Origin of the sequence: Klebsiella sp. w6 (assembly GCF_033100215.1) — a bacterium.
GTDB lineage: Bacteria > Pseudomonadota > Gammaproteobacteria > Enterobacterales > Enterobacteriaceae > Klebsiella > Klebsiella variicola.
In genome coordinates this window covers 5,018,214-5,074,385 of sequence record NZ_CP136907.1, presented here as the reverse complement: position 1 = coordinate 5,074,385, position 56,172 = coordinate 5,018,214, and the positions used below count along the sequence as shown (strand labels likewise).

Here is a 56,172-nt window from a genome sequence, read left to right as displayed (position 1 = left end):
CTTCACACGCCGCCAGTGCTATGCGCTGCCGGAGCGTCTTGATCTCCTCAAAGGTACCGTTATTGGCCACCGTGATGGCTATGGATTCCTGCGCGTTGAAGGGCGCAAGGACGATCTGTATCTGTCGTCAGAGCAGATGAAAACCTGTATTCACGGTGACCAGGTGCTGGCCCAGCCGCTGGGTGCGGACCGTAAGGGCCGCCGCGAGGCGCGCATCGTTCGTGTGCTGGTACCGAAAACCAGCCAGATTGTTGGCCGCTACTTCACCGACGCTGGTGTCGGCTTCGTCGTCCCGGACGACAGTCGCCTGAGCTTCGATATCCTGATCCCGCCTGAAGATATTATGGGCGCGCGGATGGGCTACGTGGTGGTGGTCGAACTGACCCAGCGCCCAACCCGCCGCACCAAAGCGGTCGGGAAAATCGTCGAAGTGCTGGGCGACAACATGGGCACCGGCATGGCCGTCGATATGGCGCTGCGTACCCATGAAATTCCTTACGTCTGGCCGCCGGCGGTGGAAAAACAAGTTTCCGGCCTCAAAGAGCAGGTGCCGGAAGAGGCGAAAGCCGGACGCGTCGATCTGCGCTCTCTGCCGCTGGTCACTATTGATGGCGAAGATGCCCGCGACTTCGATGACGCGGTGTACTGCGAGAAGAAACGCGGCGGCGGCTGGCGTCTGTGGGTGGCTATCGCCGACGTGAGCTACTATGTGCGCCCTGGTACGCCGCTGGACGGCGAAGCGCGTAGCCGCGGGACGTCGGTCTACTTCCCGTCGCAGGTGGTACCGATGCTGCCGGAAGTGCTGTCGAACGGCCTGTGCTCGCTGAACCCGCAGGTCGATCGCCTGTGTATGGTGTGCGAGATGACGATTTCGTCAAAAGGCCGCCTGACCGGCTTTAAGTTCTATGAAGCGGTGATGAGTTCACATGCTCGCCTGACCTACACCAAAGTGTGGCATATGCTGCAGGGCGATCAGGAGCTGCGCGAACACTACGCGCCGCTGGTGAAGCATATTGAAGAGCTGCATAACCTCTACAAAGTGCTGGAGAGCGCCCGCGAAGAGCGCGGCGGTATCTCATTTGAAAGTGAAGAAGCTAAATTCATCTTCAATGCCGAACGCCGTATTGAGCGTATCGAACAGACTCAGCGTAACGATGCGCATAAGCTGATTGAAGAGTGTATGATCCTGGCGAACATCTCCGCCGCGCGTTTCGTTGAGAAAGCGCAGGAGCCGGCACTGTTCCGTATCCACGATAAGCCAAGCACCGAAGCGATTACCTCGTTCCGTACCGTGCTGGCTGAGCTGGGACTGGAGCTGCCGGGCGGCAACAAGCCGGAGCCGCGCGATTACGCCGAACTGTTGACCTCCATTGCCGATCGTCCGGATGCCGAAATGCTGCAAACGATGCTCCTGCGCTCCATGAAGCAGGCGGTCTACGATCCGGAAAACCGTGGCCACTTTGGCCTGGCACTGCAGTCATACGCCCACTTCACCTCGCCGATTCGCCGCTACCCGGATCTGTCGCTCCACCGCGCCATCAAGTATCTGCTGGCAAAAGAGCAGGGACATAAAGGGAATAGCACCGAGACCGGCGGCTGGCACTACAGCATGGAAGAGATGCTCCAGCTGGGCCAGCACTGTTCGATGACCGAGCGCCGCGCCGACGAAGCGACGCGTGAAGTGTCCGACTGGCTGAAGTGCGACTTCATGCAGGATCAGGTGGGCAACACCTTCTCCGGTGTCATCGCCAGCGTGACCGGCTTTGGCTTCTTTGTCCGCCTGAACGATCTGTTTATCGATGGTCTGGTGCATGTCTCCTCCCTGGATAACGACTATTACCGTTTTGACCAGGTTGGCCAGCGGCTGATCGGCGAGTCCGGCGGCCAGACTTATCGTCTGGGCGACCGCGTGGAAGTCCGCGTGGAAGCCGTCAACATGGATGAGCGTAAGATTGATTTCAGCCTGATTTCCAGCGAGCGTGCGCCGCGTAATGTTGGCAAAACCGCCCGTGAGAAAGCGAAAAAGAGCACCTCTGGCAAACCGGGTGGCCGTCGCCGCCAGGTGGGTAAACAGGTGAACTTCGAGCCGGATAGCGCGTTCCGCAAAGAAAAAGACCAGGCTAAAGCGAAGCCCAAAGGCGAGAAGAAAGCGAAAAAACCGTCGGCGAAAACACAGAAAATCGCCGCCGCGACCAAAGCCAAGCGCGCGGCAAAGAAGAAAATCGCCGAGTGATTGACGTCCCTTCACCCCAGCAGTCTGCTGGCGCAGAACGGGGTGAAGGGGACGGATAACAGAACCTAAAACGAGTACATCAATGAGTGAAATGATTTACGGCATCCATGCGGTGCAGGCACTGCTGGAACGCGCACCTGAGCGTTTTCAGGAAGTTTATATTCTGAAAGGCCGTGAGGATAAGCGCCTGCTGCCGCTGATCCATGCCCTGGAAGCGCAGGGCGTGGTGATTCAGGTGGCCAACCGCCAGTTCCTCGATGAGAAGAGCGAAGGCGCGGTGCATCAGGGGATCATTGCCCGCGTGAAGCCAGGACGTCAGTATCAGGAGAACGATCTGCCGGATCTGCTGGCGCAGCACGATCAGCCGTTCCTGCTGATCCTCGACGGCGTAACCGATCCGCACAACCTCGGCGCCTGCCTGCGTAGCGCTGATGCCGCTGGTGTGCATGCGGTGATCGTGCCAAAAGATCGTTCCGCTCAGCTGAATGCGACGGCGAAGAAAGTGGCCTGCGGCGCGGCGGAGAACGTCCCGCTGATCCGCGTGACCAACCTGGCGCGTACCATGCGTCTGCTGCAGGAAGCGAACGTCTGGATCGTCGGGACCGCTGGCGAAGCCGACCATACGCTGTTCCAGAGCAAAATGACCGGCCCGATGGCGCTGGTGATGGGCGCTGAAGGTGAAGGTATGCGTCGTCTGACCCGCGAGCACTGCGATGAGCTGATCAGCATCCCGATGGCGGGTAGCGTCTCCTCGCTGAACGTCTCGGTGGCCACCGGCATCTGCCTGTTTGAAGCGGTGCGCCAGCGCAGCTAAGCTGAACCGTCGACGAATCCAAAAAAGCCATCCTCCGGGATGGCTTTTTTGTGACCGCTTTCGCGGGCGAGAATCCCCCTGGAAAACCATACTTATGGCTATCGCCATTGATGGAGGGAGACACGATGCACTGGCAAACGCACACCGTTTTTAATCAACCGACTCCGCTGAATAACAGCAATCTTTTCCTGTCCGATACCGCCTTGCGTGAAGCGGTGGTCCGCGAAGGCGCCGGCTGGGATGGCGATCTGCTCGCCAGCATTGGCCAGCAGCTGGGGACCGCCGAATCGCTGGAGCTGGGACGCCTGGCCAACAGTAACCCACCGGAGCTGCTGCGCTATGACGCCACTGGCGCCCGGCTGGACGACGTACGCTTCCATCCCGCCTGGCACCTGCTGATGCAGGGGCTGTGCGCGAACCGGGTGCATAACCTCGCCTGGCAGGAGGATGCCCGCGAAAGCGCGTTTGTGGCGCGTGCCGCCCGCTTTCTGCTTCATGCCCAGGTGGAGGCCGGGACGTTGTGCCCGATTACCATGACCTTCGCCGCGACGCCCCTGCTGCAGCACGCCCTGCCCGCGCCCTTTCGCGACTGGCTGTCGCCGCTGCTGAGCGACCGTTACGATCCCCACCTCGCGCCTGGCGGCCAGAAGCGCGGCCTGCTGATCGGCATGGGGATGACCGAGAAGCAAGGGGGCTCCGATGTGCTGAGCAATACCACCCGCGCGGAGAAAACGGCGGAAGGGTTTTACCGGCTGGTGGGACACAAGTGGTTCTTCTCAGTGCCGCAGAGCGATGCCCACCTGGTGCTGGCCCAGGCCCCCGCGGGACTGTCGTGCTTCTTTGTGCCGCGTCTGCTGCCCGACGGGCAGCGCAACGGCGTGCGTCTTGAACGCTTAAAAGAGAAGCTCGGCAACCGCTCCAACGCCAGCAGTGAAGTGGAGTTTTATGATGCCTGCGGCTGGCTGGTGGGCGAAGAGGGCGACGGCGTGCGGCAGATCCTCAGGATGGGCGGCCTGACCCGCTTTGACTGCGCGCTGGGCAGCCATGCCCTGATGCGTCGCGCCTTCTCGGTGGCGCTGTATCACGCGCTACAGCGTCAGGCGTTTGGCAAAAACCTGGTCGATCAGCCGATGATGCGCCAGCTGCTGGGGCAAATGGCGCTGCGTCTGGAGGGGCAAACCGCGTTTCTGTTTCGCCTGGCTCGCGCCTGGGACCGTCGGGAGGATGCCCGGGAAAGCGCCTGGGCGCGCCTGTTTACGCCGGCGGCCAAATTTGCCATCTGCAAGGCCGGCATCCCGTTTGTCGCCGAGGCGATGGAAGTGCTCGGCGGCATCGGCTATTGCGAGGAGAGCGAACTCCCGCGCCTCTACCGTGAGATGCCGGTCAACAGCATCTGGGAAGGTTCCGGCAACATTATGTGTCTCGATGTCATGCGGGTGCTCAGCAAGCAGCCGGCGGCGATGGAGCTGCTGGCGGCAGAGTGCGCGGAGGTGAAAGGACAGAATCGCCATCTCGACCGCGCGTGGCGTCAACTGCAGCAGCTGCTGAGACGGCCCGCCGAAGAGCAGGGGAGAGAGATTGCCCGGCTGGTCTATCGTCTTGGCGCGGGGGCGCAGATGCTGCGCCACGCTTCGCCGCCGCTGGCTGAAGCCTGGTGTCGGATGATGCTCGACACCCGCGGCGGCATGCGTCTTGATGCGCCGACCCTCGACGACCTGCTGCTGCGGGCCATGGGGCGCGGGCGCCAGGCGCCTCAGGCGTAGAGAATGGCCTGAACGCGCCAGCTGTCCGGCTGTTGTTCTTCGTACATCTGAATAATGCGATACCAGGAGGCGCCTTGCTCGTCCGCTTTGCGGGCAATGGCGTGCTCCACATCCTGTTGGCTGCCGGAAAGATTAGTGACGGAGATCAGACCGATTTCATTCAGGCCAGTGACGCAATCCGCGCTGGCGAATTCGGCTGACTGCGCGGACGTATTGGCCGTCGCAGCGGTAAACAGCAGGCTGGGTAGGGTAAAAGATCGTTTCATCGTCAGCTCCATTTCACGTAGTCCCAAGGGCAGTCCGTTGCTAACGTCCTGCCAGGTGGCTGGCCGAACGTTATTATGCACAGGAGAACGTGAATGGACGCAAAGCTGTGTAAAGCAGATTTAAAGACGCCGCCTCGTCATCGACGATAGAGGATCGCCTGCGAATACCACTGGCCGGGTACCATGGTGTCATCGATCATGATGATGACGTAGTAATCGGCTTTGGCCGCTTCTGCTTTGGCCTTCAGCGCCGCTTCGACATCCATCGGCGAACCGTACATCAGCACACTCACCGTGGCCATTTTCTGCAGGCCAGCCGTCTGGTTACGCTGGATCTCCTGCGGATGGTCGGTGGCGGGCGGCGGGGCTTCCGGCGTTCCCTGCAAGGCACTACACCCGCTGAGGACGATAGCCAGTAACCACGGTGAAAACCTGCGCATAACCATATCTCGTTTCCTGATAGTGATAGTGTAGTGGTAGCCTTAACAGGATTGCCGGGGAATGTTCCCGAACTGTTATCTCTGACGCGATTTTCGAATGAAAATGTTGTGAAAGCGTAACCGGGTTCTCAACATTATGAATCGTAGCAAACTGGGTTGCCCGGTGAATGAATTTTCCCATGACGCCTTACCACGATAGAGAAGGGAGACGATAAATGATTGCACTAGAAATGCGCAACCTCGGCGGCGGTGAAATTTTGCATGCCTGCCCGCAGGAGAGTCTGGATAAACCCTTGCCCTGTATCGTCTTTTATCATGGCTTTACCTCCTCGAAGCTGGTCTACAGCTACTTTGCGGTGGCGTTGGCCGAGGCGGGCTTCCGGGTGATCATGCCGGATGCGCCGGAGCATGGGGCGCGTTATCAGGGCGACGAGGCCGGGCGGATGCAGCGCTTCTGGCCGATCCTGCAGCAGAATTTCAGGGAGTTTCCCGCGTTGCGCGAGGCGATTATCGCCGAGGGATGGCTGGAGGGAGAGCGGCTGGCGGTGGCTGGCGCCTCGATGGGAGGGATGACGGCGCTGGGCATCATGACGCACCATCCCGAACTGAACAGCGTCGCTTGTCTGATGGGGTCGGGCTATTTTCGTTCGCTGTCGCAAACCCTGTTTCCCTCGCCTGGCTTTGATGCTGACAGTCTCCGCGAATGGGATGTCAGCCATCAGCTGGCGTCCCTTGCCCGGCGGCCGCTGTTGCTCTGGCATGGGGACGCTGACGATGTGGTGCCGCCGGAAGAGACCTTCCGTCTTGAGCAGGCGCTGCGGCAAGGCGATCTTACCGCCAGGCTGACCTGCGTCTGGCAAAAGGGCGTCCGCCATCGCATTACGCCAGAGGCGCTGGCCGCGACGGTCGCCTTTTTCCGCCAGCATCTTTAAACGCGGATCACGCTGACGCCCTGATCCTCAAGCTGTTTGAGGATTGCGGCATCAGCCTGTTTCCCGGTGATCACCACGTCAATTTGCCCGGCCTGGCTGAATAACATCCCGGCGCGCTCGCCGACCTTGCTGCTGTCGACCAGCACCGCCAGTTTGCCGACCACGTTGAGCATTTTCTGCTCGGCCATGGCGGTCAACATATCGGTTTTGTAGAGCCCTTCGGCGGTGAGTCCTTTGCCGCTGGTGAACATCCAGTGCCCGGCATACAGGCTGTTTTCGCTACCGTGGGGGCTGAGCGTGATGGCGTGGCTGCGGTTATACTGCCCGCCCATGATAATCACGCTGTCGTGCTCCTGATCGATCAGATAATTAGCCAGCGGCAGATAGTTGGTGATGATCTGCACCGGTTTACCGCACAATTCCCGCCCCAGCAGAAAGGCGGTGGAGCCGCAGTTAATGACGATACTTTCCCCCGGCGCGATCAGCTGCGAAGCGGCGCGTGCGATACGCACTTTTTCATCCAGATTTTGCGCCTGGTGGATGTTCATTGGCGTCCAGCGGGGGCGCTGCTCACTAATGGCTTCCGCGCCATTGCGAACCTTTTTCAGTTTGCCGCTTTCATCCAGCTTGTTGATATCACGTCGGGCGGTTGCGGGTGAGATCCCGAGCCGCGACATCACCTGCTCTACGGTAACAAACCCCGTTTGGGCGAGCAGATCCAGCAGAATTTGGTGCCTTTGCGCTTCCGTCATGAGCGAATCCGATTAAAAGTGAACGGCAAAGATGATATTTGAAATCATGTGAAAATACTAACCCTGAGACGGGGTATTTCCGGCAGGCAGTGCCTGCCGGAGGCGGCTTACAGGAAGGATTTGAACGGCAGGTCCGGCTCAATGGTGAAGCAGTCATCGAAGCCGCGCGGGTAGTGATATTCGAAATTGTCTTTATCCAGCGGCCAGGTAAATTTGCCGCCGACCTGCCAGATAAACGGCTTGAAGCCGTACTTCAGACGATCCTTTTTCATCTCCCACAGGACGCGGATCTCCTGCGGATCGGCCTGAAAGTTTGACCAGATATCATGGTGGAACGGGATCACCACTTTGGCGTTGAGCGACTCCGCCATACGCAGGATATCGGCGCTGGTCATTTTGTCGGTGATGCCGCGCGGGTTCTCGCCATACGAGCCGAGGGCGACGTCAATTTGATGCTCGTTGCCGTGTTTCGCGTAGTAGTTGGAGTAGTGGGAATCGCCGCTGTGGTAGAGATTGCCGCCCGGTGTTTTAAACAGATAGTTGACTGCGCGCTGGTCCATGCCGTCCGGCAGCACGCCGGCGGCTTTTTGATCCGCCGGGAGGGTGATCAGCGCCGTGCGATCGAACGCGTCGAGCGCGTGGATCTCAATGTCTTTGATCTTCACCACATCACCGGGCTTCATGACTATACAGCGCGCTTTCGGTACGCCCCAGCCGATCCACAGGTCGACGCAGGTTTTCGGCCCAATAAAGGGCACATCGGCCGGGCAGTTCTGCATCACGGCGGCGGCGACGTTGACGTCAATATGATCGTTATGATCATGGGTCGCCAGTACGGCGTCAATCTGGCGAATGGCGAACGGATCGAGCACGAACGGGGTGGTGCGCAGGTTTGGCTGCAGTTTCTTCACCCCCGCCATCCGCTGCATTTGATGGCCGGTTTTCATCAGCGGATTGCCGTGGCTCTGTTTACCGGTGCCGCACCAGAAATCGACGCAGACGTTAGCCCCACCCTCGGATTTTAACCAGATGCCGGTACAGCCCAGCCACCACATGGCGAAGGTGCCTGGCGCAACCTGCTCTTGTTCAATCTCTTCATTCAGCCAGCTACCCCATTCCGGAAAGGTGTTCAGGATCCATGATTCTCGGGTGATGGTTTGGACTTTACTCATCGCGGTCTTCCTCATGCATTTTCAAAAGTAATCAGTATTTGATTGGTTTTGATTTATGTTGTCACTGTGTTTTCAAGATTGCAATCTTGTTTTCCTGCATTTTTGCGAGGCGTCGCGCATAATTTCCGGGCTCTATCCGCTCAAATTGACGTTAGGTGTTGTTTTATCTATATGATTTAAATGTTTATTTATGTGTCTACGTACATAATTGGTAATGACCAGAGTGAAAGTGAGGATTATTGCGGCGTACGTCACATTTAATCAAATTCAATCTTGTTGTGATTATTTTTGATTATTAGAGTGAGGGCGACGACAACTGCTGAGCGACATGCGCGTTCAAAGCCTTCCTCTTCTGGAGTGTGTTATGGAGATCCTCTACAACATCTTTACCGTCTTCTTTAATCAGGTCATGACCAATGCCCCGCTGCTGCTGGGTATCGTGACCTGCCTTGGCTATATCCTGTTGCGTAAAAGCGTCAGCGTGATTATCAAAGGTACGATCAAAACCATCATTGGTTTCATGCTGTTACAAGCCGGTTCCGGCATCCTCACCAGCACCTTTAAGCCGGTGGTGGCGAAAATGTCAGAGGTCTATGGCATCAATGGCGCGATTTCCGATACTTACGCCTCGATGATGGCGACCATCGACCGGATGGGCGAGGCCTACAGCTGGGTAGGGTATGCGGTGCTCCTGGCACTGGCGCTGAACATCTGTTACGTCCTGCTGCGCCGCATTACCGGTATCCGCACCATCATGCTGACTGGCCATATCATGTTTCAGCAGGCGGGGCTGATTGCGGTCTCGTTCTTCATCTTTGGTTACGGGATGTGGACGACCATTATCTGCACCGCGGTACTGGTCTCTCTGTACTGGGGGATCACCTCCAACATGATGTTCAAGCCTACCCAACTGGTCACCGACGGCTGCGGTTTTTCCATCGGTCACCAGCAGCAGTTTGCCTCGTGGATTGCCTACAAAGTGGCGCCGTATCTGGGGAAAAAAGAGGAGAGCGTCGAAGACCTCAAGCTGCCCGGCTGGCTGAATATCTTCCACGACAACATCGTCTCTACCGCGATTGTGATGACCATTTTCTTTGGCGCGATCCTGCTTTCCTTCGGTATTGATGTGGTGCAGGCGATGGCGGGCAAAACCCACTGGACGGTCTATATCCTGCAGACCGGTTTCTCCTTCGCGGTGGCTATTTTCATCATTACCCAGGGCGTGCGGATGTTCGTCGCCGAACTGTCCGAAGCCTTCAACGGCATCTCGCAACGCCTGATCCCCGGCGCGGTGCTGGCGATTGACTGCGCCGCGATCTACAGCTTTGCGCCGAATGCGGTGGTGTGGGGCTTTATGTGGGGCACCATCGGCCAGCTGATTGCCGTGGGCATTCTGGTCGGCATCGGCTCTTCAATTCTGATTATTCCAGGCTTTATCCCGATGTTCTTCTCCAACGCGACGATTGGCGTTTTTGCCAACCATTTCGGCGGCTGGCGTGCGGCGCTCAAGATCTGCCTTGTGATGGGCATGGTTGAAATTTTCGGCTGCGTATGGGCGGTGAAGCTCACCGGTATGAGCGCCTGGATGGGGATGGCGGACTGGTCGATTCTGGCGCCGCCGATGATGCAGGGCTTCGCCTCCATCGGGCTGGCGTTTATGGCCGTCATCATCCTGATTGCACTGGCTTATATGTTCTTCGCCGGCCGCGCGCTGCGTGCCGAGGAAGACGCGGAAAAACAACTGGCAGAGGCCTCTGCCCAATAAGGAGTTCTGATTATGACCGTACGTATTCTGGCTGTGTGTGGCAACGGGCAAGGCAGTTCCATGATCATGAAAATGAAGGTGGATCAGTTCCTGACGCAATCCAACATCGACCACACGGTAAACAGCTGCGCGGTAGGTGAATACAAAAGCGAACTGAACGGCGCGGATATCATCATCGCTTCAACCCATATCGCGGGGGAGATTACCGTCTCCGGCAATAAACACGTGGTGGGCGTACGCAATATGCTGTCGCCGGCGGATTTCGGCCCAAAACTGCTGGAGGTGATCAAAGCTCACTTCCCGCAGGACGTGAAATAAGGAGCGGCCATGAAACTGCATGACTCACTGGCGCAGAACCACTCCATTCGCCTGCAGGCGGAAGCGGAAACCTGGCAGGAGGCGGTGAAAATCGGCGTCGATCTGCTGGTGGCCGCCGACGTCGTGGAACCGCGTTACTACCAGGCGATCCTCGACGGCGTCGCGCAACATGGCCCCTATTTTGTTATCGCGCCGGGGCTGGCGATGCCGCACGGGCGGCCGGAAGAGGGCGTTAAGAAAACCGGCTTTGCGCTGGTGACGCTAAAAAAACCGCTGATTTTCAATCATGAAGATAACGACCCGGTCGACATTCTGATCACCATGGCGGCGGTTGACGCCACCACCCACCAGGAGGTGGGCATCATGCAGATCGTTAACCTGTTTGACGATGAAGCCAATTTCGACCGTTTACGCGCCTGCCGTAGCGAGCAGGAAGTGCTGGATTTAATCAAAAACGCCACCGCGGCGGCTGTTTAAAAGGAACACCATCATGTCATTACCTATGTTACAGGTCGCTCTGGACAACCAAACGCTGGCCAGTGCCTATGAAACGACCCGCCTGATCGCCGAAGAGGTGGATATCATTGAAGTCGGTACTATTCTTTGCGTCGGCGAAGGGGTGCGTGCGGTGCGCGATCTGAAGGCGCTGTATCCGCATAAAATCGTGCTGGCGGACGCCAAAATTGCCGACGCCGGCAAGATCCTGTCGCGGATGTGCTTTGAAGCCAACGCCGACTGGGTCACGGTGATCTGCTGTGCCGATATCAATACCGCCAAAGGGGCGCTGGACGTCGCCAAAGAATTTAACGGCGATGTGCAAATTGAGCTGACCGGCTTCTGGACCTGGGAACAGGCGCAGGCATGGCGCGAGGCGGGTATTCAGCAGGTGGTCTATCACCGCAGCCGCGACGCACAGGCGGCAGGCGTGGCGTGGAGCGAGGCGGATATCAGCGCGATTAAACGTTTGTCCGATATGGGCTTCAAAGTGACTGTCACCGGCGGTCTGGCGCTGGAAGACCTGCCGCTGTTCGCGGGTATCCCTATTCACGTCTTTATTGCCGGGCGCAGCATCCGCGATGCCGCCTCGCCGGTGGAAGCGGCGCGCCAGTTTAAACGCTCTATCGCCCAGCTGTGGGGTTAAGGAGCGGTTATGTTGGCGAAATCCATTCCGCTCGGCATCTATGAAAAAGCGCTCCCCGCCGGGGAGTGCTGGCTGGAGCGGCTGCAGCTGGCGAAGGCGCTGGGCTTTGATTTTGTGGAAATGTCTCTCGATGAAACGGACGTGCGCCTTGCGCGACTGGACTGGAGCCCCGAGCAGCGTCTGGCGCTGGTCAAGGCGGTGGCTGACACCGGCGTCCGGGTACCATCGATGTGCCTTAGCGCCCATCGCCGTTTTCCGCTGGGTAGTGAAGACGACGCGGTGCGTCATCAGGGGCTGGAAATTATGCGTAAAGCCATCCAGCTGGCGCAGGATGTGGGGATCCGGGTGATCCAGCTGGCAGGCTACGACGTCTATTACCAGCAGGCGAACGATGAGACGCGCCGCCGCTTTCGCGATGGCCTGAAACAGAGCGTCGAAATGGCCAGCCGTGCCCAGGTCACGCTGGCGATGGAGATCATGGATTACCCGCTGATGAACTCGATCAGTAAGGCCTTAGGCTACGCCCATTACCTGAATAATCCGTGGTTCCAGCTTTACCCTGATATCGGCAATCTGTCAGCGTGGGATAACGATGTCCAGATGGAACTGAAGGCGGGGAGCGGGCATATCGTGGCGGTACACGTCAAAGACACGAAACCTGGCGTCTTTAAAAACGTGCCGTTCGGCGAAGGGGTGGTCGATTTTGAACGCTGCTTCGAAACGCTCAAGCAGACCTGCTACTGTGGCCCGTACCTGATTGAGATGTGGAGCGAAACCAGCGCTGACCCGCTGGCGGAGGTGGCGAAGGCACGTGACTGGGTGAAGGCGCGGATGGCCCGCGCGGGCCTGATGGAGGCGGCGTAATGCAACAACTGAAACAGCAGGTGTTCGAGGCCAATATGGATCTGCCGCGCTACGGTCTGGTGACCTTCACCTGGGGCAATGTCAGCGCCATTGACCGGCAGCGCGGGCTGGTGGCGATCAAGCCCAGCGGCGTCGCCTATGAGACCATGAAGGCGGACGATATGGTTGTCGTGGATCTTGAGGGCAACGTGGTGGAAGGGCTGTATCGCCCCTCCTCTGATACCGCCACCCATCTGGCGCTCTATCGTCGTTATCCCGACCTTGGCGGAGTGGTGCATACCCACTCGACGCATGCCACCGCCTGGGCGCAGGCGGGGCTGGCGATCCCGGCGCTTGGCACCACCCATGCGGACTACTTCTTCGGTGATATCCCCTGTACCCGGGCGCTTAGCGCACAGGAGGTGGACGAGGCTTACGAGCTGAACACCGGGCAGGTGATTATCGAAACGCTGGGCGCGTCGAATCCGCTGCATACGCCTGGGATCGTCGTCTATCAGCACGGACCGTTTGCCTGGGGCAAAGACGCCCACGAGGCGGTACACAACGCGGTGGTGATGGAAGAAGTGGCGCGCATGGCGTGGATTGCCTGCGGGATTAATCCGCAGTTGCAGCCCATCGATAGCTGGCTGATGAATAAGCATTTTCAGCGTAAGCATGGGCCAAACGCCTACTATGGGCAAAAGTAGATAGCGCGCTCCGGGGCTTTCACCCCTCACGGTGAAGCAACTGGTCTGGCCCCGGAGCCGTTTTTTTAGCCCTGACGATAGGCCGACGGCATCACGCGCATGCCGATGAGCGTGACCATACAAATTATCGCGCCGGCGTAAAACGTCGAGGCGGCGCCGAAGGTTTCCCACAGTACCCCTGCGCCGGTACTGGCCAGCAGCAGCGCCAGGCCGCTCATCAGGTTGAACATGCCGAATGCCGTACCGCGTAGTTCCGGCGGCGCGGTATGCGCAACCATCGCTGCCAGCAGGCCCTGGGTCATTCCCATATGAATCCCCCACAGCGCGACGCCGAGCAGCAGCGTACTCCAGTGGCCGCTGAGCGCCAGCACGATATCGGCGAGGATCAGCACCAGCAGTCCCCACTGCAGCAGTTTGCTGTGGCTCATGCTGTCTGAGAGTTTACCGAACGGGTAAGCCGTGAGGCTGTAGACCAGGTTCATCGCCACCATCACCAGCGGGATGGTAAACAGCGGGATCTCCATCTGCTGGGCGCGCAGCACCAAAAAAGCTTCGCTGAAGCGGGCGAGGGTGAAGATACTGCCGATCGCCACCACCCACCAGTAAGCGGCAGAGAGCTTTTTCAGGTTTTCGCGCTTCAGCGGATTGCTGCGTTTGTGTGCGATGGCGGATTTTGGCTCCTGCAGGCCAAACCCGAGCAGGAGAGTGGAGAGCACGGCGGGAATGACCGCCACCCAGAAAATAGCGTGAAAATCGTTGGCCCAGATAAACATCAGCAGCACCGCCAGCAGCGGGCCGAGAAAGGCGCCGACGGTATCCAGCGCCTGGCGAAGCCCGTAGGCGGCGCCGCGGATCTCCGGCGGGGTGACGTCGGCAACCAGCGCATCGCGCGGCGCGCCGCGAATACCTTTCCCTACGCGGTCAATCATGCGGGCGCTAAACACCACTCCGGCGGTGGGGGCGATGGCAAACAGCGGCTTACTGAGCGCGCCCAGGCCGTATCCCAGCAGCGCCAGTCCTTTGCGCTTGCCGACATAGTCGCTGATCACGCCGGAGAAGACTTTCAGGATCAGGGCGGTGGCTTCCGCCAGTCCCTCGATAAGACCGATAATTATCACGCTGGCGCCGAGGGTGGTGGCCATAAACAACGGTAAGAGGCTGTGGATCATCTCGGAGGAGACATCCATCAGCAGGCTGACGCCGCCGAGTACCCAAACGCCTTTGGGGATACGGCCTAAGGTGGCGAAACGCGGAACCATCAATCACTCCTGATTATCAAATGGCGAGTGGCTGATTAAATCAGGTTGCGATGGCGCTGATAAGTCGGTTTGTAAAATAATTCTCAATTGCGTTTAGGTGAAAACCTCGCTTCGCCCCTCGCGAAGAGAGGCGAAGAGTCGGCCTGGCGTTAGCGGTATATCACCGCGCTGGCGCGAAGCGGGCCGTTGGTTTCGGGTTCGTGCATCAGGATAGGCTGAAAGTATTTCGCCCCCTGCGCATCGCTCATCTGGCTAAGGGCCTGCTCGGCCTCGTGCTCAGTGGCCATATTGTGATTGATATAGATAACGCCGAGGCTCTGCACGTCGTCCATGTTGCGGGCCTGACGTTCGGTGATTTGGATAGCTGCCAGCGCGTTGGCGCTGAAGAAAAGCGCAGCCATCATGGCGATGATTTTCAGTTTCATATACTACGCTCCTGACTGACAGTCCTGACGCTGACTCGGGGGCTCTCCTGTGGTCGTTTGGCTCTGATATAAGTGTAATCGCTGCGCGTTCGTCGCATGGCGACCTTTTCTGATGCAGTCGTTCAAAAAAATGCCGCTTCCTTTATTGGTTAATTTTAAATCACCCACTTAGCGCCACTTGGCGCTTAGTGCGAATTATTTGTGCAAATCCGCTTGTGTTCCTGGGGGGGCGCCATTAGAATGACGCGTCAATTTTTCAGCCGCCCTTTAACACGTTCCTTGCCTCCATGGGCCGCGGCTGACCCAGACAGGAGGCTGAATAATCCGTAAGGAGCAATTCGATGCGTCATTACGAAATCGTTTTTATGGTCCATCCTGACCAGAGCGAACAGGTTCCGGGCATGATCGAACGTTACACTGGTGCAATCACTGCAGCAGCAGGTACGATCCACCGTCTGGAAGACTGGGGCCGCCGTCAGCTGGCTTATCCGATCAACAAACTGCACAAAGCTCACTACGTTCTGCTGAACGTTGAAGCACCGCAGGAAGCGATCGATGAGCTGGAAACTAACTTCCGCTTCAACGACGCCGTTATCCGCAGCATGGTAATGCGTACTAAGCACGCTGTTACCGAAGCATCTCCGATGGTTAAAGCGAAAGACGAGCGCCGTGAGCGTCGCGAAGATTTCGCCAACGAAACCGCAGATGATTCTGAAGCTGGGGATTCTGAAGAGTAATCCTGATGACCAACCGTCTGGAGCTGTCCGGCATTATTTGCAGGACTCCACTTCGTAAGGTCAGCCCGTCAGGAATTCCTCACTGCCAGTTCGTGCTTGAGCATCGTTCAGTGCAGGAGGAAGCCGGTTTTCACCGGCAGGCATGGTGTCAAATGCCCGTTATTATTAGCGGTCACGAAAACCAGGCCATTACTCACAGTATAACGGTCGGTAGCGCAGTAACCGTTCGAGGGTTCATCTCTTGTCATAAGGCAAAGAACGGCTTGAGCAAAATGGTTCTGCATGCCGAGCAGATTGAATTGATAGATTCTGGAGACTAGCCATATGGCACGTTATTTCCGTCGTCGCAAGTTCTGCCGTTTCACCGCGGAAGGCGTTCAAGAGATCGACTATAAAGATATCGCTACGCTGAAAAACTACATCACCGAAAGCGGTAAGATTGTCCCGAGCCGTATCACCGGTACCCGTGCAAAATACCAGCGTCAGCTGGCTCGCGCTATCAAACGCGCTCGCTACCTGTCCCTGCTGCCGTACACTGATCGTCATCAGTAATCGGTCACGGTCCATTAATACGACTTTGAGAGGATAAGGTAATGCAAGTTATTCTGCTTGATAAAGTAGCAAACCTGGGTAGCCTGGGTGATCAGGTTAACGTTAAAGCGGGCTATGCTCGTAACTTCCTGGTCCCGCAGGGTAAAGCTGTTCCTGCTACCAAGAAAAACGTTGAATTCTTCGAAGCACGTCGCGCTGAACTGGAAGCCAAACTGGCTGACGTTCTGTCAGCTGCTGAAGCTCGTGCTGCGCAGATCAACGCCCTGGAATCCGTAACCATCGCGTCCAAAGCTGGCGACGAAGGTAAACTGTTCGGTTCCATCGGTACTCGCGACATCGCTGACGCTGTTACTGCAGCAGGCGTTAAAGTTGCTAAGAGCGAAGTTCGCCTGCCGAACGGCGTTCTGCGTAACGTTGGCGAGCACGAAGTGGACTTCCAGGTTCACAGCGAAGTATTCGCTAAAGTTATCATCAACGTGGTTGCTGAGTAATCGGCCTCTGACGTTCTGGTAACAACAAATCGCCGGCCTTGTGCCGGCGTTTTGCTTTTTAGCGCCTTTCATTTTGCGGCGGCGTAACGCTTGCTGTCGTCTTCTCCGCTATCGCGCACGCACAAAGCTGCCGTTCGACTGGCGGGTAAACAACACCTGCTGGCCGTTGCCGGTATCGATAGTGAGGCCGGTGACTACGCCGTTGGCGTTCTGCCGAATTTGCACCGTCTGTCCGCTCTGCAACGTGCTTAATGGTTTGCCAGCGCCTTCAACCTGCGCCATCGCGTAGACGTCGGTGGCCGGCAGCCCATGATCGCGGAACAGCTGGGCCAGGGTTTTGCCTGACTCGATGCGATAGGTCCGCCACTGCTGCTCAATGCCCGGTGCGGACTGCTGCTGCGAGGATTGATACGGTTGGGAGGCGGCGGGCTGCTGCGTCTGCGCCTGATCTGGCTGCTCATCCTGAATCGGTTCCGGGGCGACCGGGGCCATCTGATCGGCATCGCTTACGGTCGGGGTATTGGTGATCGGCGGCAGGGGAACGGCCTGATTGCCGCCAGCTTGCGGCTGGGACTGTGACTGCAGGTTCAGATTCGCTTCACGGCTGGTGGAGGCCGGGCTTTGGTTATCGTCGGCGGGGAGCAGAATACCGATAATGACTAACAGGAAGCCAGCGATGATACCCCGGCGGTGCATCGGAGGCAGCGGGTCCAGGAGGCGAAAATCATCCGGAGCGTGCCAGATTTTCGCCAGAATAGATGTCAGTTCAACGCGCCCGGGCATGGCTTTCCTCCTGCTCCGCATATTTTTATCCTGCCTATGAGTATAGATGGCTAACGTCCTGATGACCGGAACAAAGTAAAGTTAACCTGCTGCCACCTATTGTTTCTGTTTCGCTGAGATTTGTCATCATCCGCCGACAAAGTTTTACCCATTTCGCTATGGCTGTTATGCTTTCGCACGCTTTTCTCTTGATGTTTATCACCCAAAAAGGAACAACGATGGCAACCCCAACTTTTGACACTATCGAAGCGCAGGCAAGTTACGGTATCGGCTTGCAGGTTGGACAACAGCTGAGCGAATCCGGCCTGCAGGGGCTGCTGCCGGAAGCGCTGGTGGCGGGTATCGCCGATGCGCTGGAAGGTAACCAGCCGCAGGTGCCGGTGGAAGCCGTTCACCGCGCGCTGCGTGAAATCCACGAGCGCGCTGACGCCGTACGCCGCGAACGTTTCCAGGCCATGGCCGCCGACGGCCAGAAATACCTCGATGAAAACCGCGAGAAAGAGGGTGTGAATAGCACCGAATCTGGTCTGCAGTTCCGCGTACTGACCCAGGGCGAAGGCCCGATCCCGGCACGTACCGACCGCGTACGCGTGCACTACACCGGCAAACTGATCGACGGCACCGTCTTCGACAGCTCCGTCGCCCGTGGTGAGCCTGCTGAATTCCCGGTGACCGGCGTGATTGGCGGCTGGATTGAAGCGCTGACCCTGATGCCGGTCGGTTCTAAATGGGAACTGACGATCCCGCACAACCTGGCCTACGGCGAACGCGGCGCTGGCGCGTCGATTCCTCCGTTCAGTACCCTGATCTTCGAAGTTGAACTGCTGGACATTATCTAAACAGCAGAGGCTTCCTCTTCCCATGAGGTGGGGGAAGCCGCAAAAATAGCGTAAAATCCTTAAGTTAAAAATTAATTAGAATTATGTTTTGCATTCATCGCGTATGGGTGTATTTTTGTGAGCTATTTCGCGGTGGATGAGTGATATAACACTCACTTTAAACATAAAATTAACATTATATCTAAATCATAGTATTCATCCCTCCGATTCTTACCTAATATCGACTAGCCCTTGCTGGGGTTAATGACAGACGACGGGCCATCAGAGCCTGAACAACACAGACAGGTACAACAGGAAGAAATCACATGGTAGATCAGGTTAAAGTCGCTGCTATTGAGCAGGAGCCGACTGAACAATCGCTACGGCGAAATCTCACAAACCGACATATTCAGCTGATTGCGATTGGCGGGGCGATCGGCACTGGGTTATTTATGGGTTCTGGCAAAACTATCAGCCTTGCCGGGCCATCTATTATTTTTGTTTATATGATTATCGGTTTTATGCTGTTTTTCGTTATGCGAGCCATGGGCGAATTACTGCTGTCGAACCTCGAATATAAATCCTTCAGCGATTTTGCGGCCGATCTGCTGGGGCCGTGGGCGGGCTACTTTACCGGCTGGACCTATTGGTTCTGTTGGGTCGTCACCGGAATGGCGGACGTAGTGGCGATCACCGCCTACGCGCAGTTCTGGTTTCCCGGACTCTCCGACTGGGTCGCCTCGCTGGCGGTGATCCTGCTGCTGCTGGGCCTGAACCTGGCCACCGTCAAAATGTTTGGCGAAATGGAGTTCTGGTTCGCGATGATCAAAATCGTCGCCATCGTGGCGCTAATCGTCGTCGGCCTGGTGATGGTCATGATGCATTTCAAATCGCCGACCGGCGTCGAAGCCTCTTTCGCCCATCTGTGGAATGACGGCGGCTGGTTCCCGAAAGGGCTGAGCGGCTTCTTTGCCGGCTTCCAGATTGCGGTGTTCGCCTTCGTGGGGATCGAGCTGGTGGGGACCACCGCCGCCGAAACCAAAGACCCGGAGAAATCCCTGCCACGGGCGATTAACTCTATTCCGCTGCGTATCATTATGTTCTACGTCTTCGCGCTGATTGTGATTATGTCGGTGACGCCGTGGAGCTCCGTGGTGCCGAGCAAGAGCCCGTTCGTCGAGCTGTTCGTGCTGGTCGGCCTGCCGGCGGCGGCGAGCCTGATTAACTTCGTGGTGCTGACTTCCGCAGCCTCCTCGGCCAACAGCGGCGTGTTCTCTACCAGCCGTATGTTGTTCGGTCTGGCGCAGGATGGTCAGGCGCCGAAGATGTTCGCCAAGCTGTCGAAGCGTGCGGTGCCGGCGAAGGGTTTAACCTTCTCCTGCATGTGCCTGCTGGGCGGTGTGGTCATGCTGATGGTCAACCCGAGCGTGATTGCCGCGTTCACCATGATCACCACGGTGTCGGCGATCCTGTTTATGTTCGTCTGGACGATTATCCTCTGCTCTTATCTGGTCTACCGTAAAAAGCGCCCGCAGCTGCATGAAAAGTCCAAATACAAGATGCCGCTGGGCAAATTCATGTGCTGGGTGTGCATGGCCTTCTTCGTCTTCGTACTGGTGCTGTTGACCCTGGAAGATGATACCCGTGAAGCGCTGATGGTCACCCCGCTGTGGTTTGTTCTGCTGGGCGCGGGCTGGCTGTTTGCCGGCAAAAAACGTCTGGCGAAATAAAAAAGGCCACCCGGAGTGGCCAAAGTAAGACGGACAATGTCGAGGGCGCCTGCGGGCGCCTTTTTCTTTATTTTCCGGCAAGGGCGCGCGGGAACAGTACGTTATTTTCCAGACTGATGTGCTCCATCAGATCGTCAATCATCTCGTTGATACCGTTATACATCGCCTTCCAGGTGGTGCAGGCTTCCGGCGGCGGCGTCACGTTATGGGTGATGTGCTTAATGACCTCCAGCAGTTCACCCGCTTCATCGTGCTCGCTTTCCATTACGCTGATCGGCCCCCCGGCCTGGGTGCCCATCCCCTGTTTGATCATCGGGAACAGGATCTGCTCCTCTTTCATCATGTGGCTGGAGAGTTCCTGATGCAGCATGGTCAGGTATTTGGTCAGCCCTTTCGGCACGTTCGGTTTATCGGCGTGGACACGTTCAACCTTGGTGGCCTGCAGGATCAGCTCCGGCAGCTGTTCGCGGTGCCGGTCGTGATAGCGGACGATGATATGGTCGATAATCTCCGGGAGGGGCGCCGCGCGCCAGTCGCGGGAGAGGGGCTGCTCGGCCAGTTTCGCCAGCTCGGCTTCAATCACCGCGACATCCAGCGCTTTCCGCGATGCGGCGCGCGCCAGGGTCTGTTTGCCGCCGCAGCAGTAATCCATATCGTATTGACGGAACAGGGCGGAGGCGCGCGGGATGGTCAGCGCCAGCTCGCCTAAAGGTTGGTCACGGAAAGCCATAGCAGTTACCTCGTCATCAGGAATATAAGATGTATTTTAAATGCATCTTTTTGGCGAGGGAATACCCCTTAAGGAGGCCTGGCTACTTTTTTTCGTCCGTCAGCGGCTGCAGCATCGGTTTTTCCGGTCTGGCGCGTACGGCGGAGACCACGCCGAGCACCAGCAACAGGATCCCGCTCAGGGTCAGCAGCGGCGGTAAACTTTGCCGCAGCAGGAAGGTATACAGCAGCCCGGCCAGAGTTTCGAAGACGATCAGCGGCCCGAGGATCACCGTCGGCAGCCGCTGGCTGGCGATATTCCAGCACAGCGCGCCGACCCATGAGCAGAGCACCGCGATGGCCAGCATCAGCGTAATGAACACCGCCGGGCGCGGGCCGAAGGGCAGGGGAAACCCGGCCTGCTGGCCGTGCAGCCAGGCGCAGGCGGCGAGATAGCCGGCCAGCGAAACCGGAAGCGTGACCAGTGCCTGAGCGGTAGCCCACATCATCGGCGGCTGATGCGGATTTTCCCGCAACCAGCGGGCGTTGCGCAGGGCATACCAGGCCCAGCAGGCCACCGATCCCAGCGCCAGCGCGATGCCGGAGCCGTAGCGCCACGGGCTAAAATCAGGCAGCCCCTGGCGCAGTTCTGCGACGTTAACGCAGATCAGGCCCACGGCGATGCAGACCAGCGCCGGAAACAGACGCCGCCACGGCAGCTTTCCGTCGCGTTGGCTGTAGAGCAGATTGGCGAAGACCGGCAAGACCACCGGCAGCGTGCCGATAATCATGGTGGAGACCGGCGCCCCGGTGCGCTGAATAGCACTGGCCAGGCAGACGTAATAGATAAGATTCCCCATCATCGTCAGGCCCAGCGCGGTCCACCAGTCGTTCCGGCTCAGCTGGCGCAAACGCGCGCGTCCGAGCCACGCCAGCGGCAGGGCGATCAGGCCCAGCGCCAGATAGCGTCCCATTGACTGCAGCATCGCCGGGTACTCTGGCACCAGCAAAGGCCCGACAAAAATTAATCCCCACATCAGCCCCGCCAGCAGGGCGTACAGCACACCACTAATCATCATTGCATCCGTTGTCATCACAGTTGTCTGCAGTGTAGAAGGGGGCCGGGCAGGAATATTGTATGAGATTGCGCATTAGCGCCTGGCGACCTGCTTCTGATAGCGCACCGGCGTAATGCCGTAACGCAGGGTGAAGGCGCGGGTCAGGTGGGACTGGTCGGTGAGGCCGACGGCTATCGCCACTTCGGCGGCGGGCATACCGTGGGTGAGAAATGCCTTGGCGCGCCACAGACGGATGGCCATCAGCATCTGATGGGGCGTCACGTGATAGTGGGCTTTAAACTGGCGCTGAAAGTGGTACGGGCTAAGCGCCGCCACCTGCGCCAGCTCGTCGAGGGTGATGGGGCGCATATAGTTATCGTGCAGGTAGTCGCGCACCCGGTCGAAGCGATGCCCGGCCTCACCCTGCGCAGAGGCATGGTGGGCCAGAGGGCGGAAGGCGTCGATGAGGTCGAGCAGCAGTCCCTGCTGGGCCAGCGGATCGTCGCTATGCCACAGGCCATAAATCAGCTGGCCAATCTGTCGGGAACGCAGGGGATCCTCGCGGACCACCTCGCTGAACCACCAGTCGCGCACCCCGGTGATGGCTTCCAGACGGTCCGGCTCCAGATAAATCATCCGGTAGCGCCAGCCGTCGGCGGTTTCCGCTTCGCCGGTATGCAGCTCGTCGGGATTCATGGTGACAATGGAGTTCGCGGCGGCGATATGCTGGCTGCCGCGGTAGCGAAAGCGTTCAGCGCCTTGCTCAATCACGCCGATGCCGAAGGCTTCGTGGGTATGGGGTTCAAAGGCGTAGCGAGAGATATGGGCGTGGTAAAGCTCCACCCCGGGCAGCTGTTCGAGATGGCGAAAGCGCGCGCGGTCTTTTTCATCACTAAATTGGGGTGGTACGCCCTGCATGCCTGCCTCCCGACGGTTATCCCTTCAATATGAGAGAGGAACCGCCGGGACGCAACCGCAAAAGCTGAGAGGGGGGGTTACAGAATGCTTTTCACACTCTCGGCAAGGGAGGTGGTCGGACGGCCGATCAGCGTACTCAGGGTGCGGCTGTCGTCAAACAGCCCGCCTTTCGACGCGCCGACATCGGAATCCGCCAGCATATCCGCCAGACCCGCCGGCAGACCGACGCTTTTCAGCGCGGCGGCGAAATCGGCTTCGCTGAGGTTCTGGTAGACCACGTTTTTTCCGCTTTGCGTGCTCAGCTCAGCAGCCAGGTCGCTCAGCGTCCAGGCGTTATCACCCGCCAGTTCGTAAATCTTCCCTTCATGGCCTTCACCGGCGATAACGCGGGCGGCAGCGGCGGCATAATCCGCGCGGGTGGCGGAGGCAATTTTACCCTCGCCGGCGGCACCGATAAACACGCCATGCTCCAGCGCCGGCGGTGCGCTGGCCAGATAGTTTTCGGTATACCAGCCATTGCGCAGCAGGGCGTAAGCGATACCAGAGTCGGCCAGCATCTGCTCGGTTTCAATATGCTCTGCGGCCAGGCCCAGCGGCGAGGTGTCGGCGTGCAGCAGGCTGGTGTAGGCGATGAATGTCACCCCAGCGGCTTTGGCGGCGTTGATGACGTTGCGGTGCTGAACGGCGCGCTGACCGACTTCGCTGGAGGAGATTAACAGCAGTTTATCCACGCCCTGCAGCGCGGCGGTTAGTGCCGCTTCATCGCCGTACTCGGCCTGACGGACAACGACGCCCTGCTGGCTGAGCGCCTGGGCTTTGGCCGGGTTGCGGACAATCGCCACAATCTGGCTGGCAGGGACGGTTTTTAACAGGTCTTGCAGAACGTAGTGGCCAAGCTGGCCGGTGGCACCGGTAAGGGCGATCATGGGACTTCTCCTTCGTGTTTAGTGGCAGTTGTGGTAAGCTAACACCTTAACTAACTTTTAGTAAGTACGTACAAAAAGGTAAGTGTGAAAATGGCCGAACCGACGCTGAGCGAGAAACTGCGTAACGGCAACCTGTTTGCGGAACAGTGCCCGTCGCGCGATGTACTTAAACATGTCACCAGCCGCTGGGGCGTGTTGATTCTGGTGGCGCTGCGCGAGGGGACCCATCGCTTCAGCGATCTGCGCCGCAAAATGGGCGGGGTCAGCGAAAAGATGCTGGCGCAGTCGCTGCAGGCCCTGGAGCAGGATGGTTTTATCGACCGCGTCTCTTATCCGGTGGTACCGCCACACGTTGAATATAGCCTGACGCCGCTCGGCCTGCAGGTGAGCGAGAAAGTGGCGGCGCTGGCGGACTGGATCGAGAGCAATCTGCCTGCGGTGTTGGCTAACCACGGGGAGTGAAAATGTATCACTCCCTGTAGCCCCGCCACCGGGGAGATATTCCCCGGATAGCGGCTGGCGCCTTATCCGGGTTAACCGTCAGCTCCGGTTTGTAGCCCCGGTAAGCGCAGCGCCACCGGGGAGATATTCCCGGATAGCGGCTGGCGCCTTATCCTGGCTACTCGTCAGATCCGGTTGGTAGCCCCGGTAAGCGCAGCGCCACCGGGGAGATATTCCCGGATAGCGGCTGGCGCCTTATCCGGGTTACCCGTCAGCTCCGGTTGGTAGCCCCGGTAAGCGCAGCGGCACCGGGGAGATGTACCCGGATAGCGGCTGGCGCCTTATCCGGGTTACCCGTCAGCTTCGGTTTGTAGCCCCGGTAAGCGCAGCGCCGCCGGGGAGATGTACCCGGATAGCGGCTGGCGCCTTATCCGGGCTACCCGTCAGCCCCGGTTTGTAGCCCCGGTAAGCGCAGCGCCACCGGGGAACAGGCATTACTTGCTCAAATCCAGCTGATAAATGGCGAAGCCGATATCATCGGTGGCCACCTGGCGCATTGGATACTGTGCTTTCTCTTTGATAAACGCCGCGGCTTTGTCGCCTGGCGAGGTCTCAAAACGAATATCCAACGGCGTGTTGCTGTGGATCGGCGCCAGACGCCAGTTGTTATCCGCCGCCGGATGGATCGCGCCATCCTTCTTCGATTGCGCGCCTATCCACGCCGCCAGCACTGAACGGTTTTCATCCGGTGAGGCAAAGGCGATATGGCTCTCACCGGTGCCGGCGAATTTGCCGCCGTAAGCGCGATAGTTATTGGTCGCGACCAGGAAAGTGGCCTGCGGATCGACAGGTTTACCGTTAAAGGTCAGGTGCTTAATACGCTCTGCCTGCGGATGGATCATCTGACATTCGCCGTCGTAGCGGGCCGGCTGGGTGACGTCAATCTGGTAGTTCACCCCGTCAATGACGTCGAAGTTATAGGTGCGGAAGCCGTCCCAGTTGATCAGCGACTGCGGCTTGCTGCTGGCGGGATCGATCTGGTTAAACTGTCCGGCGGAGCACTCCAGCCACTCCTTGACCTCTTTCCCGCTGACCTTCATCACCACCAGGGTGTTGGGGTAGAGATAGAGGTCGGCGGCATTGCGGAAGGTGAGCTGACCTTTCTCCACTTCGACAAAGCTCGCCGGATCGTTTTTACGTCCGCCGACTTTAAACGGCGCGGCGGCGGAGAGCACCGGCAGCTTCGCCAGATCCGGGTCGCCCTGAATATAGTGTTCTACATAGGCTTTCTGCGCCATGTTGACCACCTGCACCGTCGGGTCGTCCTGCACCAGCGCCAGATAGCTGTACATGTTGTCGGCGGACTTGCCGATCGGCTTGCTGACGAATTCGCGAGTGGCGTCGTGGTCGGCTTTCAGCACCGCCACCAGCTTGCCGTCTTCGGCCGCCAGCGATTTCTTCGCCACCGCGTCATAGATTGGCCGCGCTTCCGCTCTATTCTGAGTTACCTGCCATTTGCCGCTGTCGTTGTTCAGCACCAGATCAACCACCCCGAGATGATCGCCCCACATTCCCGGCATCACCGCCGGTACGCCGTTCAGCGTCCCTTTGGCGATATCCGCGCCTTTGATGTTGGCGAAGTCTTTACCCGGGAACACCGCGTGGGCATGGCCGAACATAATGGCGTCCACGCCGGGCACCTGGCTTAAGTAGTAGACCGAGTTTTCGGCCATCGCCTGATACGGGTCGGCGGAGAGGCCGGAGTGCGCGACCACGACCACCACATCAGCCCCTTTCGCCCGCATCTCCGGGATATATTTGCGCGCGGTTTCGGTAATGTCGTTGACCGTCACTTTACCGCTGAGATTGGCTTTATCCCAGGTCATGATCTGCGGCGGCACAAAACCGATATAGCCGATGCGCAGAGTATGGGGTTGACCATCGCTGTCCACGACCCGGGTATCCTGGATCAGGTACGGCGTAAACATCGGTTTGCCAGTTTTGGCATCGATGATATTGGCGTTCACGTAGGGGAATTTCGCCCCGGCCAGCGCCTTATGCAGGAAGTCGAGGCCATAATTGAATTCATGGTTGCCCAGGTTGCCGACGGCGTAATTCAGGGTATTCATCGCCTTATACACCGGATGCACATCGCCTTCTTTCAACCCTTTCGCGGCCATGTAGTCGCCTAACGGGCTCCCCTGGATAACATCCCCGTTATCCACCAGCACGCTGTTTTTCGCTTCTGCCCGCGCCTGTTCGATCAGGGTGGCGGTACGGACCAGGCCGAATTTCTCCGTGGCGGCATCTTTGTAATAGTCAAAGTCCATCATATTGCTGTGCAGATCGGTGGTTTCCATGATCCGCAGGTCGACCGTCGCGGCGTTGACGCTGGCGGCGATCAGCGTGGCCAGGAGCGTTGCGCTAAACTTAATCATCAGAGGCGTCCTTTTTTTATGAGCGATAGCACAGTAGAAAATGTATTTATATTCTGTTGCTTACAGAAATGTGAATCTTGCCAGAAAAGCGGGCAGAGAAACCGCCATCGTTATCACAGATAGCGGAACTCGCGGTGATGCGATATAAATAAAACAACGAGTTAACGCCACTGTAACCAGACGAGGTGGAGAATGTTAGAACAAGTATGTCAGCTTGCACGGAACGCGGGCGATGCCATCATGGAAGTCTACGATGGAAACCAGCCGATCAACGTCGCCAGCAAGAAAGATGATTCTCCGGTCACGGCGGCGGATATCGCAGCGCACAACGTCATCATCAGCGGTCTGAAAGCGCTGGATCCTGACACCCCGGTTCTTTCCGAGGAGGACCCGCCGGCCTGGGAGGTACGTCAGCACTGGCAGCGCTACTGGCTGGTCGACCCGCTGGACGGCACCAAAGAGTTTATTAAGCGTAACGGCGAATTCACCGTCAATATCGCGCTGATCGAAAACGGCAAGCCGACGCTGGGCGTGGTCTATGCGCCGGTGATGAAGGTGATGTACAGCGCGGAAAAAGGCAAAGCGTGGAAAGAAGAGTGCGGGGTGCGCAAGCAGATCCAGGTCCGCGATGCCCGTCCGCCGCGGGTGGTGATCAGTCGCTCTCACGGTAACGATCCGGAGCTGCAGGAGTATCTTGAGCAACTGGGCGAGCATCAAACCACTTCTATCGGATCTTCGCTGAAGTTCTGCCTGGTGGCGGAAGGCCAGGCCCAGCTCTATCCGCGCTTCGGGCCGACCAGCACCTGGGACACTGCCGCCGGCCACGCGGTCGCGGTGGCCGCCGGGGCGCATGTTCACGACTGGCAGGGCAAAACCCTCGACTACACGCCGCGTGAATCCTTCCTCAACCCCGGCTTCCGGGTCTCTATTTATTAAGCAATTTATGCAGCAGGTCGATGACCTGCTGCACCTCCTGCTGGGTCAGCGCACCGTCTTTGGCCCACTTTACGCGCCCGTCCTTATCCAGCACCACGATCGCGGAACTCTTCTCGTCCAGTTGCCAGGCTTTACGCACCAGCCCGTTGCTGTCGACGATAAACTGCGACCATGGAAAAAGCTTTTTATTACTCTCAATGCTGTTGCGCACGAACATGCCGGTGCCCGGAATGGCATCGTCGGTGTTAACGATGGTGGTAGTCTGGTAACGATCGTGCGGGAAACCTGCCGCTTTAATCGCCTCGATCAGGTTGGCATTTTTCTCTTTGGCTGACGAGCGACCGGCAATGTGCTGGATAACTCGCACTTTTCCCACCAGCTGCGAGCTGTTCCAGTTTTTATAGCTAAACTTATCCTTATCCAGAATGAGTTCTCCCCGATCCGCGACGCCGACCGGCGCCACACGCTGGCCGTCGACGAAGTTATGCGCTGTGGCCAGCAGCGGGAGAAGCAGTAACGAGGCGGCCAGTATGCTACGTAGGGTCATGCGTAATCCTTAATCATTTTTATGCAGGTGATCCGACCACTTGGTCTCGTTTAATCATAAGTGCGATTGGCGGCGATTACCCGCAATGAGGATGCCAGTTTGCGTGTTGACGCACAAATTAGTAGAAAAATGGCGACTTATACTTACTTCATCGTATGTCCGAAACGAAAATTCTGAATTATTGTCATCAAACGGTAAATAAACTTATACACACTGGGTCCCTCTGAGATTCTGGACTATAGTTTTAGGGCATTAAAATTTGCGCTCCCGATACGTGGGCTAACTGTGGCACCACAGGAGCGTAACCCTGGCAGGAGAGAAGAATGAAAATTTTCCAACGCTACAATCCGCTGCAAGTGGCGAAGTACGTGAAGATCCTGTTTCGTGGACGGTTGTACATCAAGGACGTTGGCGCATTTGAATTTGATAAGGGCAAAATCCTTATCCCGAAGGTCAAGGACAAGCTGCATCTGTCAGTGATGTCCGAAGTCAATCGTCAGGTGTTGCGTCTGCAAACTGAGATGGCATAACCTGAAACGTAGCAGTACGTAGTAGGTAAAAGACGGCTCCCGATGGGAGCCGTTGATGTTTTTAGCCCTTCATTTCCGCATAGCGTTTGCGATATTCGCCCGGTGGGACGCCGTTATGTTTACGAAAAAGGCGGGTGAAATAGACCGGATCGCTGTAACCCACCGATAAAGCAATTTTGTTTAGTGGGAGCGAGGACGTTATATTCGGGCAATAAAAAGGGCGGATGGTTATCCGCCCTGAAAATAGAGCAAGGGTTACGCTCAGGCGTTCTGGCTTTCCGCCGCTTCGGCCTGCTTGGGCACCAGCACCGTTGGCTTGTTATCGATGCGGGTCACCAGCAGCTGGTCGATCCGGTAGTTATCGATATCCACGACCTCGAACTTATACCCGGAGAACTTCACCGCGTCGGTGCGTTTCGGGATTTTACGCAGCATAAACATCATAAAGCCGCCGATGGTCTCGTAATTCCCGGACTGCGGGAACTCGTCGATATCCAGCACACGCATCACGTCATCAATCGGCGTACCGCCATCGATCAGCCACGAGTTTTCATCGCGGGCGACAATCTGCTCTTCCAGCCCCTGGCCGACGAGGTCGCCCATCAGGGTGGTCATCACATCGTTGAGGGTGATGATCCCGACCACCAGCGCGTATTCATTCATGATCACCGCGAAATCTTCGCCGGCGGTTTTGAAGCTTTCCAGCGCTTCTGACAGGGTCAGGGTATCCGGCACGATCAGCGTGTTGCGGATCTGCACGCCGCCGGTCAGGACCAGGCTCTGGTTGGCCAGTACGCGGTTCAGCAGATCTTTTGAATCGACGTAACCGATAATGTGGTCAATATCTTCATTACAGACGAGGAATTTCGAGTGTGGATGTTCGGCCACTTTATTCTTCAGGCTCTGCTCGTCTTCGTGTAAATCAAACCAAATGACGTTTTCGCGCGAGGTCATGGAGGAAGGAACGGTACGGGACTCCAGCTCGAACACGTTCTCAATCAGCTCGTGCTCCTGCTTGCGCAGCACCCCGGCCAGCGCGCCGGCTTCAACGACGGCATAGATATCGTCGGAAGTAATATCGTCTTTACGCACCATCGGCAGTTTGAAGATGCGGAAGATCATGTTGGCCATGCCGTTAAACAACCACACCAGCGGGCGGAAGACTAACAGGCAGAAGCGCATCGGGTTGATGATGCGCAGAGCCACGGTTTCGGGCGCAATCATACCGATGCGTTTCGGAGTCAGGTCAGCAAACAGGATGAACAAGCTGGTGACCAGGGTAAAAGAGATGATGAAGCTCAGCTGCTCGGACAGCTCCGGCGACATATACCCGCTGAGCAGGCTATGAAACGCCGGGGAGAAGGCCGCGTCGCCCACGATACCGCCAAGAATGGCGACGGCATTGAGGCCGATTTGCACGACGGTAAAGAAGGTGCCCGGGTTCTCCTGCATCTTCAGCACGCGCTGTGCGTTGACGTTGCCTTCATCGGCCAGCAGTTTCAGTTTGATTTTACGTGAGGCGGCCAGTGAGATTTCCGATATCGAAAAAAAGGCACTGACGGCTATCAGACAGAGTATTACTAAAATACTGTTTAACATATCTTTTCTGACCGTTGAGGTCAGATCCTCGGAAGGGAAGTTGATCGAACTATAAGGAAGCTACTTGAACACCCGCCCACAGGCGCGGGCTGGCAATTTCAGAAGGTAGTATAGCGTAACAGTCAGCAAAATCGCCAGAGCATTGATTAATCATTGTTAATTACGCGGTTATCTCTCCGCCACGCGTCAGCGTAAACGCGTACTTATGATGACAGGTGCGTCGCAGGATAATTCCCGCAACAAGAGCGACTCATCTGCAGGTGAAAGGGAAGTCGATGATCCGCTAATAAAGGGAGCGGAGTCGATCACAGAAATTCATCTGCCATGATAATAGCGGATGAAAATTTGTGATGAGAATAGCATCGGTATTTTTACCGTCTTGACCATTCGTATTTAGTAATAGAAATATATCTGTAATTGAAAACGATACCGCAAACGATTTCACATTGGTTTAGATAATATATAGATACCGTCATATTCTTTTCCGTTTCATTTCAAGATGATTAATTTTAGGGATAAAATATGCATACAAAAACCGCTTTTATTATGTGTTGCGTTCTTGGCATTCCTGCAGCCGGCCACGCGCTGACCTTTGATGTCAGGGGAGGATATCGGGCGGGAAGCCACTCTTACGAGTCCCGCTATAAGGTCAGCCAGGGGTGGGAAACAGGCTGGTGGGCGAGTATGGAGATGGATAACAAAAACAACAAAAATAACCATCAGGGCAACCAGGGTACCGACAGAGCTGATGGTTCCCACTCCTTTGGCGACAGCACGGTCGATTATAATGAAATAGAGGCTAACTATAGCTGGCCATTCGCCGATAAATGGGCCTTGCAGCCTGGCGGCATCTATCACTGGAGCAGCAAAGGCACTCAGCTACGGCCTTATCTGCGCGTTAATTATAAAGCCACGCCCGACCTTACCTTTGGGCTGCGTTATCGCTATGACTACAACACTTATGAAACGGTCAATAGTGCCGGTGAGTCGCATCGGGATAGCGTCAATCGTCTGGATTTATATGTTGCCTATAAATTTAATGCACAATGGAGCGCCTTATATCAAGGCACGGTCTATCGCCACGTCAATGACGACTATAAGTATAAAAATGATAAGTCTTCGGCGACAGAAAATGCGCTAACGCTACGCTATAAATGGAATGACTGGTTTAGTCCCTATATCGAATATGATTATCTCGGGAAACAGGGCTACCATGACGGCCAAAATAAAATCTCAGAATCACGGTATCGTATTGGCATGACGTTTACGCTATAACCTCCCCCTGACGAGCAAGAATCAATATCTGATAACATTAGCTGGCATAATATTAAATACTGCCCCGGCCCTGTCACACCCTTTGGGCCGGGAACCTTCGCCGCTTAGCGATAAGGCCGCGTGGAAGCGCGCGGGATCAGCGTGGGTAGAGAATAGCGCTGAGGATTTTCCACATGGTTGCTTAACAGTAACTCGACAGCATGGCTGGCAAGCTGATCAAGCGGCGTTTTTACCGAGGTTAAGGGGATCGGCAGACGGCTGACCAAAGGAATGTCGTTATAACCCACCAGCGAAACGTCTCGGCCTATCTCCAGTCCGAGTCGATGTGCCGCCGCCATCACGCCGATCGCCAGGTCATCATTGACGGCGAAAATGGCGCTGGGGCGCGCAGGACTATTCAGTATTTCATAACCGGCGTTTTCACCGGCCACAATGGTAAAATCGGAATCTCGCCACCACTGGGGATTCACCTCGGCCTGCGCTTCCTGCATGGCCCGCAGGAAACCCTTTTGCCGGTTTAAGGTGCTCGATGAAAAATTCGGCCCGGCAATGATGCCGATTTCCCGGTGCCCTAAATCCAGTAAATGGCGGGTCGCCAGATAACCCCCCAGTTCGTCATCACCAATGGCCGATGGACTAATGCCGTCGGTGCGTAGCGCCAGAACATGGTTGATCTGTTTTTCCCGTAGCTGCTGGGGCAGGCGATCGCCCAGGCGGCAGGTGGAAAGGATCAGGCCGTCCACCCGGCGGTCTAACAGAGATTGCGCGGCGCGCTCTTCCGTTTCTGGATCGTTGCCACAGGTGGCCACTACCGTGAAATACCCATGGCGCGCAGCGGCCTGAGAGACGGCTTCATAGAACATCGCCGTCACGGTATCAGTCAATCTGGGCACCAGAACGCCTATCGTGCCGGTATCGCCCCGGCGCAGACTTGACGCCACGTAGTCACGTCGATAACCCAGCAGCTTCGCCGCTTCGCGTATTTTTTCAGCGGAAGGGCTGCGGGACGGGGGGAGACGTTCATCCAGCACGCGTGAAACAGTTGAAACACTCACGCCTGCAGCGCGTGCCACATCCTGCATCGTGATCGTTCTTCCATTTTGCTCTGAAGATGACTGATTTCCCATGACCGATTCCCTGTTTAAATTCAGCTGAGATTGTATTCGTAGTTATTTCGCCCACGCAACTGAATTGGCGTGAGCGGTAACAGGCAATAATGTGGGAAATAGATCACGTAATGCAGATTGATAAACATTTAAGCCGCTCTTTTTTGTGATTCGAATTGCATTTATTCGCAGAGTACCCTTGATCTTGCGGAGTAAAGGGAAGACATTTCAATTCACTTGCAATCGTTCCTGCAATCGATTTCAAGAAGGGGATTTTATCATCTTTATTGTTGAAATGTGTAAGGAGTTAACATGAAAGCACTTGATTTGCGTGGTATTGTTCCAGCCCCCGTTACCCCTTTTACCCGCGATGGACGCATCGATCATCAAGCGATCAAACGCTTAGGTTCCTGGCTTGGCAGCGTGAAAGGCGTGAAAGGTCTGGTGGTGCTGGGACATGCCGGGGAAGGTACCTTCCTGACTCAGCAGGAGCAGGCCGATGTTATCCGTAGTTTTGTGGACTCGACCGAAGGCCGCGTGCCGGTTATCGCCGGTATTACCGGCGAAGGGACGGAAGTGGCGGCGCTGGAAGCACAGCGTGCCGTGGAAGCCGGGGCCTCCGCAGGTCTGCTGTATCCCTCCCATGGCTGGCTGCGTTTTGGCTACCAAAAAGGGGCGCCGCAGGATCGTTATCGCGTGGTATACGAAGAGAGCGGCCTGCCGCTTATTCTGTTTCAGTATCCGGATGTCACGAAAGCCACCTATAACCTCGAAACGATGCTGGATATCTCCGCGCAACCGGGAGTCTTTGCGATGAAAAATGGCGTGCGGAATATGCGCCGCTGGGATACGGAAATTCCGGTGATTCGCCGCGAACGCCCTGATTTACAGATCCTCAGCTGTCATGATGAATATTTGCTGCATACCGCTTTTGATATTGATGGTTTCCTGGTGGGGTATGGCAATATTGCGCCGGAACTCCTGTTAGAGCTGCTGGAGGCCGGAAAAGCGCAGGATTATGTGAAGGCCAAAGCGGTTCACGATCGTCTGCTGCCGGTTACCAAGGCCGTTTATCACCGTGGCTCGCATATGGAAGGCACGGTCGCGCTGAAACATGCTCTGGTTGAACGTGGCATCCTGGAACACGCGACCGTTCGTTCACCGTTGTTACCGCTGGAACCCGGCGCGGAAGAAGAGATCAAAGCGGCTATCCGTGAAGCAGGTATTAAAAAAGCGGTTATTTAATTCATTATTTGTATGTTAAACCCGTATTCTTCATGAATACGGGTTGGTTTTACCAGGGACTATCCGGTTTTATTCAATATATAAGGTTGGCCATATAATATTCTGTAAAGATAATATAATGAGGCTGTCATGAATAATTTAGAAAAAACATCTTCCACTGTACCCGCACAAATAGAAAAACTTCCCTTCTCTCAATTAATTCGCCGTATTGGTCCGGGTATTGTTCTTACCGGGGTCGTTGTCGGTCCCGGCGCTATCACCACCGCGTCGATGTTAGGGGCGGACTATGGCTACTCTTTGTTATGGCTGCTGATCCCCATTGCCTTTATGGGGATCACGTTTATGTTGACGACCTATCGTATCTCGATGCTCACCGGAATGCCGTCAATCGAGGCGATACGTCACTATTACGGTAAAGTCGCCTCGGGGTTTGTGGGGGTGGCTACTTTTTTAGCCTGTCTTTTTTTTACCATGGGGAATATCTCGGGTACCGGGGCCGGCATGAACCTGGTTTTCGGCATTGACTGGAAACTCGGTGCGTTAATTATGATTGCGGTGATGATCTATTGCTATTTCTCTAAAGGCGTTTATTCCAAAGTCGAAAAAGGGATCACTATTTGTATTGTGGCAATGATTATCGCTTTTTATATTACCCTGGTAGGGACGGGGGGACCAGACTGGAAAGCCAGTGGCGAAGGGTTAACGCATTGGATGTTTCCTGCGGGGAGTTTAGTCACCGCCCTGGGCTTTATCAGTACCAATGCCTCCCTGACGACCGGGATCTACGGCACTTACCTTGGCAAAGAGAAAAAATGGAAAAAAGATGACCTCTTTAATGGCGTGATGGTGGCGGATACCGTCGCCCATATTATCGGTGTGCTGCTGATCAGCGGGGCGATTATTCTGGTGGGGGCCATCGTCCTTTTTCCGCAAGGGATATCAATCAATACGCCGACGCAGCTGGCCGATTTGTTAACGCCCAGTATGGGACGGGCGGCAAAATACATTATGGGTGTCGCCCTATTGGGGGCGGGTTTCTCATCTCTACTGGGGAATACTCAGCGTGGGGTTGTGCTGCTCAATTCCGGCTTCAATAAATCTACCGCGCTGGAGAGTAAAGCGGTCCAGTGGGGATCCATGGTGGTGCTGGTGGTGGCGGGGTTAATCTGCTTTAGCTTTGGCGGTTCGCCGGTGCAGTTAATTTACTTAGCGAATGTGGCAACGGCGGTATCCACGCCGGTCGCCGGCTTGTTTATTTGCCTGCTGCTGTGGCGAAAGGATATTAATAAAGGATACAAGGCGCCACGGTTATTACAAATATGCATGGCGATCAGCTATCTCTTTTGTTTGTTGCTCACTCTCGTTGCGCTGATAAATACCTTACCTAAGTTTATGTCCTCTCTTTCAACCCTGTTTTGAGGTGGGGTATGACTGATGCTGCGCGATTAAGCGAAGGCTGGAATCAGATGCGTCCCGGCATGGGCGTTGTGCAAGTACGTATAACAGAGGGAAAATAAAATGGAAGAGACTGTTTTACTGGATGTGCAGAGAATACAGACCTCCGAACAGAGCAGCATTATTCTTCACTCTGTCCGGGCGGTGGATTTAGTGAATCACCTGGTACCTGAGTTACACCTCCTCGATAGCCACAGCGAGCCATACAACGTCCAAAAAACAGTGGTTAACTGCCTTTATGCCGGACAGCAGCTTGCCAGAGAACGGCGGGTTGTTTTGCCATTATTGCCAGAGTCGCTCTATTTGCTGGGTGGGATGGTGATTGCTGCCGGGAAGACCATCGAGAAAAAAGAGGTTATTACCCATAATCGTCTGTGCGAAGAGGCCGGGAGGCTGCTGAAAGACGAGGCGGTATGGGAGAGTATCGACATTATAAGAAGTGTTGCTCTGCCTGTTTACCGCCGGCTGGTGAAAGAGCAGCGCACCCACGTCGCCTCTTTATTACAGGCTCTGCTGCATATCCTTGCCTGGCGTAGCGAGAGTGGCTGGGCGCGGGACCAGGCGCAAAGAATACTATGGGCCGGGGGCGTGTTCGGAACGGCAGGCATCGATTCGCTAATCGCTTTCGATCGGGCATTGGCAGAGAAAGAGATGACGTTTCCGTCATTGCGTGAATGGTTAACCGTGACGGCATTTCTGGCCCACTTCCCTGCGGGCCCGGTCTTTTCTGATTAACCACCACTCCCCGATAGCGCAATCGGGTTGTTACTGAGGCGGCAGGCACACGCCGATGCCGCCGATGCCGCAATAGCCGTGCGGGTTTTTATACAGATACTGCTGATGATCGTCTTCGGCATAGTAGAAGGGTTTGGCGGTAGCGATCTCGGTAGTGATGTGACGAGTATCGTGCGCGTCGTTCATCGCCGCCTGGAAGCGGGCGAGGCTGGCCTTTGCCGCTGCCGTTTGTTCCGGCGTCAGCGGGTAAATCGCCGAACGGTACTGGGTACCGTGGTCGTTGCCCTGTCGCATGCCCTGCGCCGGATCGTGATTTTCCCAGAACACCTGTAATAACTGCTCATAGCTAATCACCTGCGGATCGTAAACCACGCGCACTGCTTCCGCGTGACCGGTCTGGCCGCTGCACACTTCGCGATAGGTCGGATTTGGCGTATAGCCGCCGGTATAGCCTGCGGCGGTGCTGTAAACCCCCGGCAATTGCCAGAACAGGCGCTCCACTCCCCAGAAGCAGCCCATGGCGAACAGCGCCACTTCCATCCCCGCTGGGACGTTGGTCATCGAGTGGCCGTTAACTGCGTGGAGCGTCGCCACTGGCATGGGGGTATTGCGTCCAGGCAGCGCATCCGCCTGGGCGACAAGATGCGTTTTATCAAATAGACTCACGGTTGGCCTCTCAATACAGAAATCGTCGTTAAGGTTGTAACGAAGCGTGTCTTTTAACACAATAAACACGCGTAATACGTCTAGATTAATACATAAGAATTATTTGGGTTATTGCCACTTTTTCAACCCTGGTTGTTAGGGTTTTGTTAAGCCGTGGAGCGGCGCCAGTGTTTCCTGTAGGGGGAAACAGGGAGATTCAGGAGAAAATGTGCTAAAAATCCGCCAGTTATGTATCACCAGCCTTTTGCTGGTCAGCGGGGTCGCCAGCGCAGCGAATGTGCGTTTGCAGGTTGAGGGATTATCCGGGGAGCTGGAGAGAAACGTTCGCGCCCAGCTTTCCACCATCCAGAGTGATGAGGTCACGCCGGATCGTCGCTTTCGCGCGCGCGTCGATGACGCCATTCGCGAAGGTCTGAAAGCGCTGGGTTATTACGAGCCGACGATTGAATTTGATTTACGTCCGCCGCCGAAAAGGGGGCGTCAGGTGCTGATCGCCAAAGTGACCCCGGGTGAACCGGTGCGCATTGGTGGAACCGAGGTCATTCTGCGCGGCGGCGCCCGTACCGATAGCGACTATCTGGCGCTGCTAAAAACGCGTCCGGCCATCGGGACGGTGCTGAACCATGGCGATTATGACGGTTTCAAGAGCTCGTTGACCCGCGTCGCCCTGCGCAAAGGCTACTTTGACAGCGAGTTCAACAAAAGCCAGCTCGGGGTCTCCCTTGACCGCCACCAGGCGTTCTGGGATATCGATTACGACAGCGGCGAGCGCTATCGCTTTGGTCACGTCACCTTCTCCGGATCGCAAATTCGCGATGAATACCTGCAAAACCTCGTGCCGTTTAAAGAGGGCGACTACTACACCTCGCAGGATCTGGCCGAGCTAAACCGCCGCCTGGCGGCGACCGGCTGGTTCAGTTCAGTCGTGGTGGCGCCTGATTTCGCTAAATCACGGAAAACCAAGGTGCTGCCTCTGCAGGGCGTTGTTTCGCCACGCAAAGAGAACACCGTGGAAACCGGGGTTGGTTTTTCAACCGATGTCGGGCCGCGCGTGAAAGCCACGTGGAAAAAACCGTGGATGAACTCGTATGGCCACAGCCTGACCTCCAGCGTCAGCCTCTCCGCTCCGGAGCAGCAGTTCGACTTTACCTATAAAGTCCCGCTGCTGAAGAGCCCGCTCGAGCAGTACTATCTGATGCAGGGCGGCTTTAAGCGCACCGATCTTAATGACACCCAGGCCGACTCCACCACGCTTGGGGTATCGCGTTTCTGGGAGATGTCGAGCGGCTGGCAGCGGGCGATCAACCTGCGCTGGAGCCTGGACCACTTTACCCAGGCGAACGTCACCAACACCACCATGCTGATTTACCCTGGGGTCTCGGTGAACCGCACTCGCTCTCGCGGCGGTCTGATGCCCACCTGGGGCGATTCACAGCGCTACTCCGTGGACTACTCCAACACCATGTGGGGCTCGGACATCAACTTCATCGTGATGCAGGCCCAGGACGTCTGGATCCGTACCCTCTATGACCGCCACCGCTTTGTGGTGCGCGGCAACCTTGGCTGGATCGAAGCGGACAACTTTGACAAGGTGCCGCCGGATCTGCGCTTTTTCGCCGGGGGCGACCGCAGTATTCGCGGCTATAAATACAAATCTATCTCGCCGAAGGACGATGACGGCAAGCTGATCGGGGCCTCGAAGCTGGCGACCGGCTCGCTGGAGTATCAGTACAACGTCAGTGGTAAATGGTGGGGCGCCGTGTTTGTCGATAGCGGCGAAGCGGTCAGCGATATTCGCGAGAGCGATTTCAAAACCGGCGCCGGGGTGGGCGTGCGCTGGCAGTCGCCGGTGGGGCCGATCAAGCTGGATATCGCCCGGCCGATCGGCGACAAAGAAGAGCATGGTTTACAGTTTTACATCGGTCTGGGGCCTGAATTATGAGTTTATGGAAGAAGATAAGCCTCGGCGTCTTAATCGTGTTGGTGCTCCTGCTGGGCACCGTCGGGTTCCTGGTGGGGACGACCACCGGCTTGCATCTGGTGTTCAAAGCGGCGGATCGCTGGGTACCGGGGCTGGATATCGGCAAAGTCACCGGTGGCTGGCGTGATTTAACCCTCGATAATGTTCGCTACGAGCAGCCCGGCGTGGCGGTCACCGCCGGCCAGTTTCACCTCAGCGTCAGGTTGCGCTGCCTGTGGGACAGCAGCCTGTGCGTGAACGACATCGCGCTGCGCGATATTTACGTCGCTGTCGATACGAAGAAGATGCCGCCCGCCGCGCCGGTCGAGGAAGAAGACAGCGGGCCGCTGAATCTCTCCACCCCTTATCCGATCACCCTCAGCCGCGTCGCACTGCATAACGTCAACGTCAAAATCGACGATACCGCAGTGTCCGTGCGCGATTTTTCCACCGGCCTGAACTGGCAGGAGAAAAACCTGACCCTGACGCCGACCTCGCTGCAGGGGCTGCTGATCGCCCTGCCGAAAGTGGCGAAAGTGGCGCAGGAGCAGGTGGTCGAGCCGAAAATCGACAACCCGAAGCCGCAGGAAAAACCGCTCGGCGAGACGATGACCGACCTCTTCTCGCAGCCGGTGCTGCCGGCAATGACCGATGTCCATCTGCCGCTGAACCTCAATATTCAGGCGTTCCGCGGGGAACAACTACGCCTGACCGGCGATACCGACATCACCGTGTATAACCTGCTGCTGAAAGTCAGCAGTATCGACGGTCAGATGAAGCTCGACGCCCTAGATATTGACTCCGATCAGGGCAAGGTCAGCGCCTCGGGCCACGCGCAGTTGCAGGATAACTGGCCGGTGGACATTACCCTCGCCGGAACGCTGAACGTTGACCCGATGAAAGGGGAGAAGGTGCAGCTGAAGGTGGGCGGTGAAGTGCGTAAAACGCTTAAGGTCGGGGTGGACTTAAGCGGGCCAGTCGCGGCCACGCTGCGCGCGGATGCGCAGCTGGCGGAGGCCGGGCTGCCGCTCAATATGGAGCTGAAGAGTAAGCAGCTCGCCTGGCCATTCAGCGGCGAGAAGCAGTTCCAGGCCGACGACGTCCAGCTGAAGTTTAGCGGCAAAATGACCGACTACGCGCTGGCCTTCTCCACGGCGGTGAAAGGTCAGTCGCTGCCGCCGGCGAAAATCACCCTCAACGCCAAAGGCAATGAGCGGCAGATTAATCTCGACAAGCTGACGGTCAACGCCCTGGAAGGGAAAACCGAGCTGAAGGCGCTGCTCGACTGGCAGCAGGCGATCAGCTGGCGCGGCGAGCTGACCCTCGATGGGATCAACACCGCCAAAGAGGTGCCGGACTGGCCGTCGAAGCTCAACGGCATGATCAAGACCCAGGGCAGCCTGTACGGCGGCAGCTGGCAGATGTCGGTGCCGGAGCTGAAAATTACCGGCAACGTGAAGCAGAACAAAGTGGATGTTTCGGGCTCGCTGCAGGGTAACAGCTATCTGCAGTGGAAAATCCCGGGCCTGCACCTGGCGTTAGGCCCGAACAGCGCCGATATCAAAGGTGAGCTTGGGGTGAAGGATCTTAACCTCGACGCCACTATCGATGCCCCGCATCTGGATAATGCATTGCCGGGGCTTGGCGGAACGGCGAAGGGGCTGGTGAAAGTGCGCGGCACTGTCGATGCGCCGCAGCTTCTGGCCGACATCACCGCCCGGGCGCTGCGCTGGCAGGAACTGACGATCGCCCAGGTCAACGTCAAAGGGGACGTGAAATCCACCGATCAGATTGGCGGTAATCTGGATGTGCGGGTCGATCGCATTAGCCAGCCGGGGGTCAATATCAGTTTGGTGCAGCTCAATGCCAAAGGTACTGAGAAGCAGCATGAGCTGCGGCTGCGCGTGCAGGGCGATCCGGTTTCCGGCCAGCTGACGCTGGCAGGCAGCTTCGATCGTCAGGCCGAACGCTGGAGAGGCTCGCTGAGCGATACCCGCTTCCAGACGCCGGTAGGGCCGGTAGCGCTGACGCGCAGCATTGCGCTGGACTACCGCAACCAGGAGCAGAAAATCAGCATTGGGCCACACTGCTGGACCAACCCGAACGCCGAGCTGTGCGTCCCGCAGACCATCGACGCGGGCGCCAGCGGGCGGGCGCGAGTGAACCTCAACCGCTTCGATCTGGCGATGCTTAAGCCGTTTATGCCGGAGGCGACCCAGGCCAGCGGCGTGTTTACCGGTAATGCCGATGTGAGCTGGGACACCACCAAAGAGGGGCTGCCGCAGGGCAAAGTGACCCTCAGCGGGCGCAACGTCAAGGTGACCCAGGTGGTCAACGACGCGCCGCTGCCGGTGGCATTCGATACGCTGAACCTCAGCGCCGACCTGCATAACAATCGCGCCGAGCTGGGCTGGCTTATCCGCCTGACCAACAATGGTCAACTGGATGGGCAGGTGCAGGTCACCGACCCGCAGGGGCGGCGTAATCTCGGCGGCAACGTCAATATCAGCAACTTCTCGCTGGCGATGATCAACCCGATTTTCGCTCGCGGCGAAAAAGCCGAGGGGAGGCTCAACGCCCGTCTGCGTCTGGGCGGCAACGTGAAAAGCCCGCAGCTGTTCGGCCAGATGCAGCTCAGCGGGGTGGATATCGATGGCAACTTCATGCCGTTTGATATGCAGCCGAGCCAGCTGGCGATGAACTTCAACGGCACGCGCTCGACCCTGCAGGGGACGGTGAACACCCGCCAGGGGCAAATTGCTCTCAGCGGCAACGCCGACTGGACGCAGATCGATAACTGGCGGGCGCAGATTGCAGCGAAGGGCAGCCGGGTGCGGATCACGGTGCCGCCGATGGTGCGTCTCGATGTGTCGCCGGACGTGGTGTTTACCGCCACGCCGAGCCTGTTCAGCCTTGATGGCAAGGTGGATGTGCCCTGGGCGCGGATCGTGGTCAACGAGGTGCCAGAGAGCGCGGTTGGCGTCTCCTCTGATGAAGTGATGCTGGATAAAAACCTCAAGCCGATTAATCAGCAGAGCGCCGGTATCCCGATCAACAGCAACCTGACGATTCACGTCGGCAACAACGTGCGTCTGGAAGCCTTTGGTCTGAAAGCGCGTCTGACCGGTGATTTGAAAGTGGCGCAGGACAAGCAAGGCTTGGGCCTCAACGGGCAGATCAATATTCCGGACGGCCGCTTCCACGCCTATGGTCAGGATCTGATTGTTCGCAAAGGGGAGCTGCTGTTCTCCGGTCCGCCGGATCAGCCGCTGCTGAATATCGAAGCGATTCGTAACCCGGATGCTACCGAAGACGATGTGATCGCCGGCGTTCGCGTCACCGGCTCCGCCGATCAGCCGAAAGCGGAGATCTTCTCTGACCCGGTGATGTCCCAGCAGGAAGCGCTGTCTTATCTGCTGCGCGGCCAGGGTTTGAGCAGCGGACAGAGCGATAGCGCCGCGATGACCTCAATGCTTATTGGAATGGGGGTTGCACAAAGTGGTCAGGTTGTGGGTAAAATCGGCGAGACGTTTGGCGTAAGCAATTTGGCGTTGGACACCGAAGGGGTAGGCGACTCTTCCCAGGTGGTGGTCAGCGGCTATGTACTGCCGGGTCTGCAGGTAAAATATGGGGTCGGTATTTTCGACTCCCTGGCGACGCTGACTTTACGTTATCGCCTGATGCCTAGGCTATATGTGGAAGCGGTGTCTGGCATTGACCAGGCGCTCGATTTGCTCTATCAGTTTGAGTTTTAGCAATGCGAATATTTGTTTACGGCAGTTTACGACGCAAACAAGGCAACAGCCACTGGATGACCAACGCCCAGTGGCTGGGCGCTCATAGTGTCAACGATTATCAGCTGTACAGCCTGGGCCACTATCCAGGCGCGGTGCCCGGCGAAGGCACAGTACATGGTGAAGTTTATCGTATTGATGCATCGACGCTGGCCGAACTGGATGCGCTACGCACGAAGGGGGGCGAGTATGCGCGCCACCTCATTCAGACGCCTTACGGCAGCGCATGGATGTATGTGTATCAACGTTCCGTTGAGGGATGTACGTTGATAGCGAACGGCAACTGGTTGGATCGCGACCAGTACTAACCACGACAGCGCCACCTTCGGGTGGCGTTGTTTTTTCTGCTCCATGCCTTACCAGAGTGGCAGACGATCCTTCGCCAGCCACATCGCGGAAGCCAGCGTCGTCAGCGCGAGAAAGAATAATCGTCGTGTGGGGGTGCTGAACATTACATGATCTCCTCGAGCGCGGTATGGCGGGCCACTCCCTGCAGGTAGCGCCGCATCGCCGAGCGCATCTTCAGCCAGTCAGCTACCCGGTGTGATAATAACCAGGCCGTCGGGCCAATCAGCTCCAGTACCGCCAGGATCCCGCCGAAACTGAGTAATAATAGGGACAGCATGTCCAGTGAATCCTGAACCTGCCACCAGACGCTCCGGCCTGACTGAAGGGCACTGATGAGTTCAACAGCGAGAAATAGCAGATACATCACCAGCGCGAGGCCGTAAAACAGGTAATAGAGCAGCGCCAGTTGTCGGCGACCTGGATAGAGTGGATGGTTTTTTATATAAGCCGCGCCGTCGCTGGCATTGTATAGCGCGTGGATCGCACGGCTGTCGCGCTCGTACACGGCGACGAGGCGATCGCCAATGGCGATAAACGGTGGCTGACGACGATAGAGAACGGGATGCAGCGCGAAATTGGCGCAGCCTGTCTGCCACCAGAAGGCCAGCGGCGCCGTGTCGCATTGTATCCCAACGCCATGGTATTCCCGCGTTGGGTTCCCCGCGAACCACTTCTTAAAAATGATATTGCTAATTTTTCCCGTCCGGACGGCATAGCGTTCCGGCAGGGCTTGCGTAAAAGGCATTGCCGACTGGCGGACGGCCCGCGCCGTTGCAGGTAGCCGCTGGCAAAAGGAAAAGTCGCGGCGGCGGGCCTGCGCCATCTTCGTCAGCAGATCGCGCATGGCGGGGTGCCGTTTTAGCACCGGGTGGAACAGTCGCTCATAGAGCCCTGTTAACAGTCCGATGAAGGCCAGTATCGCGATAATGCCGCAGCCGAACCTTCCCCATTCTGAGGTGCTCATCACGAGCGGGATAAGAGCGACGATGAGCGTCAGCAGGCTGATAATCAGCAGCGGACGGGCCCAGCGCGTTACCCGTTGACTGGGTTCAAGGAGCGTTTCGCCATCGCTGAGCCAGTGGATCCAGTAACAGCCGTTGTCCAGACGGCGGACGCCAAGGTGCAGAGGCTGATTGATCGTCAGGCGGTCAAAAAGCGCGGGGTCTTTAAAATAGCGTTTATCGGTATAAAAGACATGCTCGCCGGCGATAAGGCGCAGATATCCCTGTTTTTCACAGGCGGCGGTGGTGAAACCGGTATAGTTCAGAGTGAAATAGCGAACGCTTTTCACGGGACACCCTCCATGGTGTTATCGCGGCTATCCGTGCCGCAATCAGGCAGGGGATGACCCTGCCTGAGACAGAATTACTTCTGCTTTGCGCGCTCGAAAGAGGCAACGATTTCGGCTTTCGCCGCTTCCGCGTTGTCCCAACCGTCGACTTTAACCCACTTGCCTTTTTCCAGATCTTTGTAGTGCTCAAAGAAATGAGAGATCTGGGCTTTCAGCAGTTCCGGCAGGTCGTTCACATCGTTGATGTGATCGTATTCTTTGCTCAGCTTGGTGTGCGGTACGGCAACCAGTTTCGCATCTTCACCGGATTCGTCGGTCATCTTCAGAACGCCAACCGGACGGCAGCGGATCACGGAGCCCGGCTGCAGCGGGTACGGCGTCGGGACCAGCACGTCAACCGGGTCACCGTCCAGGGACAGGGTGTGGTTGATGTAACCGTAGTTGCACGGATAGAACATTGCTGTGGACATGAAACGGTCAACGAACAGTGCACCGCTCTCTTTGTCGACTTCATATTTGATAGGATCTGCGTTCGCCGGGATTTCGATCACGACGTAGATGTCTTCCGGCAGATCTTTGCCCGCAGGTACGTTGAGTAAGCTCATGTCTGTTTCCTTTAAAATGTATGGCAAACAAGTGCTCGGTATTATAGCCAACTCACATCGAAAGTCTTCGCTTCTTTTTCCCGATATCGCCGCGGAGTGCTCCGAATTTTTCGCGTAATAATGACATGAAAATCCATAAACATAGCCACATCATGAATAAATTTATGTAACCGTTTTCATTGCATGTGATTGATTTATCAAACTGCTTAAAAAAACGTCATAAACCGCAACAGCCGCGCTCCCTGCGAAGCCTTATCGGCTCTCCGCTGGGCAGCGAGGCCATCATTAACATCTCATTTACTTTTTTGAAGTGTGATGTAACGCATTCAGTTACATCACCGATTGTCTATAGTTTGTCCGCAGGTGAGACTTTAACCAACAATAACCCTACGAGGATACCCTTATGTGGAAGCGCTTACTTCTTGTCACAGCAGTTTCCGCAGCTATGTCGTCTATGGCGATAGCTGCCCCGCTAACCGTAGGTTTTTCGCAGGTCGGTTCTGAATCCGGCTGGCGTGCGGCGGAAACCAGCGTCGCGAAAGAGGAGGCCGCCAAGCGCGGTATCACCCTGAAGATCGCTGATGGTCAGCAAAAACAGGAAAACCAGATCAAAGCAGTGCGTTCCTTTATCGCTCAAGGGGTCGACGCGATCTTCATTGCACCGGTGGTGGCCACCGGCTGGGAACCGGTGCTGAAAGAGGCGAAAGAGGCCAAGATCCCGGTCTTCCTCCTCGACCGTTCCATTGATGTTAAAGATAAAGATCTCTACATGACCACCGTGACCGCCAACAACGTGCTGGAAGGCCAGCTGATTGGCGACTGGCTGGTGAAAACCGTCGACGGTAAGCCGTGTAACGTCGTTGAACTGCAGGGCACCGTTGGGGCCAGCGTGGCCATCGATCGTAAGAAAGGGTTCGCCGACGCGATTGCCAAAGCGTCGAATATCAAAATTATCCGCTCTCAGTCCGGCGACTTCACCCGCAGCAAAGGGAAAGAGGTGATGGAGAGCTTTATCAAAGCTGAGAATAACGGCAAAAACATCTGCATGGTCTTCGCCCATAACGATGACATGGTAATCGGCGCCATCCAGGCCATTAAAGAGGCGGGTCTGAAGCCGGGCAAAGATATCCTCACGGGCTCCATCGACGGCGTGCCGGATATCTATAAAGCCATGATCGCTGGTGAAGCCAACGCCAGCGTCGAACTGACGCCAAATATGGCCGGTCCGGCGTTTGATGCGCTGGAGAAATACAAAAAAGACGGCACCCTGCCTGAGAAGCTGACCATTACCAAATCGACGCTGTATCTGCCGGATACGGCGAAAGAAGAGTTAGAGAAGAAGAAAAATATGGGTTACTGAGTGGGGATCCCCTCATTCCAACCCTCTCCCCGGTGGGAGAAGGTAAAAAGCAGCGTTCCAGTAACCCCGGGAAGCCCAGCGCGACCCGGGGTAACCTGACATCATTTAAAGGTGACATCGATTATGAGCGCCGAGGCACACCAGGAGATCCTTCGCACCGAAGGACTCAGTAAATTCTTCCCCGGCGTTAAGGCGCTGGATAACGTCAACTTTAGCCTGCGGCGCGGCGAAATCATGGCCCTGTTGGGCGAAAACGGCGCCGGAAAATCGACGCTGATCAAAGCGCTTACCGGCGTTTATCATGCCGATCGCGGCACCATCTGGCTGGAAGGCCAGGCTATTTCGCCCAAAAATACCGCCCATGCCCAGCAGCTGGGGATTGGCACCGTCTACCAGGAAGTGAACCTGCTACCCAATATGTCGGTGGCGGATAACCTGTTCATCGGCCGTGAGCCGCGGCGGTTTGGCCTGCTGCGACGCAAAGAGATGGAGGCGCGGGCGACGGCGCTGATGGCCTCCTACGGCTTTTCTCTCGACGTGCGCGAACCGCTGAACCGCTTTTCGGTGGCGATGCAGCAGATCGTCGCTATCTGTCGGGCCATCGACCTGTCGGCCAAAGTGCTGATCCTCGACGAGCCCACCGCCAGCCTCGATACCCAGGAGGTGGAGATGCTGTTCACCCTGATGCGCCAGCTCAGGGATAACGGCGTCAGCCTAATCTTCGTCACCCATTTTCTCGACCAGGTCTATGCGGTCAGCGATCGCATCACCGTGCTGCGCAACGGCAGTTTCGTCGGCTGCTGCGAGACTCGCGAGCTACCGCAGATTGAGCTGGTGAAAATGATGCTGGGTCGCGAACTGGACCACAATGCCCTGCAGCGGGCGGGCCGTACCCTGCTGAGCGATAAGCCGGTGGCGGCGTTTGAAGGCTACGGTAAAAAAGGCACTATCGCGCCGTTCGACCTGCAGGTCCGTCCGGGCGAAATTGTGGGCCTCGCCGGCCTGCTGGGTTCCGGACGCACGGAAACCGCCGAGGTGATCTTCGGTATTAAAACGGCGGATAGCGGGAAGGCGTGGATCAAAGGCAAACCGCAGACCCTGCGCTCCCCGCATCAGGCTTCCTGCCTCGGGATCGGCTTCTGTCCTGAAGATCGCAAAACCGACGGCATTATCGCCGCCGCTTCGGTGCGGGAAAATATCGTCCTGGCCCTGCAGGCGCAGCGCGGCTGGCTGCGGCCGATCCCCCGGCGTGAACAGAACGAGATCGCCGAGCGCTTTATTCGCCAGCTGGGGATCCGTACCCCGAGCGCGGAGCAGCCGATCGAGTTTCTCTCCGGCGGCAATCAGCAGAAGGTACTGCTCTCCCGCTGGTTGCTGACCAAACCGCAGTTCCTGATCCTCGATGAGCCGACCCGCGGCATCGACGTCGGCGCCCATGCGGAAATTATTCGCCTGATTGAAACCCTCTGCGCCGATGGTCTGGCGCTGCTGGTTATCTCCTCTGAACTGGAGGAGCTGGTGGGTTACGCCGATCGGGTCATTATCATGCGCGATCGCCGACAGGTGGCGGAGATCCCGCTCGCCGAGCTCTCTGTACCGGCGATCATGAACGCTATTGCGGCATAAGGAGTAACTCATGATGCCTCGATCTCTTTCGCAAACCGGCCCTGAGAAGCGACGCTTCAGCTGGCCGAAGGGCACCCCGCAGATCATTGCCTTGCTGCTGGTTCTGCTGGTCGACAGCCTGGTCGCGCCCCATTTTTATCAGGTGGTGCTCCAGGATGGCCGCCTGTTTGGCAGCCCGATCGATATTCTTAACCGCGCCGCGCCGGTGGCGCTGCTGGCCATCGGCATGACGCTGGTGATCGCCACCGGCGGTATCGATCTGTCGGTGGGGGCGGTGATGGCGATTGCCGGCGCGACGGCCGCCTCAATGACCGTCGCCGGGCACAGCCTGCCGGTGGTGGTGCTGGCCTCGCTGGGGGCCGGTGCGCTGGCCGGGCTGTGGAACGGCATCCTCGTCGCCGTCCTTAAGATCCAGCCTTTTGTGGCGACGTTGATCCTGATGGTGGCCGGGCGCGGGGTCGCGCAGTTAATCACCGCCGGACAGATCGTCACCTTTGATTCCCCGGCCCTGGCATGGCTCGGCAGCGGATCGTTTCTGCTGTTTCCAACGCCGGTGATCATCGCTGCCGCCACCCTGCTGTTGTTCTGGCTGTTTACCCGTAAAACGGCGCTGGGCATGTTTATCGAAGCGGTGGGGATTAACATCCGCGCGGCGAAAAACGCCGGTGTGAATACCCGCATCGTGGTGATGCTGGCCTATGTCCTGAGCGGCGTCTGCGCAGCGATTGCCGGGATCATCGTGGCGGCGGACATACGCGGCGCGGATGCTAATAACGCCGGGTTGTGGCTCGAACTGGACGCCATTCTGGCGGTGGTCATCGGCGGCGCCTCCCTGATGGGCGGGCGCTTCAACCTGCTGCTGTCGGTGGTGGGGGCGCTGATTATCCAGGGAATGAATACCGGCATTTTGCTTTCTGGCTTTCCGCCGGAGCTCAACCAGGTGGTGAAAGCGGTGGTGGTGCTGTGCGTACTGATTGTCCAGTCGCCGCGCTTTATCGGTTTACTGAAAGGGGTACGCGGCCATGATAAAACGTAATTTACCGTTGATGATCACCCTGGCGGTGTTTGTACTGGGCTATCTCTACTGCCTGACGCAGTTCCCCGGCTTTGCCTCAACGCGGGTGATCTGCAATATCCTGACGGATAATGCCTTCCTCGGGATCATCGCCGTGGGCATGACCTTTGTGATCCTCTCCGGTGGGATCGATCTGTCGGTGGGGTCGGTGATCGCTTTTACCGGCGTCTTCCTCGCCAAAGCGATTGGCTTTTGGGGAATATCGCCGCTGGTGGCGTTTCCGCTGGTGCTGGTGATGGGCTGCGCCTTCGGTGCGTTTATGGGGCTGCTTATCGACGCGCTGAAGATCCCGGCTTTTATCATCACGCTTGCCGGCATGTTCTTCCTGCGCGGCGTCAGCTATCTGGTGTCGGAGGAGTCGATTCCGATTAACCATCCGGTCTACGACACCTTGTCCGGGCTGGCATGGACCATCCCCGGCGGCGGTCGTCTCAGCGCCATGGGGCTATTGATGCTGCTGGTGGTGGTGGCCGGTATTTTTGTCGCCCATCGCACCCGCTTTGGCAACCAGGTGTATGCCATCGGCGGCAACGCGACGTCGGCGAATTTAATGGGGATTTCGACTCGCAGCGCCACGATCCGTATCTATATGCTTTCCACCGGGCTGGCGACGCTGGCCGGGATCGTCTTTTCCATTTATACCCAGGCGGGCTATGCGCTGGCGGGCGTCGGCGTGGAGCTGGACGCGATTGCCTCGGTGGTGATCGGCGGTACGCTGCTCAGCGGCGGTGTTGGCACCGTGCTGGGAACGCTGTTCGGGGTGGCGATCCAGGGGCTGATTCAGACTTACATCAACTTCGATGGCACCCTCAGCTCATGGTGGACGAAAATTGCGATCGGTATTTTGCTGTTTATCTTTATCGCGCTGCAGCGTGGGCTGACGGTGCTGTGGGAAAATCGGCAGAATGCGGCGGTGACGCGGGTGAGCGGAGCGGGGAGTCGCTGACAGGGAACTCCCTTCCCGCAAGGCGGGAAGGGAGGGCAGGGATCAGGCGTCCGGGAATGCTTTAATGAAGTTCTCGACGTCTTCAACCATGTGGTTGTTACCGACAAAGAAGGAGCGGCGCTGGTGCAGGCTTTCCGGGATAATATCCAGAATACGCTCTTTACCGTCGCTGGCCTTACCGCCCGCCTGTTCGGCGAGGAAGGCCATCGGGTTGCATTCATACAGCAGGCGCAGCTTGCCGTCCGGGTGGCTGGCGGTGCTCGGATACAGGTAGATGCCGCCCTTCAGCAGGTTACGGTGGAAGTCCGCCACCAGCGAGCCGATATAGCGTGAGGTATAAGGACGCTGAGTCTCTTTGTCCTCTTCCTGGCAGTACTTAATGTACTTCTTCACGCCCTGCGGGAATTTGATGTAGTTGCCTTCGTTGATGGAGTAGGTATTGCCCTTCTCCGGGAAGCGCATGCGCTCCTGACACAGACAGAAGACGCCGAGGGACGGGTCGTAGGTGAAGGCGTGGACGCCGCAACCGGTGGTATATACCAGCATCGTCGAAGAGCCGTAGACCACATAGCCCGCGGCCACCTGCCTGTTACCCGGCTGCAGGAAGTCTTCTTCTGTCACCGGCGTGCCGACAGGCGTGACGCGGCGGTAGATAGAGAAGATCGTTCCGACAGAGACGTTAACGTCGATGTTAGAGGAGCCATCCAGAGGGTCCATCAGCACCACGTATTTGGCGTGTTCACACCCTTCGAAGACGACAATTTCATCTTCTTCTTCGGAGGCGATCCCGGCAACAATATCGCGTGCTCGCAGTGCGGCTTTTAATTTTTCATTAGCGAACAGATCGAGTTTTTGCTGAACCTCGCCCTGAACGTTTTCAGCACCGCTGGCACCCAGGATATCGACCAGACCGGCCTTGTTGATATCGCGGTGGATGATCTTGGCGCCCAACTTTATTGCTGACAACAAAGCAGTCAGCTCACCGGTGGCGTGGGAGAACTCGTGCTGCTTTTCAACAATAAACTCACCTAACGTTTTCATAACTCGTTCCCTGCATTTTTATGTTGAGTAAAACGAACGCAACAATCTTAACAAAGAATCAAAAAAGTGCGCACTGGTGAATCGCGCCAGCAAAATACAGATTCGCCTGAAATGCATTTCGCCAGGGCCCGGGATATGGGTAAAATGTGCCCCGGATAAGAGAAGGAAATGACGAATGCGCATTCATATTTTAGGAATCTGTGGCACGTTTATGGGGGGCCTGGCCATGCTGGCGCGCTCCCTCGGTCATGAGGTAACAGGGTCGGATGCTAACGTCTATCCGCCGATGAGCACCCTGCTGGAAAACCAGGGGATTGATTTAATTCAGGGTTATGACCCCAGTCAGCTGGAGCCCCGGCCGGATCTGGTGATCATCGGTAATGCCATGACTCGCGGCAACCCGTGCGTTGAAGCGGTGCTGGAAAACAATATTCCGTATATGTCCGGCCCGCAGTGGCTGCACGACTTCGTGCTGCGCGATCGCTGGGTGCTGGCCGTCGCCGGGACCCACGGCAAAACTACCACCGCCGGGATGGCGACCTGGATCCTCGAAGCCTGCGGCTATAAACCGGGCTTCGTGATCGGTGGCGTACCGGGGAACTTTGATGTTTCCGCACGCCTGGGCGACAGCCCGTTCTTTGTGATTGAAGCCGACGAATATGACTGCGCCTTCTTCGACAAGCGCTCCAAGTTTGTTCACTACTGCCCGCGGACGCTGATCCTCAACAACCTTGAGTTCGACCACGCGGACATCTTTGACGACCTGAAGGCGATTCAGAAACAGTTCCACCATCTGGTGCGTATCGTGCCGGGCAAAGGCAAAATCATCCTGCCGGAGAACGACATCAACCTGAAGCAGGTGATGGCGATGGGCTGCTGGAGCGAGCAGGAGCTGGTGGGCGAGCAGGGCCACTGGCAGGCGAAGAAGCTGAACGCCGACGCCTCGCAGTGGGAAGTGCTGCTCGACGGCGAAAAGGTTGGTGAAGTGAAGTGGGCGCTGGTCGGCGAGCATAATATGCATAACGGCCTGATGGCGATTGCCGCGGCGCGTCACGTCGGCGTGCTGCCGGCGGATGCCGCGAACGCGCTGGGCAGCTTTATCAACGCCCGCCGTCGCCTGGAGCTGCGCGGCGAAGCCAACGGCGTCACCGTGTATGACGATTTCGCCCATCATCCGACGGCAATCCTCGCCACGCTGCAGGCGCTGCGCGGCAAAGTGGGCGGCACCGCGCGTATTCTCGCCGTGCTGGAGCCGCGCTCTAACACCATGAAAATGGGCGTCTGCAAAGACGATCTGGCGCCGTCTCTCGGTCGCGCTGATGAAGTGTTCCTCCTGCAGCCGCAGCATATTCCTTGGCAGGTGGCGGAAGTGGCGGAAGCCTGCGTCCAGCCGGCCCACTGGAGCGCCGACGTCGATACCCTGGCGGAGATGGTGGTCAAAACCGCCCACCCGGGCGACCATATCCTGGTGATGAGCAACGGCGGCTTCGGCGGCATTCATCAGATGCTGCTGGATAAGCTGGCGCAAAAAGCGGCCGCGGCAGAATAAGCGCGAATGCCTCCGATCACTGCCCTCCGTGTGAGGGCAGTTTTGTTTTCGCCACCAGGGATTGTGCCATGCTGACCTGCGAAAGATTACGTTCTACCGACTCGCCCCATTTCGCCACGCTGGACGCGCTCTACGCGCGCGCCTTTCCGTGGCACGAGCAGCGCGAAAGCGACGCCAAACTTCAGGCGCTGAGCCACCCGCGCTACGCGCTGGAAGCGTGGTTCGATGAGGGCGTATTTATCGGCCTCAGCGGCTGCTGGCAGTTTGCCGGCTACGGTTATATCGAACATCTGGCGATCGACGATACGCTGCGCTCCCGCGGCTATGGTAAACAGCTGCTGGCGCAGATCCTGACGCGCGCGCCGCTGACCATTCTGGAAATCGATCCGCTAACCACGGCAATCGCTCATAAACGGCTGCGCTTTTATCAGTCGATGGGATTTCATGCCAATGCGTGGGCGCATCATCACCCGAGCTATCATCAGGGCATCGCGGATCATGAGTTGCTGGTGCTGAGCTACCCGCAGCCGATCGATGAGCGACAGTACCAGCAGTTTGCCCGGGATCTCGGGCGCGAGGTGATGGGGCGGGAGTAGCCCGGAACGGGGCGTCGCCCAGCTCCGGGAATTCACTGGTTACAACCTTACTCTTTGGCGATCGGCGTCTCGTTCTCCGCGACTTTATTGTCGCCCTGAATCTGCGCGATTTTCTGCTCAACGGCGGCCACCTGAGCGCTGTCGTGCAGCAGGGTGTAGGTCAGATCAAACTGCGCGCTGGCGCCCGGCTGCAGCTGCTTCACGCGTTTTTGTTCGCGTTCAATGGTGACCGGATAGGCGTAGCTGGTGCCCGGTTCGATACCGGTGACGTAGCCCTGTTTGATGGTGTCGGTGTTTTTCCATAGCGTCAGGACCGGCAGCTGACGGGTATCAAACTGAATGGAGGCCCCTTTATCGCCCGCTTTGTTGACCACCGCGGCCAGGGTCTGGTGATTTTCATCGGCCAGCGGCTGAATATTAAATACCATCTCGTCAAAATCTTTGGTCGGTCCCTGATAGGTCTGCCAGGTTTTTAACCCGCTCTTCGCGTAATCATTGAACGGGCTGATGCTGGACATCGGGGCGAGGAAGCGCGCGCCTTCTTCCAGAATCGGGGTGCCGAAGTTGCTGTGGTAGATAATCTGATAATCATGCGGATAGTCAGCATGGTTGGTTAAGACATCATGCAGGCTGAAGCTGTTGCTGCCCGGCACGTAGCGCAGTTCGGTCAGGGTCTGCAGATCGGCTTTTTTGAAGGTGCTCTCTTTCACCAGGCCGCGGATGCGGATTTCATACGGCGCGCTGTCAGCCACCTCGACTTCTACCCGCGAGGCCGGAGTGTTGCCCGCCTTGCCGTGCAGGGTATAAATCTGCCCGTCCGCGGTCACCGGATGGCCGGTCCATTCATAGCCGCAGCGGACCATCATCTCGTTGAATCCTTCCAGCCAGCCGAGTCCATTGCGGCTTTCCAGGTTGATAAACGCCGGGTTGACGACCTCTTTAACCGGCGAATCCCAGCCCATCCGGCTGCCGAAACCCTCAATACGCAGTAAGTTCATGCCACGGGTTGGGCTGAGAGTGATGGTCAGGCCGTCTTTACTGTGAATGGTGAGGATTTTGCTGCCTTCCTGCTTACCGCCGTGCAGGACTTTTTGCTCAATGCTGAACGCATGGTCTTTTACCTTCAGCTGATCGCTGCTGATCTGCCAGTTTCCTTTATCCATGCCCTCTTCAGCGTTCGTCAGCACCCATGTTTTTGCCGCGGCTGAGCCAGAAACCAGCAGGGCGATCGTCGTCAGAACCAATGTCTTTTTCATTTTTATTCCCTTTTTGCTGAATCGATTGTGTCATTGACGTGTGAAATCTACCGGCATGGGGGTGATTAAAATGTGAAGCGCCTCACCTGGTGAGAAAGTGGCCGTTTTTATGATGTTAAATGAGATGAAAGTCGTATTATTTTGCTAAGTAATGCGTATATATCACCAGGATATGTGATCTATATTGTTTTTAGCTTTAACGATTCAGCTTGGCAACACGGCAAAAAACAAACGTATCGTCGTGCGGATGAGGGGACTCATCCGAGGCGACGGGAATCCCCCTGCTGGCGCAAGCCTTAGAACTGGGGTGAAGGTAGGCCGGATAAGGCGTTAGCCGCCATCCGGCACAATGACGGGAACGGAGTCTGATGCAGGTTGCCCGGCGGCGCTGCGCTTGCGCGGGCCTACGGTGTTGAGTAACCGTTTGATATACAGGGCTCCGTAGGCCGGATAAGGCGTTAGCCGCCATCCGGCACAACGACGGGAACGGAGTCTGGTACAGGTTGCCCGGCGGCGCTGTGCTTGCGCGGGCCTACGAAACAGAGTAACCGGTTGATATATAGGGATCTGTAGCCCGGATAAGGCGCAGCGCGCCGCCATCCGGGAGACGATTGCGGGCAAAAACAGCGGGACTTAGCCTTCGTTTTCCGCCAGTTCACGCAGATACTGGAAGATCAGGCGCGCCGATTTCGGCGGCTTGTTGCCTTCTTTCTCTTTCTTCGCATTGCGGATCAGCGAACGCAGCTGCTGACGGTCAGCATCTGGCCACAGGTTCAGCACTTCAGCGACAGCGTCATCCCCATCGTCAATCAGTCGGTCGCGGATCTGCTCCAGCTTGTGGAACAGCGCAACCTGCTGGTTGTGACGGTTTTTCAGCTTGTCCAGCGCCTGACGAATCGGATCGACATCGCGGTTGCGCAGCATCTTACCGATAAGCTGCAGCTGGCGGCGGCGACCCTCTTTTTTGATTCGCTGGGCGAGTTCGATGGCGTCGCGCAGGTCAGTATCCAGCGGAATTTTATCCAGCGCGTTTTTCCCCAGGTCAACGAGTTCCGCGCCAAGACGCTTCAGTTCTTCCGCGTCGCGCTTAATTTCACTCTTACTGACCCAGATGATTTCATCATCTTCATCTTCAACGTCATCACCGGGCACGTCGTCGAGCCAGTCTTCGGGCTGCTTTGTCATCTCAGGCTCCTTAAAAAAAGAGGCTAATGTTACCAGTTAAGGCGCGCACTGAAAAACGGTTCTCTGTTAGACTTCAGTTAACTCCTTCTTACATTATGGCATTAGCAATGAAAGTCATCTCTCAAGTTGCACAGCAGCGTAAGACGCTGGAAGAAGCCGTTACCACGGCACTGGAACTGGCGGCAGGTAAATCTGACGGTGCGGAAGTCTCCGTCAGCAAAACGACGGGCATCGGCGTCAGCACCCGCTATGGCGAAGTGGAGAATGTAGAATTCAATAGCGATGGGGCGTTAGGCATTACGGTTTACCATCAGAACCGCAAGGGCAGCGCCTCTTCCACCGATCTTAGCCCGGACGCCATCGCCCGCACCGTACAGGCGGCGCTGGATATTGCGCGCTACACCTCCCCGGATCCGTTTGCCGGTGTGGCCGATAAAGAGCTACTGGCCTTTGACGCCCCGGATCTGGACCTGTTCCACCCGGCGGAGGTCTCCCCGGACGAAGCCATCGAACTGGCCGCCCGCGCGGAGCAAGCGGCGCTGAAGGCCGATAAACGCATCACCAACACCGAAGGCGGCAGCTTTAACAGCCACTACGGCATCAAAGTGTTCGGTAACAGTCACGGCATGCTGCAAAGTTACTGCTCGACTCGCCATTCGCTCTCCAGCTGCGTCATCGCGGAAGATGATGGCGATATGGAGCGCGACTACGCCTACACCATTGGCCGGGCGATCGAGGATCTGCAGTCCCCGGAATGGGTCGGGGAAGAGTGCGCTCGCCGCACCCTGTCGCGTCTGGCGCCGCGTAAGCTGTCGACCATGAAGGCGCCGGTTATTTTCGCCAACGAAGTGGCGACCGGGCTGTTTGGCCACCTGGTCGGAGCGATTGCCGGTGGTTCGGTATACCGCAAATCCACCTTCCTGCTCGATTCGCTGGGCAAACAAATTTTGCCAGAGTGGCTGACCATCGAAGAACATCCGCACCTGCTGAAAGGGCTGGCCTCCACGCCGTTCGAC

At 57.1% G+C, this 56,172-nt stretch carries 54 protein-coding genes and 2 pseudogenes (2 of these 56 running past the window's edge); 34 read left to right on the top strand and 22 right to left on the bottom strand.

Annotated features, from left to right (window positions below; translation table 11 throughout):
- From rnr to R0140_RS24720, 3 genes are all read left to right on the top strand, one after another.
- A protein-coding gene (gene rnr, locus R0140_RS24730; RefSeq protein WP_008807189.1) for a ribonuclease R crosses the window boundary here: on the top strand, positions 1-2,233 show its 3' portion. It extends 206 nt beyond the left edge of the window; 2,233 of the gene's 2,439 nt are visible here — the last part of the coding sequence; the start codon falls outside the window, past its left edge; the stop codon is at positions 2,231-2,233.
- Positions 2,234-2,315: 82 nt separating this feature from the next.
- Positions 2,316-3,047, top strand: coding sequence for a 23S rRNA (guanosine(2251)-2'-O)-methyltransferase RlmB (rlmB, locus tag R0140_RS24725; protein ID WP_008807188.1), 732 nt, complete (start codon positions 2,316-2,318; stop codon positions 3,045-3,047).
- Positions 3,048-3,172: 125 nt separating this feature from the next.
- A complete protein-coding gene (locus R0140_RS24720; RefSeq protein ID WP_016160152.1) occupies positions 3,173-4,810 on the top strand; it encodes an isovaleryl-CoA dehydrogenase in 1,638 nt (545 codons plus the stop codon).
- On the opposite strand, the gene yjfN is transcribed toward R0140_RS24720, so the two are convergent.
- A complete protein-coding gene (gene yjfN / locus R0140_RS24715; RefSeq protein ID WP_008807186.1) occupies positions 4,801-5,076 on the bottom strand; it encodes a DUF1471 family protease activator YjfN in 276 nt (91 codons plus the stop codon). The two genes, R0140_RS24720 and yjfN, sit on opposite strands and share 10 nt — an antisense overlap.
- A 137-nt stretch (positions 5,077-5,213) precedes the next feature.
- Positions 5,214-5,522 carry a biofilm peroxide resistance protein BsmA gene (gene bsmA, locus R0140_RS24710; protein WP_008807185.1) on the bottom strand — a complete coding sequence of 103 codons (309 nt, stop codon included), beginning with the start codon at positions 5,520-5,522 and terminating at the stop codon, positions 5,214-5,216.
- A gap of 209 nt (positions 5,523-5,731) precedes the next feature.
- Here bsmA and yjfP point away from each other — a divergent pair, with 209 nt between their 5' ends.
- On the top strand, positions 5,732-6,448 hold the full coding sequence (gene yjfP / locus R0140_RS24705) for an esterase (protein ID WP_016160153.1): 717 nt from the start codon (positions 5,732-5,734) through the stop codon (positions 6,446-6,448).
- On the opposite strand, the gene ulaR is transcribed toward yjfP, so the two are convergent.
- Entirely contained in the window at positions 6,445-7,200 is a 756-nt protein-coding gene (ulaR, locus tag R0140_RS24700; protein ID WP_008807183.1) for an HTH-type transcriptional regulator UlaR, read from the bottom strand. The genes yjfP and ulaR overlap by 4 nt on opposite strands.
- 107 nt (positions 7,201-7,307) lie before the next feature.
- On the bottom strand, positions 7,308-8,372 hold the full coding sequence (gene ulaG / locus R0140_RS24695; RefSeq protein WP_008807182.1) for an L-ascorbate 6-phosphate lactonase: 1,065 nt from the start codon (positions 8,370-8,372) through the stop codon (positions 7,308-7,310).
- A gap of 364 nt (positions 8,373-8,736) precedes the next feature.
- On the opposite strand from ulaG, the gene ulaA reads away from it, so the two are divergent.
- The 6 genes from ulaA to R0140_RS24665 are packed head-to-tail and all read left to right on the top strand — an operon-like array spanning position 8,737 to position 13,146.
- Entirely contained in the window at positions 8,737-10,137 is a 1,401-nt protein-coding gene (gene ulaA, locus R0140_RS24690) for a PTS ascorbate transporter subunit IIC (protein ID WP_012543107.1), read from the top strand.
- A 12-nt stretch (positions 10,138-10,149) separates the two neighbouring features.
- On the top strand, positions 10,150-10,455 hold the full coding sequence (gene ulaB / locus R0140_RS24685; RefSeq protein WP_002885682.1) for a PTS ascorbate transporter subunit IIB: 306 nt from the start codon (positions 10,150-10,152) through the stop codon (positions 10,453-10,455).
- Between the two features lie 9 nt (positions 10,456-10,464).
- On the top strand, positions 10,465-10,932 hold the full coding sequence (gene ulaC, locus R0140_RS24680) for a PTS ascorbate transporter subunit IIA (protein WP_008807180.1): 468 nt from the start codon (positions 10,465-10,467) through the stop codon (positions 10,930-10,932).
- 13 nt (positions 10,933-10,945) lie between these two features.
- Positions 10,946-11,596 (top strand): 3-keto-L-gulonate-6-phosphate decarboxylase UlaD, encoded by a 651-nt coding sequence (gene ulaD / locus R0140_RS24675; protein WP_008807179.1) that lies wholly within the window; start codon positions 10,946-10,948, stop codon positions 11,594-11,596.
- A 9-nt stretch (positions 11,597-11,605) separates the two neighbouring features.
- Complete coding sequence (locus tag R0140_RS24670; RefSeq protein ID WP_317703918.1) at positions 11,606-12,460, top strand: L-ribulose-5-phosphate 3-epimerase; 855 nt, start codon at positions 11,606-11,608, stop codon at positions 12,458-12,460.
- Entirely contained in the window at positions 12,460-13,146 is a 687-nt protein-coding gene (locus tag R0140_RS24665; protein WP_032731779.1) for an L-ribulose-5-phosphate 4-epimerase, read from the top strand. The genes R0140_RS24670 and R0140_RS24665 overlap by 1 nt, the downstream gene beginning before the upstream one ends.
- A gap of 65 nt (positions 13,147-13,211) precedes the next feature.
- Here the strand turns inward: R0140_RS24665 and R0140_RS24660 are convergent, their stop codons facing one another.
- Complete coding sequence (locus R0140_RS24660; RefSeq protein ID WP_032741372.1) at positions 13,212-14,405, bottom strand: MFS transporter; 1,194 nt, start codon at positions 14,403-14,405, stop codon at positions 13,212-13,214.
- Between the two features lie 149 nt (positions 14,406-14,554).
- Positions 14,555-14,830, bottom strand: coding sequence for a YdgH/BhsA/McbA family protein (locus R0140_RS24655; RefSeq protein WP_002885689.1), 276 nt, complete (start codon positions 14,828-14,830; stop codon positions 14,555-14,557).
- Between the two features lie 341 nt (positions 14,831-15,171).
- Between R0140_RS24655 and rpsF the strand changes: the two genes are divergently transcribed.
- From rpsF to rplI, 4 genes are read left to right on the top strand one after another with little or no spacing between them, the layout of a single operon-like run.
- Complete coding sequence (rpsF, locus tag R0140_RS24650) at positions 15,172-15,567, top strand: 30S ribosomal protein S6 (RefSeq protein WP_008807174.1); 396 nt, start codon at positions 15,172-15,174, stop codon at positions 15,565-15,567.
- 5 nt (positions 15,568-15,572) lie between these two features.
- Complete coding sequence (gene priB / locus R0140_RS24645) at positions 15,573-15,887, top strand: primosomal replication protein N (RefSeq protein WP_002885722.1); 315 nt, start codon at positions 15,573-15,575, stop codon at positions 15,885-15,887.
- Positions 15,888-15,891: 4 nt separating this feature from the next.
- Positions 15,892-16,119 carry a 30S ribosomal protein S18 gene (gene rpsR / locus R0140_RS24640; RefSeq protein ID WP_000135199.1) on the top strand — a complete coding sequence of 76 codons (228 nt, stop codon included), beginning with the start codon at positions 15,892-15,894 and terminating at the stop codon, positions 16,117-16,119.
- A 41-nt stretch (positions 16,120-16,160) separates the two neighbouring features.
- Complete coding sequence (rplI, locus tag R0140_RS24635) at positions 16,161-16,610, top strand: 50S ribosomal protein L9 (protein ID WP_008807173.1); 450 nt, start codon at positions 16,161-16,163, stop codon at positions 16,608-16,610.
- A 108-nt stretch (positions 16,611-16,718) separates the two neighbouring features.
- Here the strand turns inward: rplI and R0140_RS24630 are convergent, their stop codons facing one another.
- Positions 16,719-17,393, bottom strand: coding sequence for a LysM-like peptidoglycan-binding domain-containing protein (locus R0140_RS24630; RefSeq protein WP_064160868.1), 675 nt, complete (start codon positions 17,391-17,393; stop codon positions 16,719-16,721).
- A 218-nt stretch (positions 17,394-17,611) separates the two neighbouring features.
- Between R0140_RS24630 and fklB the strand changes: the two genes are divergently transcribed.
- Positions 17,612-18,232 carry an FKBP-type peptidyl-prolyl cis-trans isomerase gene (gene fklB / locus R0140_RS24625; protein WP_002886687.1) on the top strand — a complete coding sequence of 207 codons (621 nt, stop codon included), beginning with the start codon at positions 17,612-17,614 and terminating at the stop codon, positions 18,230-18,232.
- Between the two features lie 305 nt (positions 18,233-18,537).
- A complete protein-coding gene (cycA, locus tag R0140_RS24620; protein ID WP_008807170.1) occupies positions 18,538-19,941 on the top strand; it encodes a D-serine/D-alanine/glycine transporter in 1,404 nt (467 codons plus the stop codon).
- A 67-nt stretch (positions 19,942-20,008) separates the two neighbouring features.
- Here cycA and ytfE read toward each other — a convergent pair whose 3' ends face one another.
- From ytfE to R0140_RS24600, 4 genes are all read right to left on the bottom strand, one after another.
- Positions 20,009-20,671 carry an iron-sulfur cluster repair protein YtfE gene (ytfE, locus tag R0140_RS24615; protein WP_008807169.1) on the bottom strand — a complete coding sequence of 221 codons (663 nt, stop codon included), beginning with the start codon at positions 20,669-20,671 and terminating at the stop codon, positions 20,009-20,011.
- Positions 20,672-20,753: 82 nt separating this feature from the next.
- Complete coding sequence (locus R0140_RS24610; protein ID WP_023323512.1) at positions 20,754-21,725, bottom strand: DMT family transporter; 972 nt, start codon at positions 21,723-21,725, stop codon at positions 20,754-20,756.
- 75 nt (positions 21,726-21,800) lie between these two features.
- Positions 21,801-22,625: an AraC family transcriptional regulator gene (locus tag R0140_RS24605; protein ID WP_063105912.1), complete on the bottom strand. Its 825-nt coding sequence runs from the start codon at positions 22,623-22,625 to the stop codon at positions 21,801-21,803.
- 77 nt (positions 22,626-22,702) lie between these two features.
- Entirely contained in the window at positions 22,703-23,551 is an 849-nt protein-coding gene (locus R0140_RS24600) for an SDR family oxidoreductase (RefSeq protein ID WP_012543101.1), read from the bottom strand.
- A 90-nt stretch (positions 23,552-23,641) separates the two neighbouring features.
- Here R0140_RS24600 and R0140_RS24595 point away from each other — a divergent pair, with 90 nt between their 5' ends.
- The gene (locus tag R0140_RS24595; RefSeq protein WP_012543100.1) at positions 23,642-24,013 is read left to right on the top strand and encodes a winged helix-turn-helix transcriptional regulator; all 372 of its coding nucleotides are present in this window, start codon (positions 23,642-23,644) and stop codon (positions 24,011-24,013) included.
- Positions 24,014-24,486: 473 nt separating this feature from the next.
- Here the strand turns inward: R0140_RS24595 and cpdB are convergent, their stop codons facing one another.
- Positions 24,487-26,430, bottom strand: a complete 1,944-nt coding sequence (gene cpdB, locus R0140_RS24590; protein WP_023323514.1) for a 2',3'-cyclic-nucleotide 2'-phosphodiesterase — start codon at positions 26,428-26,430, stop codon at positions 24,487-24,489.
- Positions 26,431-26,622: 192 nt separating this feature from the next.
- Between cpdB and cysQ the strand changes: the two genes are divergently transcribed.
- On the top strand, positions 26,623-27,366 hold the full coding sequence (gene cysQ / locus R0140_RS24585; RefSeq protein WP_032741383.1) for a 3'(2'),5'-bisphosphate nucleotidase CysQ: 744 nt from the start codon (positions 26,623-26,625) through the stop codon (positions 27,364-27,366).
- On the opposite strand, the gene R0140_RS24580 is transcribed toward cysQ, so the two are convergent.
- Positions 27,356-27,913, bottom strand: a complete 558-nt coding sequence (locus tag R0140_RS24580) for a YtfJ family protein (protein ID WP_023339455.1) — start codon at positions 27,911-27,913, stop codon at positions 27,356-27,358. The two genes, cysQ and R0140_RS24580, sit on opposite strands and share 11 nt — an antisense overlap.
- Before the next feature lie 323 nt (positions 27,914-28,236).
- Here R0140_RS24580 and R0140_RS24575 point away from each other — a divergent pair, with 323 nt between their 5' ends.
- On the top strand, positions 28,237-28,443 hold the full coding sequence (locus tag R0140_RS24575) for a DUF1107 domain-containing protein (protein WP_002886707.1): 207 nt from the start codon (positions 28,237-28,239) through the stop codon (positions 28,441-28,443).
- Between the two features lie 61 nt (positions 28,444-28,504).
- Here the strand turns inward: R0140_RS24575 and R0140_RS24570 are convergent.
- Both R0140_RS24570 and R0140_RS24565 read right to left on the bottom strand, forming a co-directional pair.
- Positions 28,505-28,642, bottom strand: a pseudogene (locus R0140_RS24570) (helix-turn-helix domain-containing protein); the annotation flags it as partial.
- 62 nt (positions 28,643-28,704) lie between these two features.
- Complete coding sequence (locus R0140_RS24565) at positions 28,705-30,042, bottom strand: polyamine export protein PaeA (protein ID WP_008807158.1); 1,338 nt, start codon at positions 30,040-30,042, stop codon at positions 28,705-28,707.
- A gap of 522 nt (positions 30,043-30,564) precedes the next feature.
- On the opposite strand from R0140_RS24565, the gene R0140_RS24560 reads away from it, so the two are divergent.
- The gene (locus tag R0140_RS24560) at positions 30,565-31,317 is read left to right on the top strand and encodes an oligogalacturonate-specific porin KdgM family protein (RefSeq protein WP_023323518.1); all 753 of its coding nucleotides are present in this window, start codon (positions 30,565-30,567) and stop codon (positions 31,315-31,317) included.
- A 104-nt stretch (positions 31,318-31,421) separates the two neighbouring features.
- Here the strand turns inward: R0140_RS24560 and R0140_RS24555 are convergent, their stop codons facing one another.
- A complete protein-coding gene (locus R0140_RS24555) occupies positions 31,422-32,444 on the bottom strand; it encodes a LacI family DNA-binding transcriptional regulator (protein WP_032741387.1) in 1,023 nt (340 codons plus the stop codon).
- Between the two features lie 291 nt (positions 32,445-32,735).
- On the opposite strand from R0140_RS24555, the gene R0140_RS24550 reads away from it, so the two are divergent.
- From R0140_RS24550 to R0140_RS24540, 3 genes are all read left to right on the top strand, one after another.
- Entirely contained in the window at positions 32,736-33,668 is a 933-nt protein-coding gene (locus tag R0140_RS24550) for a dihydrodipicolinate synthase family protein (protein WP_022065390.1), read from the top strand.
- A 129-nt stretch (positions 33,669-33,797) separates the two neighbouring features.
- On the top strand, positions 33,798-35,087 hold the full coding sequence (locus R0140_RS24545; protein ID WP_012543094.1) for an Nramp family divalent metal transporter: 1,290 nt from the start codon (positions 33,798-33,800) through the stop codon (positions 35,085-35,087).
- 99 nt (positions 35,088-35,186) lie between these two features.
- On the top strand, positions 35,187-35,858 hold the full coding sequence (locus R0140_RS24540) for a hypothetical protein (RefSeq protein ID WP_008807153.1): 672 nt from the start codon (positions 35,187-35,189) through the stop codon (positions 35,856-35,858).
- A gap of 30 nt (positions 35,859-35,888) precedes the next feature.
- On the opposite strand, the gene msrA is transcribed toward R0140_RS24540, so the two are convergent.
- On the bottom strand, positions 35,889-36,524 hold the full coding sequence (msrA, locus tag R0140_RS24535; RefSeq protein ID WP_008807152.1) for a peptide-methionine (S)-S-oxide reductase MsrA: 636 nt from the start codon (positions 36,522-36,524) through the stop codon (positions 35,889-35,891).
- A 208-nt stretch (positions 36,525-36,732) separates the two neighbouring features.
- Between msrA and tamA the strand changes: the two genes are divergently transcribed.
- Genes tamA through R0140_RS24520 form a run of 3 tightly spaced genes read left to right on the top strand, consistent with a single transcriptional unit; the run spans position 36,733 to position 42,586 of the window.
- Positions 36,733-38,466 carry an autotransporter assembly complex protein TamA gene (gene tamA, locus R0140_RS24530; RefSeq protein ID WP_008807151.1) on the top strand — a complete coding sequence of 578 codons (1,734 nt, stop codon included), beginning with the start codon at positions 36,733-36,735 and terminating at the stop codon, positions 38,464-38,466.
- On the top strand, positions 38,463-42,239 hold the full coding sequence (tamB, locus tag R0140_RS24525; protein ID WP_008807150.1) for an autotransporter assembly complex protein TamB: 3,777 nt from the start codon (positions 38,463-38,465) through the stop codon (positions 42,237-42,239). The genes tamA and tamB overlap by 4 nt, the downstream gene beginning before the upstream one ends.
- 2 nt (positions 42,240-42,241) lie before the next feature.
- Positions 42,242-42,586, top strand: coding sequence for a gamma-glutamylcyclotransferase family protein (locus R0140_RS24520; RefSeq protein ID WP_008807149.1), 345 nt, complete (start codon positions 42,242-42,244; stop codon positions 42,584-42,586).
- 143 nt (positions 42,587-42,729) lie between these two features.
- Here R0140_RS24520 and R0140_RS24515 read toward each other — a convergent pair whose 3' ends face one another.
- Together R0140_RS24515 and ppa are read right to left on the bottom strand one after the other, a co-directional pair.
- Positions 42,730-43,917 carry a hypothetical protein gene (locus tag R0140_RS24515; RefSeq protein WP_032741391.1) on the bottom strand — a complete coding sequence of 396 codons (1,188 nt, stop codon included), beginning with the start codon at positions 43,915-43,917 and terminating at the stop codon, positions 42,730-42,732.
- A 74-nt stretch (positions 43,918-43,991) separates the two neighbouring features.
- The gene (gene ppa / locus R0140_RS24510) at positions 43,992-44,522 is read right to left on the bottom strand and encodes an inorganic diphosphatase (RefSeq protein ID WP_032741393.1); all 531 of its coding nucleotides are present in this window, start codon (positions 44,520-44,522) and stop codon (positions 43,992-43,994) included.
- A gap of 403 nt (positions 44,523-44,925) precedes the next feature.
- Between ppa and ytfQ the strand changes: the two genes are divergently transcribed.
- From ytfQ to yjfF, 4 genes are all read left to right on the top strand, one after another.
- Positions 44,926-45,882, top strand: a complete 957-nt coding sequence (gene ytfQ, locus R0140_RS24505; RefSeq protein ID WP_008807147.1) for a galactofuranose ABC transporter, galactofuranose-binding protein YtfQ — start codon at positions 44,926-44,928, stop codon at positions 45,880-45,882.
- A gap of 123 nt (positions 45,883-46,005) precedes the next feature.
- Positions 46,006-47,508: a galactofuranose ABC transporter, ATP-binding protein YtfR gene (ytfR, locus tag R0140_RS24500; RefSeq protein ID WP_317703917.1), complete on the top strand. Its 1,503-nt coding sequence runs from the start codon at positions 46,006-46,008 to the stop codon at positions 47,506-47,508.
- 10 nt (positions 47,509-47,518) lie between these two features.
- On the top strand, positions 47,519-48,544 hold the full coding sequence (gene ytfT, locus R0140_RS24495) for a galactofuranose ABC transporter, ATP-binding protein YtfT (RefSeq protein WP_032741395.1): 1,026 nt from the start codon (positions 47,519-47,521) through the stop codon (positions 48,542-48,544).
- Positions 48,531-49,529, top strand: coding sequence for a galactofuranose ABC transporter, permease protein YjfF (yjfF, locus tag R0140_RS24490; protein WP_002886825.1), 999 nt, complete (start codon positions 48,531-48,533; stop codon positions 49,527-49,529). Before ytfT ends, yjfF begins: the two co-directional genes overlap by 14 nt.
- A gap of 42 nt (positions 49,530-49,571) precedes the next feature.
- Here the strand turns inward: yjfF and fbp are convergent, their stop codons facing one another.
- Positions 49,572-50,570 (bottom strand): class 1 fructose-bisphosphatase, encoded by a 999-nt coding sequence (fbp, locus tag R0140_RS24485; protein ID WP_008807144.1) that lies wholly within the window; start codon positions 50,568-50,570, stop codon positions 49,572-49,574.
- A gap of 175 nt (positions 50,571-50,745) precedes the next feature.
- Here fbp and mpl point away from each other — a divergent pair, with 175 nt between their 5' ends.
- Together mpl and R0140_RS24475 are read left to right on the top strand one after the other, a co-directional pair.
- Complete coding sequence (mpl, locus tag R0140_RS24480) at positions 50,746-52,119, top strand: UDP-N-acetylmuramate:L-alanyl-gamma-D-glutamyl-meso-diaminopimelate ligase (RefSeq protein WP_032741397.1); 1,374 nt, start codon at positions 50,746-50,748, stop codon at positions 52,117-52,119.
- A gap of 68 nt (positions 52,120-52,187) precedes the next feature.
- Entirely contained in the window at positions 52,188-52,715 is a 528-nt protein-coding gene (locus R0140_RS24475) for a GNAT family N-acetyltransferase (protein ID WP_008807143.1), read from the top strand.
- A 47-nt stretch (positions 52,716-52,762) separates the two neighbouring features.
- On the opposite strand, the gene R0140_RS24470 is transcribed toward R0140_RS24475, so the two are convergent.
- A complete protein-coding gene (locus tag R0140_RS24470) occupies positions 52,763-53,971 on the bottom strand; it encodes an aldose 1-epimerase family protein (RefSeq protein WP_023323523.1) in 1,209 nt (402 codons plus the stop codon).
- Between the two features lie 184 nt (positions 53,972-54,155).
- Between R0140_RS24470 and R0140_RS24465 the strand changes: the two are divergent.
- Positions 54,156-54,271: pseudogene (locus R0140_RS24465) on the top strand (hypothetical protein).
- Between the two features lie 333 nt (positions 54,272-54,604).
- On the opposite strand, the gene yjgA reads toward R0140_RS24465, so the two are convergent.
- The gene (gene yjgA / locus R0140_RS24460; protein ID WP_004177664.1) at positions 54,605-55,156 is read right to left on the bottom strand and encodes a ribosome biogenesis factor YjgA; all 552 of its coding nucleotides are present in this window, start codon (positions 55,154-55,156) and stop codon (positions 54,605-54,607) included.
- Between the two features lie 95 nt (positions 55,157-55,251).
- On the opposite strand from yjgA, the gene pmbA reads away from it, so the two are divergent.
- Positions 55,252-56,172, top strand: the 5' portion of a protein-coding gene (pmbA, locus tag R0140_RS24455; protein WP_008807141.1) for a metalloprotease PmbA. 432 nt of this gene lie beyond the right edge of the window; 921 of the gene's 1,353 nt are visible here — the first part of the coding sequence; the start codon lies at positions 55,252-55,254; its stop codon lies beyond the right edge, outside the window.

Bases quoted from the DNA above. Each gene is read 5' to 3' on its own strand.
- yjgA (WP_004177664.1), bottom strand. From the start codon at position 55,156: ATGACAAAGCAGCCCGAAGACTGGCTCGACGACGTGCCCGGTGATGAC.
- ulaR (WP_008807183.1), bottom strand. From the start codon at position 7,200: ATGACGGAAGCGCAAAGGCACCAAATTCTGCTGGATCTGCTCGCCCAA.
- rlmB (WP_008807188.1), top strand. From the start codon at position 2,316: ATGAGTGAAATGATTTACGGCATCCATGCGGTGCAGGCACTGCTGGAA.
- R0140_RS24545 (WP_012543094.1), top strand. From the start codon at position 33,798: ATGAATAATTTAGAAAAAACATCTTCCACTGTACCCGCACAAATAGAA.
- bsmA (WP_008807185.1), bottom strand. From the start codon at position 5,522: ATGGTTATGCGCAGGTTTTCACCGTGGTTACTGGCTATCGTCCTCAGC.
- R0140_RS24655 (WP_002885689.1), bottom strand. From the start codon at position 14,830: ATGAAACTGAAAATCATCGCCATGATGGCTGCGCTTTTCTTCAGCGCC.
- R0140_RS24670 (WP_317703918.1), top strand. From the start codon at position 11,606: ATGTTGGCGAAATCCATTCCGCTCGGCATCTATGAAAAAGCGCTCCCC.
- mpl (WP_032741397.1), top strand. From the start codon at position 50,746: ATGCGCATTCATATTTTAGGAATCTGTGGCACGTTTATGGGGGGCCTG.
- R0140_RS24595 (WP_012543100.1), top strand. From the start codon at position 23,642: ATGGCCGAACCGACGCTGAGCGAGAAACTGCGTAACGGCAACCTGTTT.
- yjfF (WP_002886825.1), top strand. From the start codon at position 48,531: ATGATAAAACGTAATTTACCGTTGATGATCACCCTGGCGGTGTTTGTA.
- ppa (WP_032741393.1), bottom strand. From the start codon at position 44,522: ATGAGCTTACTCAACGTACCTGCGGGCAAAGATCTGCCGGAAGACATC.
- R0140_RS24630 (WP_064160868.1), bottom strand. From the start codon at position 17,393: ATGCCCGGGCGCGTTGAACTGACATCTATTCTGGCGAAAATCTGGCAC.
- ulaD (WP_008807179.1), top strand. From the start codon at position 10,946: ATGTCATTACCTATGTTACAGGTCGCTCTGGACAACCAAACGCTGGCC.
- ytfT (WP_032741395.1), top strand. From the start codon at position 47,519: ATGATGCCTCGATCTCTTTCGCAAACCGGCCCTGAGAAGCGACGCTTC.
- rpsF (WP_008807174.1), top strand. From the start codon at position 15,172: ATGCGTCATTACGAAATCGTTTTTATGGTCCATCCTGACCAGAGCGAA.
- R0140_RS24540 (WP_008807153.1), top strand. From the start codon at position 35,187: ATGGAAGAGACTGTTTTACTGGATGTGCAGAGAATACAGACCTCCGAA.
- R0140_RS24600 (WP_012543101.1), bottom strand. From the start codon at position 23,551: ATGATCGCCCTTACCGGTGCCACCGGCCAGCTTGGCCACTACGTTCTG.
- R0140_RS24475 (WP_008807143.1), top strand. From the start codon at position 52,188: ATGCTGACCTGCGAAAGATTACGTTCTACCGACTCGCCCCATTTCGCC.
- yjfN (WP_008807186.1), bottom strand. From the start codon at position 5,076: ATGAAACGATCTTTTACCCTACCCAGCCTGCTGTTTACCGCTGCGACG.
- priB (WP_002885722.1), top strand. From the start codon at position 15,573: ATGACCAACCGTCTGGAGCTGTCCGGCATTATTTGCAGGACTCCACTT.
- tamB (WP_008807150.1), top strand. From the start codon at position 38,463: ATGAGTTTATGGAAGAAGATAAGCCTCGGCGTCTTAATCGTGTTGGTG.
- ytfR (WP_317703917.1), top strand. From the start codon at position 46,006: ATGAGCGCCGAGGCACACCAGGAGATCCTTCGCACCGAAGGACTCAGT.
- R0140_RS24580 (WP_023339455.1), bottom strand. From the start codon at position 27,913: ATGACCCTACGTAGCATACTGGCCGCCTCGTTACTGCTTCTCCCGCTG.
- R0140_RS24575 (WP_002886707.1), top strand. From the start codon at position 28,237: ATGAAAATTTTCCAACGCTACAATCCGCTGCAAGTGGCGAAGTACGTG.
- rplI (WP_008807173.1), top strand. From the start codon at position 16,161: ATGCAAGTTATTCTGCTTGATAAAGTAGCAAACCTGGGTAGCCTGGGT.
- ulaA (WP_012543107.1), top strand. From the start codon at position 8,737: ATGGAGATCCTCTACAACATCTTTACCGTCTTCTTTAATCAGGTCATG.
- ulaB (WP_002885682.1), top strand. From the start codon at position 10,150: ATGACCGTACGTATTCTGGCTGTGTGTGGCAACGGGCAAGGCAGTTCC.
- R0140_RS24560 (WP_023323518.1), top strand. From the start codon at position 30,565: ATGCATACAAAAACCGCTTTTATTATGTGTTGCGTTCTTGGCATTCCT.
- cysQ (WP_032741383.1), top strand. From the start codon at position 26,623: ATGTTAGAACAAGTATGTCAGCTTGCACGGAACGCGGGCGATGCCATC.
- R0140_RS24555 (WP_032741387.1), bottom strand. From the start codon at position 32,444: ATGGGAAATCAGTCATCTTCAGAGCAAAATGGAAGAACGATCACGATG.
- R0140_RS24660 (WP_032741372.1), bottom strand. From the start codon at position 14,405: ATGGTTCCGCGTTTCGCCACCTTAGGCCGTATCCCCAAAGGCGTTTGG.
- R0140_RS24565 (WP_008807158.1), bottom strand. From the start codon at position 30,042: ATGTTAAACAGTATTTTAGTAATACTCTGTCTGATAGCCGTCAGTGCC.
- cpdB (WP_023323514.1), bottom strand. From the start codon at position 26,430: ATGATTAAGTTTAGCGCAACGCTCCTGGCCACGCTGATCGCCGCCAGC.
- R0140_RS24605 (WP_063105912.1), bottom strand. From the start codon at position 22,625: ATGCAGGGCGTACCACCCCAATTTAGTGATGAAAAAGACCGCGCGCGC.
- ytfQ (WP_008807147.1), top strand. From the start codon at position 44,926: ATGTGGAAGCGCTTACTTCTTGTCACAGCAGTTTCCGCAGCTATGTCG.
- R0140_RS24550 (WP_022065390.1), top strand. From the start codon at position 32,736: ATGAAAGCACTTGATTTGCGTGGTATTGTTCCAGCCCCCGTTACCCCT.
- ytfE (WP_008807169.1), bottom strand. From the start codon at position 20,671: ATGGCTTTCCGTGACCAACCTTTAGGCGAGCTGGCGCTGACCATCCCG.
- fbp (WP_008807144.1), bottom strand. From the start codon at position 50,570: ATGAAAACGTTAGGTGAGTTTATTGTTGAAAAGCAGCACGAGTTCTCC.
- R0140_RS24720 (WP_016160152.1), top strand. From the start codon at position 3,173: ATGCACTGGCAAACGCACACCGTTTTTAATCAACCGACTCCGCTGAAT.
- fklB (WP_002886687.1), top strand. From the start codon at position 17,612: ATGGCAACCCCAACTTTTGACACTATCGAAGCGCAGGCAAGTTACGGT.
- R0140_RS24520 (WP_008807149.1), top strand. From the start codon at position 42,242: ATGCGAATATTTGTTTACGGCAGTTTACGACGCAAACAAGGCAACAGC.
- yjfP (WP_016160153.1), top strand. From the start codon at position 5,732: ATGATTGCACTAGAAATGCGCAACCTCGGCGGCGGTGAAATTTTGCAT.
- ulaG (WP_008807182.1), bottom strand. From the start codon at position 8,372: ATGAGTAAAGTCCAAACCATCACCCGAGAATCATGGATCCTGAACACC.
- R0140_RS24665 (WP_032731779.1), top strand. From the start codon at position 12,460: ATGCAACAACTGAAACAGCAGGTGTTCGAGGCCAATATGGATCTGCCG.
- R0140_RS24610 (WP_023323512.1), bottom strand. From the start codon at position 21,725: ATGATTAGTGGTGTGCTGTACGCCCTGCTGGCGGGGCTGATGTGGGGA.
- rpsR (WP_000135199.1), top strand. From the start codon at position 15,892: ATGGCACGTTATTTCCGTCGTCGCAAGTTCTGCCGTTTCACCGCGGAA.
- R0140_RS24470 (WP_023323523.1), bottom strand. From the start codon at position 53,971: ATGAAAAAGACATTGGTTCTGACGACGATCGCCCTGCTGGTTTCTGGC.
- ulaC (WP_008807180.1), top strand. From the start codon at position 10,465: ATGAAACTGCATGACTCACTGGCGCAGAACCACTCCATTCGCCTGCAG.
- cycA (WP_008807170.1), top strand. From the start codon at position 18,538: ATGGTAGATCAGGTTAAAGTCGCTGCTATTGAGCAGGAGCCGACTGAA.